The following is a 56,615-nucleotide window of genomic DNA, read 5'->3' as shown; positions in this document are numbered from 1 at the left end:
GGCGGTCTATGCGACGCAGAAGTACGTCGACTGGATGCGCGCCTACGCGCCGCCGGAAGCTCAGGGCATGACCTTCTCCGAGTCCGGCCCGGTGCCGGCCCAGGGCAGCATTGCCCAGCAGATCTTCTGGTACACCGCGTTTACCGCCGACATGACCAAACCGGGGCTGCCGGTGGTGAATGCCGACGGCACGCCGAAATGGCGGATGGCGCCTTCGCCGAAGGGGCCGTATTGGGAGGAGGGGATGAAGCTGGGGTATCAGGACACCGGCTCGTGGACCTTCCTCAAGTCGACCCCGGAGAAACAGAAGCTGGCGGCGTGGCTGTATGCGCAGTTCGTCACGTCGAAGACGGTGTCGTTGAAGAAGACCATCGTCGGGCTGACGCCGATTCGCGAGTCGGATATCAATTCGCAGGCCATGACCGACCTGGCGCCGAAGCTGGGTGGGCTGGTGGAGTTTTATCGCAGCCCGGCGCGGGTGCAGTGGACGCCGACCGGCACCAACGTACCGGACTATCCGCGGTTGGCGCAGTTGTGGTGGACCCACATTGCCGAGGCCGCAAGTGGCGAGAAAACCCCGCAGCAGGCGCTGGATGGCCTGGCCAAGGACCAGGACGCGATCATGGCACGGCTGGAGCGCTCCAAGGCGCAGGCGACCTGTGCGCCGAAACTTAATCCGGAGCGTGATGCGCAGTACTGGTTCGACCAGCCGGGCGCGCCGAAGCCGAAACTGGCTAACGAGAAGCCGCAGGGCGAGACGGTGAGTTATGCCGAGCTGCTGAAATCGTGGGAGGCGGCGCGCAAGTAAACACCCGTGTGGGAGCCGGCCTTGCCGGCAATGCAGGCTCCCACAGGGGGGGGCACTGCTGATGACATTCAGTGGAGACATTTCCCACCAGCCAGGCATAAAAAAACGGCACCTTCACAGGTGCCGTTTTTCATCTCGCCCGCACCTTTTACTTGTGCAGCTCTTGCGCCGCATACAGGGTGTTTTCCAGCAGGCAGGCGCGGGTCATCGGGCCGACGCCGCCTGGCACTGGAGTGATCCAGCCGGCGCGTGGCAGGGCCGTCTCGTAGACCACGTCGCCAACCAGCTTGCCGTCGTCCTGGCGGTTGATGCCGACGTCGATGACGATGGCGCCTTCCTTGATCCACTCACCCTTGACCAGGCCCGGCTTGCCAGCAGCAACCACCACCAGGTCGGCGCGACCGACGTGGCCGGCCAGGTCCTTGGTGAAACGGTGGGTCACGGTCACGGTGCAGCCGGCCAGCAGCAGCTCCATGGCCATTGGCCGACCGACGATGTTCGATGCGCCGACCACGACCGCGTTCATCCCGTAGAGGTCCTGACCGGTGCTGTGCAGCAGGGTCATGATGCCTTTTGGCGTGCAGGGACGCAGCAGCGGGATACGCTGGGCCAGGCGGCCGACGTTGTATGGGTGGAAGCCGTCGACGTCCTTGTCCGGGCGAATCCGCTCGAGCAGCAGCGAGGCGTCCAGGTGGGCTGGCAGCGGGAGCTGCAGAAGGATGCCATCAATGCTCGCGTCATCATTGAGGCGATCGATCAGATCGGTCAGTGCCTGCTGCGAGGTTTCGCTCGGCAGGTCGAATGCCTCGGAAATGAAGCCGACCTCTTCGCAGTCCTTGCGCTTGTGCGAAACATAGACTTGAGAGGCAGGATCGGTGCCCACCAGGATCACAGCCAGGCCAGGAGTGCGCAGACCTTGCTGGCGGCGCTCTTCTACTTGCTGGCGGATCTGCTGGCGCAGGTTGGCGGCGATCGCCTTGCCGTCGATAAGTTGTGCAGTCATTACGCGTGATTAACCATCGAGAAGGGACATAAAGAAGCGCGCATTCTCGCACGACCTGAGGCGAGGGCAAAGGCGGGTGGTCGGGCAAATTCTCTAACCCCTTCAATAATTTAAATATTTTTCAGAAAAATGTTGACGATGCCCAGGCTCGGCTATAACATTCGCCGCACTTGTCGGGCAGTGCCTGGCACGGGTTGGCAAGGTCGGGCAGAATAAGCGGTTTTTTCGGCTTCCTCCGTTCGACTGAAAGCTTAAGCGCCCGTAGCTCAGCTGGATAGAGCATCCGCCTTCTAAGCGGATGGTCGCAGGTTCGAGTCCTGCCGGGTGCGCCATTAGGCAGCTTGGGCAAGCAAGTAGGTTGTACCGCACTATGGTGGGCGTAGCTCAGTTGGTAGAGCGCCGGATTGTGATTCCGGTTGTCGTGGGTTCGATTCCCATCGTCCACCCCATATTCTTCAGAGGCGCCTTGATTGCTTAATCTGGCGCCTTTGTTTTAAGTGCTTTATGCGGACGTGGTGAAATTGGTAGACACACTGGATTTAGGTTCCAGCGGCGCAAGCTGTAAGAGTTCGAGTCTCTTCGTCCGCACCATGCATTTTGTCAGTGGGTTGTAAGCGCAGTAACGCAGTACCGCATTATGGTGGGCGTAGCTCAGTTGGTAGAGCGCCGGATTGTGATTCCGGTTGTCGTGGGTTCGATTCCCATCGTCCACCCCATATTTTCGAAGGCGCCATGATTGTGTAATCTGGCGCCTTTGTTTTAAGCGTTTCCTGCGGACGTGGTGAAATTGGTAGACACACTGGATTTAGGTTCCAGCGGCGCAAGCTGTAAGAGTTCGAGTCTCTTCGTCCGCACCATCTCTGCTTTCATTGCGCTTCGCTGAAGCGCTGAAAGCCTCGACAAAAGCCGCCTTGTGCGGCTTTTTTCGTTTCTGTGCCGGCTACAGCGGAAAGATCCATGGCACCATGATCACGCTGACAATCATCACCAGCAGCGTGAACGGCACGCCGACCTTCACGAAATCGCCAAAACGATACTGTCCGGGCCCGAGTACCAGGGTGTTGACCGGTGAAGACACTGGCGTCATGAACGCGGCCGAGGCGGCCAGCGCCACGATCATGGCGAACGGGTAAGGCGAGGCGCCCAGTTGCTGGGCCGTGGTAATGGCTACCGGCGCCATCAAGACCGCCGTGGCCGTGTTGGAGACGAACAGCCCGATCACCGCGGTGATGGCAAACAGGCTGGCCAGAATCACGTAGGGCCCGGCATCGCCGAGTACCTGCACCAGGCCGTGCACCGCCAGGCCGATGCCCCCCGTTTTCTGCAAGGCGAGGGCGAACGGCAGCATGCCAACGATCAGGATCAGGCTTTGCCAGTGGATCGCCTTGTAGGCGCTGTCCATGTCGATGCAGCGGCCAGCGCCCATCAGCAGGCAGCCGATCAGCGCCGCGATCACGTTGGGCACGATGCCGCTGATCATCAGGCCGACCATTACCGCCAGGCTGATCAGGGCATAGGGCGCTTGATTCAGTGCCGGGGCGACGTTATCGACTTCGGCCGGTAGGCTGAGCACGAGGAAGTCTCGCGGTTGTGTCTGGAGCTGGCGAATGGCCTTCCAGGTGCCGATCACCAGCAAGGTGTCGCCCATTTTCAGCTTTTCTTCCACCAGTTGTTCGTCGATGGCCGTCTGGTCGCGGCGCAAACCCAGTACATTCAGTCCCCAGCGGCTGCGGAAGGTCAGTTCGAGGAGGCTCTTGCCGATCAGTTGCGATCCCGGCGGCAGGGAGATCTCGGCCATGCCGACTTCCCGCGACTGGTCGATGAAGTACTGCGCTTTGAAGTGCAGGGGTTCCAGGTGCATGGTCTGGCACAGGCTGCGCAGGTTGTCCTTGGCGGCGAACAGGTCGAGCAGCAGTACGTCGCCTTCGTGAATGGTGGTGCTGGCGTCCGGGCTGAGTACCCGGGTGCTGAACTTGTGCTGGCGCTCGATGCCGACCACGTTGGCGCCGTGCAGCGTGCGCAGCTTGAGTTCGCTGAGGCTGTGGTTGATCAGTGGCGACCCTCGGCGAACCCGCAGGCGTCGCTCGCGACCGGCCAGTTTGTAGTCGCGGATCAGGTCGAGCAAGGTGCGTCGGGTTTCCGTGCTGCCATCCTTGCGCACCTCGACGCTGAGCCAACTGCGGGTGGCGAGCATGTAAAGGACGCCGAGTGCCAGGATCACCAGGCCGAAGGGGGTAAAGCTGAAGAAGCTGAAGCCGGCGTCGCCATGCCGAACCAGCTCGCTGTGCACCACTACGTTGGGCGGCGTCGCCACCAGGCTGAGCATGCCGCTGATCAGGCCGGCGAAGCTCAGCGGCATCATCAGTCGGCTGGGTGAAACCTTCATGCGCGCGGCAATGCTCAGCACCACTGGGATAAAGATGGCGACCACCCCGGTGGAGCTCATCACCGAGCCGAGCCCGGCCACCGAGACCATCAGCAGCACCAGCAGGCGCGCTTCGCTATTGCCGGCGCGGGTCGACATCCATTCGCCGATCCGGTAGGCGATGCCGGTGCGTACCAGCCCGTCGCCGATCACGAACAGGGTGGCAATCAGCACCACGTTGGGGTCGCTGAAGCCGGCCAGGGCCTCCTGCACCGTGAGAATGCCGGACAAGGGCAGGGCGATGATGACCAATAGGGCGACCACGTCCATGCGCGGGCGGTTGACCACAAACAGGGTGACGGCGGTAAAAAGCAGGGCCAAAACCCAGAGCAACTCGTGGTTCATACGCAACTTCCATCAGATGAGGCGTTGAGTCTGTCAGAAAATTTCCTGTTTTATATTGATCGGCGTGCAGTGCTGCTCGTCTGCGGGGGGTGACAAGTGCTTAAAAGCTGATAAATTTCAGGCGGTTGATAGGGCGCAGAGCGCCAGTAGGTAGAAATTCATGATTGCTAAAGAATCCCGTCAGGCCGTCGCGCTGGAGCGTTTTGCCCAGGCTCATCCGCAAATGCTCGAAGAGATTGCCGGCCTGGACGCGCGTGAACAGGCGCAGCAGATCCAGTGGGCGTTCGAGGATGCTGCGCAGGAGCAGGGGCTGCAGCCCTGGGAGCTGACGCTGCAACTGATCGCCGAATCGCCGCAGGAGCTGCATGTGTTGCGCCTGGAGGTTCACCGCGAGGTGGCCGAAACGCTGGGCCTGAGCTGGCAGGAATACTGCGAGTTCAACGAAATCGACGAGTCTGCGCCGTAAGGCGCGAACGGTAGTGGAGTGTTGCTGTTGGCAGCCTGCTCGGGAAGTTGCCGCGTCCGTTGGTCAGGCCTGCAACGCCTTGAATTATGCGTGCTGCAGCCCTATTGAGCGGTTGTCCGGCAATTGTTCGAAATTCTAATGTGCCGGTGGCCTTTTCCTGTGAATTGAACGGGGTGACTTCTGGTGTTTGAGCCACTAGAATGCTTGCCCTTGATTCTGGAGTCGGGTATCGCCGGCTAACGTCTGTGCAACGAGGAATATCCATGCAAGTTTCTGTTGAAAATACTTCCGCTCTCGAGCGCCGCATGACCATCGCCGTTCCGGCTGAGCGCGTCGAGACCGAAGTCAACAAGCGTCTGCAGCAGACTGCCCGTCGCGCCAAGGTTCCAGGCTTCCGTCCTGGCAAAGTGCCGATGAGCGTGATCCGTCAGCGTTACGAAGACGCTGCCCGCCAGGAAGCCTTCGGTGACCTGGTTCAGGCTTCCTTCTATGAAGCTGTGGTTGAGCAGAAGCTGAACCCGGCTGGCGCGCCATCGGTCGAGCCTAAGTCGTTCGAAAAAGGTGGTGCTCTGGAGTTCGTCGCCACCTTCGAAGTGTTCCCTGAGTTCACCGTTGCCGGTTTCGAGTCGATCAACGTTGAGCGCCTGAGCGCCGACGTCGCTGATGCCGACCTGGACAACATGCTGGAAGTGCTGCGCAAGCAGAACGTTCGTTTCGAAGCCACTGACCGTGCCGCCCAGAACGAAGACCAGCTGAACATCGATTTCGTTGGCAAGATCGATGGCGAAGCATTCGCTGGCGGTTCCGCCCAGGGTACTCAGCTGGTACTGGGTTCCGGCCGCATGATCCCTGGCTTCGAAGAAGGCCTGGTGGGCGCCAAGGCTGGCGAAGAGCGCGTGCTGAACCTGTCCTTCCCTGAGGACTATCAGAACCTGGACCTGGCGGGTAAAACTGCTGAGTTCACCGTCAAGGTCAACAGCGTTTCCGAGCCTAAGCTGCCTGAGCTGAACGAAGCCTTCTTCGGCCAGTTCGGTATCAAGGAAGCGACCCTGGAAGGTTTCCGCACCGAAGTTCGCAAGAACATGGAGCGTGAACTGCGCCAGGCGATCAAAACCAAGGTGAAGAACCAGGTAATGGACGGCCTGCTGGCTGCCAACCCGATCGAAGTGCCGAAAGCCCTGCTGGAAAACGAAGTGAACCGCCTGCGCGTTCAAGCCGTTCAGCAGTTCGGTGGCAACATCAAGCCTGAGCAACTGCCGGCCGAGCTGTTCGAAGAGCAAGCCAAGCGCCGTGTTGTGCTGGGTCTGATCGTCGCTGAAGTGGTCAAGGCCAACGAGCTGAAGCCAGACGAAGCCCGCGTTCGCGAAATGATCCAGGAAATGGCCTCGGCTTACCAAGAGCCTGAGCAAGTCGTTGCCTGGTACTACAAGAACGACCAGCAACTGAACGAAGTGCGTTCGGTTGTGCTGGAAGAACAAGTTGTGGATACTGTTCTGCAGAAAGCGACTGTGACCGACAAATCGGTCTCGTACGAAGAAGCTGTCAAGCCAGTTCAGGCACCTGCCGCTGACTGATTTCCTTCTCTCGTAGGAAAACACCACAAGCCAGCCTTCGAGCTGGCTTGTGCGTATTCAAGACTATGACTATTTGGGAGCGAGTGCAGGACATGTCCCGCAATTCTTATTATCAGCAGAGCTCTGACATCCAAGCCGCTGGCGGCCTGGTCCCGATGGTTATCGAGCAATCTGCTCGTGGCGAACGCGCCTACGACATCTACTCGCGCCTGCTTAAGGAGCGTGTGATCTTCCTGATTGGCCCGGTAGAGGATTACATGGCCAACCTGGTAGCAGCGCAATTGCTGTTCCTTGAAGCGGAAAACCCGGACAAGGACATCCATCTCTACATCAACTCCCCAGGTGGCTCGGTCACTGCCGGTATGTCGATCTACGACACCATGCAGTTCATCAAGCCGGACGTGTCCACCATCTGCATCGGCCAGGCCTGCAGCATGGGCGCGTTCCTGCTCGCCGCTGGTGCGAAGGGCAAGCGTCACTGCCTTCCGAACTCGCGGGTGATGATTCACCAGCCGCTGGGCGGCTTCCAGGGGCAGGCCTCGGACATCGAGATCCATGCCAAGGAAATCCTGGATATCCGTTCGCGTCTGAACAAGCTGCTGGCCTACCACACCGGCAAGGATCTGGAGACCATCGAGCATGACACCAACCGCGACAACTTCATGAGCGCCCAGCGCGCGGCCGAGTACGGCCTGATCGACTCGGTTTACGACAAGCGTCAGATGACTGCTTGAGTGACGCAAAAGCAGAGGGCGGGGCGTTCCCGCCACCTGCGGACTTGAAAAAGCCCGCATTTGCCTTCATCTTGTGTTGCAAGCCTACCGGATTGGATCGATCGAATGACTGACACCCGTAACGGCGAGGACAACGGCAAATTGCTCTATTGCTCCTTCTGCGGCAAAAGCCAGCATGAAGTGCGCAAGTTGATTGCCGGCCCCTCGGTCTTTATCTGCGACGAGTGCGTCGACCTGTGCAATGACATCATCCGTGAGGAGGTGCAGGAAGCCCAGGCCGAAAGCAGCGCGCATAAATTGCCTTCGCCGAAAGAAATCAGCGCCATCCTGGACCAGTACGTCATTGGTCAGGAGCGTGCGAAAAAGGTCCTGGCCGTAGCGGTGTACAACCACTACAAGCGCCTGAACCAACGCGACAAGAAAAACGACGACGTCGAACTCGGCAAGAGTAATATCCTGCTGATCGGTCCGACGGGCTCGGGTAAAACCCTGCTTGCCGAAACCCTGGCGCGTCTGCTGAATGTACCGTTCACCATCGCCGATGCCACCACGCTGACCGAAGCAGGCTACGTCGGTGAAGACGTTGAGAACATCATTCAGAAACTGCTGCAAAAGTGCGACTACGACGTGGAAAAGGCCCAGATGGGCATTGTCTACATCGATGAAATCGACAAGATCTCGCGTAAGTCGGACAACCCGTCGATCACTCGCGATGTGTCCGGTGAAGGCGTACAGCAGGCACTGCTCAAGCTGATCGAAGGCACGGTTGCCTCGGTTCCGCCGCAAGGTGGCCGCAAGCATCCGCAGCAGGAGTTCCTGCAGGTCGATACGCGCAATATCCTGTTTATCTGCGGTGGTGCGTTCTCTGGCCTGGAAAAGGTCATTCAGAACCGTTCTACCCGCGGCGGCATCGGCTTCAGCGCCGAAGTTCGCAGCAAGCAGGAAGGCAAGAAGGTTGGCGAATCGCTGCGTGAAGTCGAACCGGACGATCTGGTCAAGTTCGGCCTGATCCCGGAATTCGTTGGTCGTCTGCCGGTTCTGGCTACCCTCGACGAGCTGGACGAAGCTGCTTTGATGCAGATTCTGACCGAGCCGAAGAACGCCTTGACCAAGCAGTACGGCAAGCTGTTCGAAATGGAAGGCGTGGACCTAGAGTTCCGCACCGACGCGCTGAAATCCGTGGCCCGCAAGGCCCTGGAGCGCAAAACCGGTGCGCGTGGCCTGCGTTCGATCCTCGAAGGCATCCTGCTCGACACCATGTACGAGATTCCTTCGCAGAAGGATGTCAGCAAGGTGGTAATCGACGAGAGCGTCATCGAAGGCACGTCGCAGCCGCTGTTGATTTACGAAAACAGCGAGCCACAAGCCAAGGCTGCACCTGACGCCTGAGTCGGGATGACGGTAAAAACGCAAGGGGCCTACGGGCCCCTTTGCTTTTCCTGTCGTAGCGCTTGTTTTTTTATGGGGCTGCCCCCACATTAACTCCACGCTCAAATTTCCATCGGTTTACGGCCATAAGGCCGCTGTAGAGGCGAAATCATGAAGACAACCCTCGACTTGCCTCTTTTGCCATTGCGCGACGTCGTCGTTTACCCGCACATGGTTATCCCGCTGTTCGTGGGACGTGAGAAGTCTATCGAAGCCCTTGAGGCCGCGATGACCGGCGAGAAGCAGATCCTCCTGCTGGCTCAAAAGAATCCCGCCGATGATGATCCAGGTGAAGATGCCCTGTATCGCGTAGGCACCATCGCTACCGTACTGCAACTGCTCAAGCTGCCCGATGGCACCGTCAAGGTGCTGGTCGAGGGTGAGCAGCGTGGTTCGGTCGAGCGCTTTGTCGAAGTTGACGGGCACATTCGTGCCGATGTCGTGCTGATCGAAGAAGCCGATACCGCTGACCGCGAATCCGAAGTGTTCGTGCGCAGCCTGCTGTCCCAATTCGAGCAATATGTGCAGCTGGGCAAAAAAGTCCCGGCTGAAGTCCTGTCGTCGCTGAACAGCATCGATGAGCCGGGCCGCCTGGTCGACACCATGGCTGCACACATGGCGCTGAAGATCGAACAGAAGCAGGAAATCCTCGAAATCCTCGACCTCAGTGCCCGTGTCGAACACGTGCTGGCGCTGCTGGATGCCGAAATCGACCTGTTGCAGGTCGAGAAGCGTATTCGTGGTCGGGTCAAGAAGCAGATGGAGCGCAGTCAGCGCGAGTACTACCTGAATGAGCAGATGAAGGCTATTCAGAAAGAGCTCGGCGACAGCGACGAAGGCCATAACGAAGTCGAAGAGCTGAAAAAGCGCCTCGATGCTGCCGGCCTGCCGAAAGACGCCTTCGCCAAGGCTACCGCCGAGCTGAACAAGCTCAAGCAGATGTCGCCGATGTCGGCCGAAGCCACCGTAGTGCGCTCCTACCTGGACTGGTTGGTTCAGGTGCCGTGGAAGGCGCAGAGCAAGGTGCGTCTGGACCTGGCCAAGGCCGAGGAAATCCTCGACGCCGATCATTACGGCCTGGAAGAGGTCAAGGAGCGCATCCTTGAGTACCTCGCCGTACAAAAGCGTGTGAAGAAAATTCGTGGCCCGGTACTCTGCCTGGTCGGTCCGCCTGGCGTGGGTAAAACCTCGCTGGCCGAGTCGATTGCCAGCGCCACCAACCGCAAGTTCGTGCGTATGGCCCTGGGTGGCGTGCGTGATGAAGCCGAGATTCGCGGTCACCGGCGTACCTATATCGGTTCTATGCCTGGTCGTCTGATTCAGAAAATGACCAAGGTGGGTGTACGCAACCCACTGTTCCTGCTCGATGAAATCGACAAGATGGGCAGCGACATGCGTGGCGACCCGGCATCGGCATTGCTGGAAGTGCTCGATCCCGAGCAGAACCACAACTTCAACGATCACTACCTGGAGGTCGATTACGACCTGTCGGACGTGATGTTCCTTTGCACCTCCAACTCGATGAATATCCCGCCAGCCCTGCTGGACCGGATGGAAGTGATCCGCCTGCCGGGTTACACCGAGGACGAGAAGATCAACATTGCGGTCAAGTACCTCTCGCCCAAGCAGATCAAGGCCAATGGCCTGAAGAAAGGCGAGCTGGAAATCGACACCTCGGCGATCCGCGACATCATCCGTTACTACACCCGCGAAGCCGGTGTGCGTAGCCTTGAGCGGCAAATTGCCAAGGTCTGCCGCAAGGTGGTCAAGGAGCATGCCGGGCTTAAGCAGCAGGCGCCGGTGAAGGTTGGCGGCGAACAGCTCGAACACTTCCTGGGCGTGCGTAAATTCCGCTACGGCCTGGCCGAGCAGCAAGACCAGATCGGTCAGGTCACCGGCCTGGCGTGGACCCAGGTGGGTGGCGAGCTGCTGACCATCGAAGCGGCAGTGATCCCTGGCAAAGGCCAGTTGATCAAGACCGGCTCGCTGGGCGATGTGATGGTCGAGTCGATCACTGCCGCGCAGACCGTAGTGCGTAGCCGTGCCCGCAGCCTCGGGATTCCGCTCGACTTCCACGAGAAGCGCGACACACACATCCACATGCCGGAAGGGGCGACGCCGAAGGATGGCCCAAGTGCCGGTATCGGCATGTGCACGGCGTTGGTTTCGGCGTTGACCCAGATCCCGGTGCGTGCCGATGTGGCGATGACCGGTGAGATTACCCTGCGTGGTCAGGTGCTGGCGATTGGCGGTTTGAAAGAGAAACTGCTGGCAGCACACCGTGGTGGGATCAAGACTGTGATCATTCCAGAAGAGAATGTGCGGGATCTGAAAGAAATTCCGGACAATATTAAGCAGGATCTGCAGATTAAACCTGTTAAATGGATTGACGAAGTCCTCCAAATTGCGCTGCAATACGCCCCGGAGCCCTTGCCAGATGTGGCTCCGGAGATTGTCGCCAAGGATGAAAAGCGCGACGGTGATTCCAAGGAAAGAATCAGCACGCATTAGTACGCATTTGGCTGGGGGGCTTCCTTGACAGTATTTTCAGGCCCTTGTTATAAAGCGGCATTAAGTGTCAATAGGCCACCCAGCGCCAGCTTCGCTTTTATTACATACTTAGAAACAAACTCAATAGAGATATAAGGGGACTTAGAGTGAACAAGTCGGAACTGATTGACGCTATCGCCGCTTCTGCTGATATCCCGAAAGCTGTTGCCGGCCGCGCGCTGGATGCAGTCATCGAATCCGTCACTGGCGCCCTGAAGGCCGGTGACTCCGTGGTACTGGTTGGCTTCGGCACTTTCTCCGTTACCGATCGTCCAGCTCGCACCGGCCGCAACCCGCAAACCGGCAAGACCCTGGAAATCCCTGCTGCCAAGAAGCCAGGCTTCAAGGCTGGCAAGGCACTGAAAGAAGCCGTCAACTAAGTCGTCTCTTTCGGGCTTCGGCCTTACGAGCCAGGTTTACCGGCTCGACAGCGTAGTGCAGGGGCTTCGCAAACGATGCCGTCTGCCACGCACGTTACGAGAAGGCGCATCCTCGGATGCGCCTTTCTTCTATCAGGACTCTACCCACGCTCCGCGGTTGTTGCATTTGTGCAGCCGTTTCTGGGGGAAGCATGCTTCAAAATATCCGGGACAATTCACAAGGTTGGATTGCCAAGACCATCATCGGTGTCATCGTCGCGCTGATGGCGCTGACAGGCTTCGACGCTATCTTTCAGGCTACTACCCATCGCCAGGATGCCGCCAAGGTCAATGGCGACACCATCAGCCAGAACGAGCTGAGCCAGGCAGTCGACATGCAACGTCGGCAGCTGATGCAGCAACTGGGCAAGGATTTCGACCCTGCGCTGCTTGACGAAAAAATGCTGCGCGAAGCCGCACTCAAGGGGCTGATCGACCGCAAACTGCTGTTGCAGGGTGCGCAAGATGCCAAGTTCTCCTTCTCCGAAGCGGCCCTCGACCAGGTGATCCTGCAGACGCCTGAATTCCAGGTAGACGGCAAGTTCAGCCCTGAGCGCTTCGACCAGGTGATCCGTCAGTTGGGTTACGGTCGTCTGCAGTTCCGTGACATGCTCGCCGAGGAAATGCTCATCGGCCAACTGCGTGCGGGCCTGGCCGGCAGTGGTTTTGTTACCGACTCGCAGGTTGAGGCCTTCGCCCGCCTGGAGAAGCAGACCCGCGATTTTGCCTCGCTGACCTTCAAGGCCGATCCGGCCGCGGTCAAGGTCACCGACGAAGAGGTCAAGGCGCATTACGACGCGCACGCCAAGGAATTCATGAGCCCGGATCAGGTGGTCATCGACTACCTCGAGCTGAAGAAGTCGGCGTTCTTCGATCAGGTCAAGGTCAGCGACGAGGAGCTGCAGGCCCTGTACCAGAAAGAAATCGCCAACCTGGCCGAGCAGCGTCATGCAGCGCACATCCTCATCGAGGTCAACGACAAGCAGGACGACGCGCAGGCCAAGGCCCGCATCGACGAGATCCAGCAGCGTCTGGCCAAGGGTGAAGACTTCGCCGCACTGGCCAAGGCGTTCTCCCAGGACCCAGGTTCGGCCAACAACGGCGGTGACCTCGGCTTTGCCGGACAGGGCGTCTACGATCCGACCTTCGAAGAGGCGCTGTACGCGCTGAACAAGGGCCAGGTTTCCGCGCCGGTACGTACCGACTACGGCTATCACCTGATCAAGTTGCTGGACGTGCAGGCGCCTGAAGTGCCGAGCTTCGCCAGCCTGAAAGACAAGCTGACCCGTGAGTTGAAAACCCAGCAGGTCGAGCAGCGTTTCGTCGAAGCGACCAAGCAACTGGAAGATTCCTCATTCGAAGCGTCCGACCTGGCCCAGCCGGCCCAGGAACTGGGTCTGAAGGTGCACACCTCTGAACCGTTCGGTCGTGAAGGTGGCGACGGTGTAGCGGCCAACCGTGCCGTGGTGCAGGCCGCCTTCAGCACCGAAGTGCTGGAAGAGGGCTCCAACAGCACCGCGATCGAGCTGGATCCGGAAACTGTCGTGGTCATCCGCGCCAAGGAGCACCGCAAGCCGGAGCAACTGGGTCTGGACGTGGTCGCCGACAGCATCCGTAAGCACCTGGCCAAGGAACAAGCCACGGCGACGGCTAAAGCCAAGGGCGAAGCGCTGATTGCCGGCCTGCGCGATGGCAAGATTGCCCTGGCGGCAAGCCAGGAAGGTCAGAGCTGGCATGTCCAGGAAGCGGTCACCCGCAATCAGGAAGGTATCGATCCGGCGGCCCTGCAGGCGTTGTTCCGCATGAGTAAGCCTGAGGCCAAGGACAAGCCGACCTACGGCAGTGTGACCCTGGCCGACGGTAGCGTTGTTGTTCTGCGCCTGAACGGCGTCAACGAAGGCGCTGCGGCCAGCGACGAAGAGAAGGCGGCCTACCGTCGCTTCCTCGCTTCGCGTGCTGGCCAGCAGGACTTCGCGGCGTACCGCAAGCAGTTGGAAGCGAAGGCGGATATCACTCGTTACTGAGGGGTGTCGCTTTGAACAGAAAAGGCCGCTGATGCGGCCTTTTTTGTTTGTTCTGTGCGAGCCTGCTGGGTCCTGCAGGCAAAGAAAAAGGCCGCATCAGCGGCCTTTTTCCCATCACCGGACCACTTACTCGGTCAGGTCGCCCATGGCGGTAGTGTTGAAGCCACCGTCCACGTACATGATTTCACCGCTCACGCCCGAGGCCAGGTCGGAGCAGAGGAAGGCGCCAGCGTTGCCGACTTCGTCGATGGTGACGTTGCGACGCAGCGGGGTTTGCGCTTCGTTGGCGTCGAGCATCTTGCGGAAGTTCTTGATGCCGGAAGCTGCCAGGGTGCGGATCGGGCCAGCGGAAACAGCGTTCACGCGGGTGCCTTCAGGGCCCAGGCTGCGAGCCAGGTAGCGTACGCCGGCTTCCAGGCTGGCCTTGGCCATGCCCATCACGTTGTAGTTCGGCATGGTGCGCTCGGCACCCAGGTACGACAGGGTCAGCAGGCTGCCATTGCGGCCTTTCATCATGCCGCGACCGGCCTTGGCCAGGGCCACGAAGCTGTAGGCGCTGATGTCGTGGGCGATCTTGAAACCTTCACGGGTGGTAGCGTCGGTGAAGTCACCGTCCAGTTGGTCACCCGGGGCGAAGCCTACAGAGTGCACGATGCAATCCAGGCCGTCCCACTTCTTGCTCAGTTCTTCGAAGACCTTGGCGATTTCTTCGTCGCTGGCGACGTCACAAGGGAAGCACAGCTCAGGGCTGGAGCCCCAGCCAGCGGCGAAGTCTTCGACGCGGCCCTTGAGCTTTTCGTTCTGGTAGGTGAAGGCAAGTTCTGCACCCTCGCGATGCATGGCGGCAGCGATACCGGATGCGATGGACAGTTTGCTTGCGACACCGACGATCAGTACGCGCTTACCGGCGAGAAAACCCATGTGTTGTTCCTCTTCAGGTTAATCGACAGCTGTGGGGGCCAAAAATGCGGCTTCCAGCAGCTGCTGTGTATAGGGATGTTGCGGGGCGGTGAAAATACCCGCCGCCGGACCTTGTTCAACCACCTGGCCATGCTTGACCACCATCAGTTGGTGGCTTAGCGCCTTGACCACCGCCAGATCGTGGCTGATGAACAAGTAAGTCAGGTTGTACTTGGTCTGCAGCGTACGCAGCAGTTCCACCACCTGGCGCTGAACGGTCCGGTCGAGCGCCGAAGTGGGCTCGTCCAGCAGTATCAGCGCCGGTTTCAATACCAGTGCCCGGGCAATGGCGATACGTTGTCGCTGGCCTCCGGAGAACTCATGAGGGTAGCGGTGCCGGGTCTGCGGATCCAGTCCTACTTCCTTGAGTGCCTCCATGATCGCCTGTTCCTGCTCCGCCTCCGTGCCAATCCGATGAATGCGCAACCCTTCGCCGACGATGTCGCTCACGCACATGCGCGGGCTCAGGCTGCCAAACGGGTCCTGAAACACCACCTGCATCTGCCGTCGCAGCGGGCGAACCTGCTGCTGCGATAGCGACTCCAGCGGCTTGCCCTGGAAACGAATCGCACCCTGGCTGCCAATCAGCCGCAGAATCGCCAGGCCCAGGGTGGACTTGCCGGAACCACTTTCGCCGACGATGCCCAGGGTCTGGCCCTGGGGCAGGCTGAAGTTGATGCCGTCCACAGCCTTGACGTGATCGACCGTACGCCGCAGCAGGCCTTTCTTGATCGGGAACCAGACGCGCAGGTCCTCGACTTCAAGCAGCGGCGGCCCCACCGGGTTATGGGCGGGCTTGCCGCTGGGTTCGGCGCCGAGCAGCATTTGCGTATACGGATGCTGTGGAGCGCGGAACAATTCCTCGCACGACGCCTGTTCGACGATGCAACCGCGCTGCATGACACATACACGGTGGGCAATTCTTTTCACCAGGTTCAAATCGTGACTGATCAGTAGCAACGCCATGCCCAGGCGGGCCTGTAATTGCTTGAGCAATTCGAGGATTTTCAGCTGTACGGTCACGTCCAGCGCGGTGGTCGGCTCGTCGGCAATCAACAGCTCGGGCTCGTTGGCCAGGGCCATGGCGATCATTACCCGCTGCCGCTGGCCGCCGGACAGCTCGTGGGGCAGGGCCTTGAGGCGTTTGACCGGGTCAGGGATGCCGACCAGTTCCAGCAGCTCCAGGGTGCGTGCGGTGGCCGCCTTGCCGCGCAGGCCCTTGTGCAGCATGAGGATCTCGTTGATCTGCTTTTCGATGCTGTGCAGCGGGTTTAGCGAGGTCATCGGCTCCTGGAAGATCATCGCGATGCGGTTGCCACGAATGTGGCGCATCTGTTTCTCGTCCAGGTTCAGCAGGTCCTTGCCGTCGTAGCGGATGCTCCCCGACGGGTGCCGGGCCAGCGGATAGGGCAGCAGGCGCAGGATCGAGTGGGCGGTCACCGACTTGCCGGAACCGCTCTCGCCAACCAGGGCCAGGGTTTCGCCACGGCGGATGTCGAAACTGATGCCTTCGACCACCCGCTGTTGTTGATCGCCGGTGACGAATTCGACGGACAGGTCGCGTACTTCGATCAAGGTGTCCTGACTCATGTTATTTCCTCGGGTCGAAGGCATCGCGGGCGGACTCGCCGATGAACACCAGCAGGCTCAGCATCACCGCCAGTACGGCGAAGGCGCTGATGCCCAGCCAGGGCGCCTGCAGGTTGGACTTGCCCTGGGCCACCAGTTCGCCCAGCGACGGCGCGCCGGGCGGCAGGCCAAAGCCGAGGAAGTCCAGCGCGGTCAGGGTGCCGATGGCGCCGGTGAGAATGAACGGCATGAAGGTCATGGTCGAGACCATGGCGTTGGGCAGGATGTGACGGAACATGATCGCGCCGTTCTGCATGCCCAACGCGCGCGCGGCACGCACGTATTCGAGGTTGCGCCCACGAAGGAACTCGGCGCGCACCACGTCGACCAGGCTCATCCAGGAGAACAGCAGCATGATCCCCAGCAGCCACCAGAAGTTCGGCTGGACGAAGCTGGCAAGGATAATCAGCAGGTAGAGTACCGGCAGCCCCGACCAGATCTCCAGGAAGCGTTGGCCGAGCAGGTCGACCCAGCCGCCATAGAAGCCCTGCAGAGCGCCGGCGACCACGCCGATGATCGAGCTGAGGATGGTCAGGGTGAGGGCGAACAGGACTGACACGCGGAAGCCGTAGATCACCCGTGCGAGCACGTCGCGGCCCTGGTCGTCGGTGCCCAGCCAGTTTTGTGCCGAGGGTGGCGCGGGTGCCGGCACCTTCAGGTCGTAGTTGATGCTCTGGTAACTGAACGGGATCGGTGCCCAGAGTACCCAGCCATCCTTCTGCGCCAGCAGTTCGCGGATATATGGGCTCTTGTAGTTGGCTTCCAGCGGGAACTCGCCACCGAACGTGGTCTCCGGGTAGCGCTTGAGTACCGGGAAGTACCATTCGCCGTCGTAGCGCACGGCCAGCGGCTTGTCGTTGGCGATCAGCTCGGCACCCAGGCTCAGGCCGAACAGGATCAGGAACAGCCACAGCGACCACCAGCCGCGGCGGTTGGCCTTGAAGCGTTCGAAACGGCGTCGATTGAGCGGAGAGAGGGCCATGTCATTGCTCCCGGCTTTCGAAGTCGATCCGTGGATCGACCAGGGTGTAGGTCAGGTCGCCGATCAGCTTCACCACCAGCCCGAGCAGGGTAAAGATGAACAGGGTGCCGAAGACCACCGGGTAGTCGCGGTTGATCGCGGCTTCGAAGCTCATCAGGCCGAGGCCGTCGAGCGAGAAAATCACCTCCACCAGCAGCGAGCCGGTGAAGAAGATGCCGATGAACGCCGACGGGAAACCGGCGATCACCAGGAGCATGGCGTTGCGGAACACATGGCCGTAGAGCACGCGATTGCGGCTCAGGCCCTTGGCCTTGGCGGTGATCACGTACTGTTTGTTGATCTCGTCGAGGAAGCTGTTCTTGGTCAGCAGGGTCATGGTCGCGAAGTTGCCGATGACCAGTGCCGTGACCGGCAGTGCCAGGTGCCAGAAGTAATCGAGGATCTTGCCGGCGGTGCTCAGCTCGTCGAAGTTGTTCGAGGTCAGGCCACGCAGTGGGAACCAGTCGAGGTAGCTGCCGCCGGCGAACACCACGATCAGCAGGATGGCGAACAGGAACGCCGGAATCGCATAGCCAACGATGATCGCCGAGCTGGTCCAGACGTCGAAAGGGCTGCCGTGGCGGGTGGCCTTGGCGATCCCCAGCGGGATCGATACCAGGTACATGATCAGCGTGCTCCACAAGCCCAGGGAGATCGATACCGGCATCTTCTCGATGATCAGGTCGATGACCTTGGCGTCGCGGAAGAAGCTGTCGCCGAAGTCGAGGCTGGCGTAGTTCTTGATCATGATCCACAAGCGTTCCGGCGCCGACTTGTCGAAGCCGTACATCTGCTCGATTTCCTTGATCAGGGCCGGGTCCAGGCCTTGTGCACCACGGTAGTTGGAGCCGGCCACCGAGACCTCGGCGCCGCCGCCGGCGATGCGGCTGGTGGCGCCGTCGAAGCCTTCGAGCTTGGCGATCATCTGTTCTACCGGGCCACCGGGGGCGGCCTGGATGATCACGAAGTTGATGATCAGGATGCCGAACAGGGTCGGGATAATCAGCAGCAGGCGCCGCAGGATATAAGCCAGCATGCTACTGCCCCTCGCCCGGTGCGGCGGCGTCGCTCGGCGCTAGCGGGGTTGCCGGGGTCACGTCGGGCTTGATCCACCAGGTGTTGATGCCGATGTCGTATTTGGGCGGCGTCTGCGGGTGACCGATGTGGTTCCAGTAGCCGACGCGCCAGGTCTTGATGTGCCAGTTCGGCACCACGTAGTAACCCCACAGCAGCACGCGGTCGAGTGCGCGGGTGTGGTCGATCAGGCTCTGGCGCGAGTCGGCGTTGATCAGGCCCTCGACCAGGCTGTCGACCGCCGGATCCTTGAGCCCCATGAAGTTGCGGCTGCCGGGATTGTCGGCGCTGCTCGACTGCCAGAACTCGCGCTGCTCGTTGCCCGGCGAATTGGATTGCGGGAAGCCGCCGACCACCATGTCGAAGTCGCGCGAGCGCAGGCGATTGATGTATTCGGCGACGTCGACCCGGCGGATGTTCAGGGTGATGCCGAGGTCGGCGAGGTTGCGCTTGTAGGGCAGCAGGACGCGCTCGAACTCGGTCTGTGCCAGCAGGAACTCGATGGTCAGCGGTTTGCCCTGGGCATCTACCATCTTGTCGTCCTTGATGCTGTAACCGGCTTCCTGCAACAGCTTGTAGGCCTGACGCTGCTGCTCGCGGAGCATCCCGCTGCCGTCGGTGACCGGGTTGCTGAAGACGCTGCTAAAGACCTGCTCGGGAATCTTGCCGCGCAGCGGTTCGAGGATCTTCAGCTCATTGGCGCTGGGCAGGCCCTTGGCCGCCATGTCGGAGTTTTCGAAGTAGCTGCCGGTGCGCAAATAGGCCCCGTTGAACAGCTGCTTGTTGGTCCATTCGAAGTCCAGCAGCAGGCTCAGCGCCTGACGCACGCGCACATCCTGGAACACTGGGCGGCGCAGGTTGAAGACGAAGCCTTGCATGCCGGTAGGGGTGCCGTTGCGAATCTCCTCGCGGATCAGGCGGCCCTCGCGTACTGCCGGGGTGTTATAGGCCGTCGCCCAGTTCTTCGCGCTGGTTTCGAGCCAGTAGTCGAACTGCCCGGCCTTGAATGCCTCGAGGGCGACGGTGTTGTCGCGGTAGTAGTCGACGGTCATCACGTCGAAATTGTAGAAACCGCGGTTGATCGGCAGGTCCTTGCCCCAGTACTGCTTGTCGCGCTCCAGGCGGATCGAGCGCCCCGGCTTGACCTCGGTAACCTTGTACGGGCCGCTGCCGAGCGGGATTTCCAGATTGCCGCGGGTGAAGTCGCGGCCTTCCCACCAGTGCTTGGGCAGCACTGGTAACTGGCCGAGGATCAGCGGCAGCTCGCGATTGTTGTTGTGCTTGAACTTGAACAGCACGCGCAGCGGGTCTTCGGCGACCGCTTCGGCAACGTCGGCATAATAGCCGCGGTAGAGTGGGGCGCCACTTTTGATCAGGGTATTGAAGGTGAACACCACGTCGTCGGCGCGAACCGGATGGCCATCCTGGAAGCGTGCCTCGGGACGCAGGTAGAAGCGTACCCAGCTGTTGTCCGGTGCCTTTTCGATCTGCTTGGCAATCAGGCCGTATTCGGTGAATGGCTCATCCAGGCTGGCCCGGGCCAGGGTGTCGTAGATCAGCTCGATGTTGTCGGCCGGCACGCCCTTGCTGATAAACGGGTTGAGGCTGTCGAAACCGCCGAAGCCGTTCTGGCGGAAGGTCCCGCCTTTGGGCGCATCGGGGTTCACGTACTCGAAATGCTTGAAGTTGGCCGGGTATTTCGGTGCTTCGTTGTACAGCGTCACAGCGTGTTCCGGCGCGGCCAGGGCCGGCAGGCTCAGACTCGCCAGCAACAGGCCGCCAGCGATCAGGCGCAAGCGAGGCAATGGCATCATTGGGCGTTCTCCGAAGGCTTGAGCCACCAGCTATTGAGCCCCAGCGTATAGGGCGGCGTGGTGACGAAGGCCAACCGCTTGCGGTAGGCCAGGCGGTGATAGTCGAGATACCAGTTGGGAATCATGTAGTGCTGCCATAGCAGGACGCGGTCCAGGGCGCGGGCCGCCGCCACCTGGTCGTCGCGGCTCTGCGCGCCGAGCAGGGCTTCGAGCAGGTGGTCGACCACCGGGCTCCTGACCCCAGCGTAGTTCTTGCTGCCCTTGGTTGTGGCCTGGCTCGAATGGAAATACAGCCATTGCTCAAGACCCGGGCTGAGCGTCTGGTTGAGGGTCATCAGGATCATGTCGAAGTCGAACTGATCGAGCCGTTGTTTGTACTGGGCGCGGTCCACAGTGCGCAAGCGCGCATCGATGCCGATGCTGGCCAGATTTTCGACGTAAGGTTGCAGGATGCGCTCCAGGTTCGGATTGACCAGCAGCAGTTCGATCTTCAGTGGCTGTCCGGTGCTGTTCTGCAGGCGTTGCCCAGAGAGCTTCCAGCCGGCCTGGGAGAGCAGTTCCAGGGCGCGCCGCAGGTTGTCCCGGCCGATGCCGCGACCATCGGTGTGGCTCACGCTGTAGGGCTGGCTGAACAGGTTGGCCGGCAGTTGCTCGCGGTAGGGCGCCAGCAACAGCCATTCCTTGCCCAGCGGCACCCCGCTGGCGGCGAACTCGCTGTTCGGATAGTAGCTGGTGGCGCGCTGGTAGGCGCCGCTGAACAGCGCACGGTTGGTCCATTCGAAGTCCAGCATCAGCCCCAGCGCCTGGCGCACCCGCACATCGGCGAAGGCGGCGCGGCGGCTGTTCATGAACAGGCCCTGGGTCTGGGTCGGAATCTTGTGCGGGATCTGCGCCTTGATCACCTCGCCACGGCGCACGGCCGGGAAGGTGTAGCCGTTGGCCCAGTTCTTCGCCTGGTGCTCGATATAGATGTCGAACTCGCCGGCCTTGAACGCCTCGAAGGCGACATCGGCGTCGCGGTAGAACTCGTACTCGACACGGTCGATGTTGTACTTGCCGGCGTTTACCGGCAGGTCCTTGCCCCACCAGTCCTTGACCCGTTCGAACACCAGGCGGCGGCCCGGCTGAACCTGGGCGATGCGGTACGGTCCGCTGCCCAGCGGCGGCTCGAAGGTGGTGGCCTGGAAGTCGCGGTTTCTCCAGTAGTGCGCCGGCAGTACCGGCATCTCGCCCAGGCGCAGGATCAGCAGCGGGTTGCCGGCACGCTTGAACACGAAGCGGATACGTTTGGCATTGAGGATGTCGACCCGTTTCACTTCCTGCAGGTTGGTGCGGTAGATCGGGTGACCTTCCTTGAGCAGCGTGCGATAGGAAAACGCCACATCGGCGGCGGTGATCGGTCGGCCATCATGGAAGCGTGCTTCCGGGCGCAGGTTGAACACCACCCAGCTGCGGTCTTCGCTGTATTCCACCGAGCGAGCTATCAGTCCGTAGCTGGAGGTGGGCTCATCGCCCGAGGGGTCGTACTGGCCGGTGCCGACCATCAGGGTTTCGTTCAGCTCGTTCACGCCGTATTGCAGGAAATTCGGCGTGGTCACCGGGCTGGTGCCCTTGAACGTGTAGGGGTTGAGCGTATCGAAGGTGCCGAATGCCATGGCGCGCAAGGTGCCACCTTTCGGTGCTTGCGGGTTGACCCAATCGAAGTGGGTGAATTTGGCTGGATACTTGAGCGTGCCGAACTGGGCGTAACCGTGACTTTCGCTGATTGTTGCGCCCGCGGGAAAGCTCAAGGCCAGGCTGAATGACAGCAACAGGAGGGGACGTATCAAGTCGGCAATCCGATCCAGGCTTGGGCTTTGTGGCGGCTACAGTAACAGCTTGTATCGGCAGGAAAAAGGGCCGTCTTGACCGGTTCGCGGCGCCGGCACGCATGCCGGCGCGGCGAATTTAGTGCGGCAGGTAGACGGTCAGCGTCTGCCCGGGCTTCAGCGCCTGGCCACTGCGTGGATTCCAGCGCTTGAGGTGCTGCATTTCAACGTTGAAACGCTTGGCTACCAGGTACAGCGAGTCGCCTTTCTTGACCTTGTACTGGGTGGACTTCTGCTTGTTGCTGGCGACGGCCGAGGCTGCCGGCTTTGCGCTTTGCATGACCAGGGTCTGGCCGACCTTGAGACCGTGCCCGGACAGCTTGTTCCAGCGCTTCAGGTCACTAACGCTGACCTTGTTGGCCTTGGCAATGCTGCCGAGGTTGTCGCCACGCTTGACCCGGTAGCGGCTGTTGCGCACGGCGTCTGGGCTGGCCTCGGCCAGGGCCGCTTCGAACACGGCCTTTTTCGGCTGCAGGCTGAGCAGCTCTTCCGGCTTCATGTTCGACAGGCTGGCGGACAGCAACTGCGCCTTGGCCGTCGGCACCAGCAGTTGCTGCGGGCCGTCGACGGTCATGCGCTTCTTGAACGCCGGGTTGAGCTGGAACAGTTCGTCTTCGTCGATTTCGGCCAGTGCGGCGACGCGCGACAGATCGAGGCGGTCCTTGATCTCGACCACTTCGAAGTACGGTTCGTTGGCGATCGGGTTGAGGTTCACGCCGTAGGCCTGCGGGGTCAACACCACCTGCGACAGGGCCAGCAGCTTGGGCACGTAGTCGCGGGTTTCCTGTGGCAGCGGCAGGTTCCAGTAGTCGGTTGGCAGGCCGAGGCGCTCGTTGCGCTCGATGGCCCGGCTGACCGTGCCTTCGCCGGCGTTGTAAGCAGCCAGGGCCAGCAACCAGTCGCCGTTGAACATGTCGTGCAGGCGGGTCAGGTAGTCCAGCGCAGCGTTGGTCGACGCGGTGATATCGCGACGGCCATCGTAGAAGCGGGTTTGCCGCAGGTTGAAGTAGCGCCCGGTGGATGGGATGAACTGCCACAGGCCCACCGCATGGGCCCGTGAGTAGGCCATCGGGTTGTAGGCACTCTCGATGGCTGGCAACAGTGCCAGTTCCAGCGGCATGTCGCGTTCTTCAAGGCGCTCGACGATGTAGTGGATGTACAGGCTGCCGCGATCGCCGGCGCCTTCGAGGAACGAAGGGTTGCTGGCGAACCACAGGCGTTGCTGTTCGATGCGCGGGTTGACCGCGATGCCATCCTGCAACTGGAAGCCCTGGCGCATGCGCTCCCAGACATCCTGAGGTGCCTGTTCTTCTGCCGGTGCTGCCTTGACGAAGACTGGCTTGTGCTTGATCCGCGCCTGGCTGTTGTGCGCGCGAACGCTCTCGGATTCGTCGATCTGACGGGTGCTCTGGCAGCCCACCAAGGTGGCTGCCAGGGCCAGCGCGGTGGCTTGGGCCAGACGCGTCAGGGCGACGGAATTGAAGGTTCTGCGGCTAGGAGACGACATTGGCTAGGACAAAGTTCCGGGCAAAAATGTCGGGCGATTCTAGAAAGTGGCCCCCCCTTGGTCAACCTTTCAGAACTTTGCGTACCTAGCCGAGGCTGTTTAGAACGTATCTTTCCAAGCGCGTAGCCCTGCAAAAACAGCACTTTGAGTAGGGTTTAGGTGGCCGGTCCGTTCGTCTGCTTTTTCTTTAACGGATGTTTCGCCGGTGCGCAGGAAGGGGTTGGTGAGCTTCTCCAGCGCCAGGTTGGAAGGCAACGTGATGCGATCCTGCGCGCGCAATTGGGTAACTTCGTCGAAGCGCTGGGCAATGTGCGGGTTGTGCGGTTCCACTGCGCGGGCAAAACGTAGGTTGCTCAGGGTGTATTCGTGGGTGCAGTACACCAGCGTCGCCGCCGGCAGCGCGGCCAGACGCTCCAGCGAATGGTGCATCTGCTCCGGGGTGCCTTCGAACAAACGGCCGCAACCGGCGGCGAACAGCGTGTCGCCGCAGAACAGCAGCGGGGTAGGCTGCTCGCCGCAGTAATAGGCGATATGCCCCAGGGTGTGACCGGGTACCGCCAGCACCTGGAAGGTCAGGCCCAGCAGCTCGACCTGGGCGCCGTCGTCCAGGGCCAGGTCACGGGCAGGGATGCGCTCGTTGGCCGGACCGCAGATGCGCGCGCCGGTTTTAGCCTTGAGCTGCTCGACACCGCCGACGTGGTCGTGGTGATGGTGGGTCACCAGGATGTCGCTCAAGTGCCAGCCCGGATGACGTTCGAGCCAGGCCAGCACCGGTGCCGCATCGCCCGGATCGACCACCGCACAGCGCTGGTTGTCGGTGTCTTGCAACAACCAGATGTAATTGTCGGTGAAAGCGGGCAGGGCATCGATCTGTATCATGGTGCGATTCGCCAAATGGTGGACATGGGTGCATCTTAGTAGCTATGCGGTTCGTCGAGAACCTTCACGGGAGACTGCAATGACCGATCAAGCCTTCGCCCAGGCCGATCCGCAGTGGCTTGAACTGATCAGCCAGGCGCGCGACTGGTTCGCCGGCCCGCTGGGCCAGTTGCTGCTCGAAGAGGAGCAGCGCTTGCTGGAAGAAGAACTGGGGCGCTACTTCGGTGGTTACCTGGTGCATTACGGGCCTTGCGCCGAGGCGCCGCCCACCGCGCCGCAGGTCCAGCGCAACGTGCGCCTGGGGGCGCCGCTGCCGGGAGTGGAGATCGTCTGCGAAGAGCAGGCCTGGCCGTTGAGCGAACACGCCGCCGACGTCGTGGTGCTGCAGCATGGCCTGGACTTCAGCCTGTCGCCGCATGGCCTGCTGCGCGAGGCGGCCAGCAGCGTGCGCCCCGGTGGGCACCTGCTGATCGTCGGCATTAACCCGTGGAGCAGCTGGGGCCTGCGCCGGCTGTTTACCCGCAGCGGCCTGCGCAAGGCACGCTGCATCTCGCCATCGCGGGTTGGTGACTGGCTCAACCTGCTCGGCTTCGCGCTGGAGAAACGCCGCTTCGGGTGCTATCGTCCGCCGCTTGCCTCGCCCGCCTGGCAGTCTCGCCTGGCCGGCTGGGAGCGGTTCGCCGGGCGCTGGCAAGGTGCCGGTGGCGGTGTCTACCTGCTGGTGGCACGCAAGATGGTGGTTGGCCTGCGGCCGTTGCGCCTGGCGCGCCGCGAACCGATGGGCAAGCTGCTGCCGCTGCCGATGGCCAAGGTCAACCGGCGCGCGCCGCATCCCGAAGGCAGACCCTTTACTGAAGAATAAGGCTGTACATGAGCGATAGCGTCGAGCTTTACACCGATGGCGCCTGCAAGGGCAACCCCGGCCTGGGCGGCTGGGGCGCCTTGCTGGTTTGCAAGGGCGTGGAAAAGGAACTGTGGGGCGGCGAGCGCGATACCACCAACAATCGCATGGAGCTGATGGCCGCGATCAAGGGCCTGGAAGCGCTCAAGCGCGAGTGCGAAGTGCTGCTGGTCACCGACTCGCAGTATGTAATGAAGGGCATCACCGAGTGGATGACCAACTGGAAGAAGCGCGGCTGGAAAACCGCCGCCAAGGAGCCGGTAAAGAATGCCGACCTGTGGCAGCAACTCGACGAGCAGGTCAACCGCCACAAGGTCACCTGGAAGTGGGTGCGCGGGCACATTGGCCATGCCGGTAACGAGCGTGCCGACCAGTTGGCCAATCGTGGCGTCGACGACCTGCGCAAGCAGCGCTGAGGTGCATGCGCTGAATCCCCCTATCCCGAGCCGGTTGAGGTAAAATTCTCCGCTTTCAATGTTCAAGCTGTACGCGGCAGGAGATCACCGGCGTGGAGATGCAAAACAACCGAACGGTGGTGCTGGATACCGAAACCACCGGTATGCCGGTCACCGACGGCCACCGGATTGTCGAGATCGGCTGTGTCGAGCTGATGGGCCGACGCTTCACCGGGCGTAACTTTCACGTTTACCTGCAACCGGATCGCGAGAGTGACGAGGGCGCCATCGGCGTTCACGGTATCACCAACGAATTTCTGGTCGACAAGCCACGCTTCGCCGAAGTCGCCGATGAGTTCTTCGAGTTCATCCAGGGCGCGCGGCTGATCATCCACAACGCGGCGTTCGACGTTGGCTTCATCAACAACGAATTCGCCTTGCTCGGCCAACATGAGCGGGCCGACATTTCGCAGCATTGCGAGATTCTCGATACCCTGCTGATGGCTCGTGAGCGTCACCCGGGTCAGCGCAACAGCCTGGATGCCTTGTGCAAGCGTTACGGTGTCGACAACTCCGGCCGCGAACTGCACGGCGCCTTGCTCGACTCCGAGTTGCTGGCCGACGTCTTCCTGAGCATGACCGGTGGCCAGACCAGCCTGTCGCTGGCCGGCAATGGCGAAGGCGAAGGGGATGGCAAGCGTCATCAGGGCAGCGAAATTCGCCGTCTGCCAGCGTCGCGCCAGCCTGGCCGGATCATTCTGGCCGATGCGCTGGAGCTTGAAGCGCATGTCGCGCGGCTGGAGGCAGTGGCCAAGTCTGCCGGTGGCCCGGCACTCTGGCAGCAGTTGAACGACGCTGGCTGAGGCAATTCACCCGGCGTGGTGACAGCAACCTTCTACCCTGAACACAAAGGCCCCAGAGTCTGCCGTTCGGAAGGTGCTGTCACTTATGTACAAGGACCTCAAGTTCCCCATTCTCATCGTTCACCGCGACATCAAAGTCGATAGCGTAGCGGGCGACCGCGTGCGCGGTATTGCCCAGGAGCTCGCCCAGGACGGTTTCAGCCTGTTATCGGCGGTGGATTATGCCGAGGGCCGACTGGTCGCTGCCACCCACCATGGCCTGGCGTGCATGCTGATTGCTGCCGAGGGCGCCGGCGAAAATACCCACCTGTTGCAGAACATGGTCGAGCTGATCCGTCTGGCACGGTTGCGCGCCCCGCACTTGCCGATCTTTGCCCTGGGCGAACAGGTCACCCTGGAAAACGCTCCGGCCGAGGCGATGAGCGAGCTGAACCAGTTGCGCGGCATCCTTTATCTGTTCGAAGACACCGTGCCGTTCCTGGCCCGGCAGGTGGCGCGCGCTGCGCACGGCTACCTCGATGGTCTATTGCCGCCCTTTTTCCGCGCCTTGGTCCAGCACACGGCGCAGTCCAACTATTCCTGGCATACGCCGGGGCATGGCGGCGGGGTGGCCTATCACAAGAGTCCGGTAGGCCAGGCGTTTCATCAGTTCTTTGGCGAGAACACCTTGCGTTCCGATCTCTCGGTCTCGGTTCCTGAGCTGGGCTCATTGCTCGACCACACCGGCCCGCTGGCGGCAGCCGAAGCGCGCGCGGCGAAGAACTTTGGTGCCGACCACACCTTCTTCGTGATCAACGGCACCTCCACCGCGAACAAGATCGTCTGGCATTCGATGGTGGGTCGTGACGACCTGGTGCTGGTGGATCGCAACTGCCACAAGTCGGTGTTGCACGCGATCATCATGACCGGGGCGATTCCGCTGTACCTGTGCCCCGAGCGCAATGAACTGGGGATCATCGGGCCGATTCCGCTGAGCGAGTTCAGCCGCGAGTCGATCCAGGCCAAGCTGGCGGCGAATCCGCTGGCCAGGGGGCGGCCGCCGAAAGTAAAGCTGGCGGTGGTCACCAACTCCACCTATGACGGCTTGTGCTACAACGCCGAGCTGATCAAACAGATGCTGGGCAACAGCGTGGAGGTGCTGCACTTCGACGAGGCCTGGTATGCCTATGCGGCGTTTCATGAGTTCTTTGCCGGGCGTTACGCCATGGGTACTTCACGCAGCGCCGACAGCCCGCTGGTGTTCAGCACGCACTCCACGCACAAGTTGCTGGCGGCATTCAGTCAGGCGTCGATGATCCATGTGCAGGATGGCGGCGCGCGGCAGTTGGATCGCGACCGTTTCAACGAAGCGTTCATGATGCACATCTCGACGTCGCCGCAGTACAGCATCCTCGCTTCGCTGGACGTGTCCTCGGCGATGATGGAAGGTCCGGCCGGGCGCTCGCTGATGCAGGAGATGTTCGACGAGGCGCTGAGTTTCCGCCGGGCGCTGGCCAACCTGCGCGAGCACATCGCCCCGCACGACTGGTGGTTCAGCATCTGGCAGCCGCCGCAGGTGGAGGGCGTGCAGCGCACGGCGACCGAAGACTGGTTACTGCAGCCTTCGGCGCAATGGCATGGCTTTGGTGAGTTGGCCGAGGACTACGTAGTGCTCGACCCGATCAAGGTGACCCTGGTGATGCCGGGGCTTGCGGCAGGTGGCAGCCTTGGTGAAACGGGAATTCCGGCGGCGGTGGTGAGCCGGTTTCTCTGGGAGCGCGGCCTGGTGGTGGAGAAGACCGGGCTGTATTCGTTCCTGGTGCTGTTCTCCATGGGTATCACCAAGGGCAAGTGGAGCACGTTGTTGACCGAGTTACTGGAGTTCAAGCGCAACTACGACGCCAACACTGCTCTGGTGCAGAGCCTGCCGTGTGTGGCGCAGGTTGATCCGGTGCGCTATCAGGGCCTCGGGTTGCGGGATTTGTGCGACCAACTGCACGGCTGCTACCGCAGCAATGCCACAGCCAAGCAGCTCAAATGTTTGTATGCGTGCTTGCCGGAGGTGGTGATGAAGCCCGGCGATGCGTATGACAAGCTGGTGCGCGGCGAGGTCGAGGCGGTGCCGATCGAGCAGTTGCTGGGGCGGGTCGCGGCGGTGATGCTGGTGCCGTATCCGCCAGGCATTCCACTGATCATGCCGGGGGAGCGCTTTACCGAGGCGACCCGCGCGATCATCGACTACCTGGCGTTTGCCCGGGCCTTCGACACTGGCTTTGCGGGGTTCGTGGCCGATGTGCATGGGCTGCAGCAGGAGGGCGGGGTATACACCGTGGATTGTGTCATCGAATAGGGCTTTATGTGTGAGCCGGCGGCCACCGGGAAATGGGCACCTCTGCGTAATTCGTTACATCTTGTTTGAATGTCGCTCACGTCCCCAGATGCTAGAATCCGCCGCTTGAAATCAGGAGATAGGCGCGTGCGCAAAATTGCGGTAGTGATGGCAGTGCTGGCCCTGGCAGGCTGCGAAAACGAAGTCGAGCAAGTCCACAAACAGGTTGCCGAGCACCTGCAGAACCCTAAAACCGCCAAGTTCGCCAACGTGCGGATCAGCGAGCAGGGCACCATCTGCGGCCAGTTCCGTGGCAAAGACGCCAGCGGTGCCTTCGAGTCCTACCGCAGCTACGTGGCGATCAAAAAAGACGCCACCTACGAGATCATCATCGACCAGAGTCCTGCCGAGCTCATGCGTATCCGCGAAATCTGCGGGGGGGCCGAGTTGCAGCGGCGTGCCGATGCCCTTGCCGAGCAGCCGGCGGCGCAAGGCTGGGACGTGGAAATCATCCAGGGCGCGAACATGGGCGCCGTCAGCGACACTACCGCACGCCTGATCGAGAAACAGATTCCCTCCAGCGTGATCAAGCGCGACGGCAAGCCGGTGGTGCTGCTGGGGCCGTTCCCGGACAAAGCCGCCGCCGACGCGCAGAAGGCCGATGTGATGGCGCGCCTGGGCATCGACTCGGTGGTGATCCAGCACGACGCCGTCCGCTAGCCAGGGCCTGCGCCGCTGCCCGGGCAGGGCAGCGCAGGCGCAGCTATGCTCTAGGTGTTGGCGCTTCAGCAACGCCACGAGCATGGCGCGTCTGCGACGACGCGAGCGTTGAGAGGAGGTTGCCTATGTCCACGCTGGAGCGCGCCATTGCGGTGGCCACCAAGGCCCACGAAGGACAGCAGGACAAGGGCGGCAGCGCCTATATTCTGCATCCTCTGCGGGTGATGATGCGGGTCTGCACGCCTGAACAACGGATTGTCGCGGTGTTGCATGACGTACTGGAAGACTCCACTACCAGCCTCGCGGACCTGGCCCGCGCCGGCTTCAACCTGAAGATTCTCGCGGCAGTACAGGCCTTGAGTCGGCGTGGCGACGAGAGCTACGAGGCGTTCGTGTTTCGTCTGGGCAGCGACCCGCTGGCGCGGGTGGTGAAGCTGGCGGACCTGGCGGACAACAGCGACCTCTCGCGAATCCCGCTGCCAGGCCCGGAAGACCTGGCCCGTTTGCAGCGCTATCAGCAGGCCAGCGCCTATTTGCAGACGCTGACCTGAGCGTTAGCCGCAAGCGTTGAGATTGACCGGGCCTACGAACTCGTTGCCGTGGCCCATGACGCACGCTACCCGCTGGTTACGCTGGCGTTCCCAGGCTTGCGGCGGATAGGTCTTGTTCCACGCTTCGTACAACTGGCGGTCCTGCTTGGACAGTTTGAGGTTGTACTGCTTGCTCATATAGAAATAGGTGCGCGCGATCATCCCGCGGATCGACGGGCGCGGCATCACCTTCTTCGCCTTGAAGTCGACCTGGGTCAGGCACGAACCATACTGGCCATGCTGTTCTGGCAACCAGCCGAAGCTGAAGTTGCTACGGTCGCCATTCACCTCGCCGATGCTTGGCACCAGGTTATGCAGGTCGGCCTCGGCACGCTGGTAGACCTTGTCGTTGCGCGAGCAGTTCTTGCGTCCACCGTCTTGCCAGCACTGACGCTGATGACCGATCTGCCAGGCCGGGACGATGTGCTCCCACTCGATGCGCGAGGCGCGGTTGAGGTTCTTGCGCGGCTTGTAGCCGCAGGCGGCCAGGTCGACGCGGTTGCCGTTGTACTTGCAGCCGCAGTAGAACTCGGTGGACTGCGGTGCATACAGGCCCCAGGCAACTTTCTTGGCTTCGCTGAAGGTCCGCGGGGCATCGGCCAGGGCGTTGAAGCTGAACCCGAACATCAGGCAGGTGACTGCCACTACAGAAACTCTCATCCGCTTCAGTCTTCCTTCGGCACAACCCAGAAAATCTGCACGCCGCCGTCATCGCGGTAGGCGAGGGTAACGTTGTCGTTTTCGGCGATTTCTTCGAGTAGGGTTTCCCAGTCGGCGGGCGACTCGTGTTCCAGGCGGAAAATCAGCGCTGCGCGGGACTTTTGCGCAGTAGGCGAGTTGATGATTTTCTGGATACGGATGCCCAACTGCTCATAGCTGCTGACAGGGCTCGATGCTGCGGAGGCGTTGGCCATGGATGAGTTCCTTATTTAGCTGTATGTGCGTACAGTATTTTACTGTAGGCATTTTCGCAACAGCTCGTCGGTTAAAGAACGCATGTGACCGCGCAACGTGGTGTTTGCTGCACCGCTCTGAAAATAAATTACTTTTGATTTCAATGGGCTAGGTCACCCTCGAACGAGGGTGACCGGTGTGCGCAGGGGCTTAGTATTCCCAGAAGATCCGCTGCAACTCCTTGCTGTCCTGGGTCTTGGTCAGGGCGACCATGGCCAGAATCCGGGCTTTTTGCGGGTTCAGGTCGTGGGCAACTACCCAGTCGTTCTTGTCGTCAGGCTGTTCGGCGTTGCGCAGAACGAAACCGCCAGCGTTGACGTGAGACGAGCGAATGATCTGCACGCCGTTCTTGCGCAACTCTTGCAGTGCCGGCACTACCCGCGACGACACCGAACCATTGCCGGTACCGGCGTGGATGATCGCCTTGGCACCGGCCTGGCCGAGTGCCTTGTAGGCGGTGTCGCTGACGTTGCCGTAGCCGTAGGCGATGTCCACCGCCGGCAGGCTGCTGATGGTCTTGATGTCGAACTCGGAATTGCTGGTGTGGCGCTTGGCTGGCAGGCGGAACCAGTAGGATTTGCCCTCGACCACCATGCCCATCGGGCCCCAGGCGCTCTTGAACGCTTCGGTCTTGATGTTCACGGTTTTGCTGACGTCGCGTCCGGACTGGATCTCGTCGTTCATGGTGACCAGCACGCCCTTGCCGCGCGATTGCTTGTCGCTGGCCACGGCCACGGCGTTGTACAGGTTGAGCATGCCGTCGGCAGACATGGCGGTGCCCGGACGCATCGAGCCCACCACGACGATCGGCTTATCGGTCTTCTCGACCAGGTTGAGGAAGTAGGCGGTTTCTTCCAGGGTGTCGGTGCCATGGGTAATCACGATGCCGTCGACGTCCTTGCTGTCGGCCAGTTCCGCGACGCGCTTGCCCAGTTGCAGCAGGTTGTCGTTGGTGATGCTTTCCGAGGCGATCTGCATCACTTGTTCGCCGCGCACGTTGGCCAGGTTGGCCAGTTCCGGTACGCCGGCAATCAGCTTGTCGACGCCGAGCTTGGCGGCCTGGTAGGTAGCGCTGTTGGCGGCGCTGGCACCAGCGCCGGCAATGGTGCCGCCGGTGGCAAGGATGACCACGTTGGCCAGTTTCTGTTGATTCTCGACGTCCTTGGCATTGACGCCGGCGGGCAGCAGCATGAACAGGGCGAGGGCGCCCGGTACGAAGGAGTGAAGCGCAGCTTTCATCGTTATTTTTCCCTGTGAGTGAACTCGCTGTGTTGCACAGGGCAGGCAGCAGAAAACGTACCAGCTCACTGAGTGGTTTGATAGGTTGGGTAACCTACTGATTTATCTATAATTATCAGGCATTTCCTACGCAAGCTTGCGATTGTTCCGGTTCGGCATTCCGAATAATTGTGCGAAGTCTGTTCGGTTTTCCGATGGTTTTGCGGATAATTCCCGGCAACACCCTGGCGAAGGAGCGCGGCGGGCCGATTTGACAAACCCCGGTGGCGTTCGCATAGTGATCAAACGCAAACGTTTGCGACCCGACAAAAATCATAAGATCCGGAGTAGACCCATGACGTTGCCCTTTGCTGGACGCGTGCTGGCTGTTGCCATGCTCGCTTCGCTGTCTACCGCGCTGCCGTTCAACCTCGCCCATGCCGACGACGCCAAGCCGAAAGTGGCGCTGGTGATGAAGTCGCTGGCCAACGAATTTTTCCTGAAGATGGAAGACGGCGCCAAGGCTTACCAGAGCGCCAACCCGGACACGTTCGAGCTGGTCTCCAACGGCATCAAGGATGAGTCCGACACCAGCAGCCAGATCCGCATCGTCGAGCAGATGATCGTCTCGCGGGTCAACGCGCTGGTGATCGCCCCGGCCGACTCCAAGGCTCTGGTGCCGGTGATCAAGAAGGCCGTCGATGCCGGCATCACCGTAATCAACATCGACAACCGCCTCGATCCTGCTGTGCTCAAGAGCAAAAACCTCAGTGTGCCCTTCGTTGGCCCCGACAACCGCAAGGGCGCGCGTCTGGTCGGCGACTACCTGGCGGGCAAGCTGAAGGCGGGCGATCAGGTTGGCATCATCGAAGGCGTGCCAACCACGACCAATGCCCAGCAGCGCACCCTCGGCTTCAAGGATGCGATGGAAGCGGCGCAGATGAAGATCGTCTCGGTGCAATCGGGCAACTGGGAAATCGACAAAGGCAACGCTGTCGCCGCAGCCATGCTCAACGAATACCCGGACCTCAAGGCCCTGCTCGCCGGCAACGACAGCATGGCCCTCGGCGCGGTGTCGGCGGTACGTGCCGCCGGCAAGGCTGGCCAGGTCCAGGTGGTCGGCTACGACAACATCAAGGCCATCGCGCCGATGCTCAAGGACGGCCGCGTACTCGCCAGCGCCGAACAGTTCGCCGATAAGCAGGCGGTGTACGGCATCGACGCCGCGCTGAAGGTGCTCAAGGGCGAAGCCTCCGGCGCCGATGCCGACAACGTCATCCAGACCCCGGTCGAACTGGTCACTAAACCGTAGTCAGCTGTCGGTCGCCTGCCGGTTGCGGCAGGCGCCAGGAGAACGAGTTATGTCAGCCACTGCGGACGTGGTGCTGTCGGTCAGCGGGATTGGCAAGACCTATACACAGCCGGTGCTCGGCGACATCGACCTGAGCCTGTTGCGTGGCCAGGTGCTGGCCCTGACCGGCGAGAACGGTGCGGGTAAAAGCACCTTGTCGAAAATCATCGGTGGCCTGGAGTTGCCGAGCACTGGCCAGATGCACTTCAAGGGCGCCGCCTACCAGCCCGGCAGCCGCAGCGGCGCCGAACGCCTGGGCGTACGCATGGTGATGCAGGAACTGAACCTGCTGCCGACCCTGACCGTGGCCGAGAACCTGTTCCTCGACAACCTGCCCAGCCGTGCCGGCTGGATCAGCCGTAAGCGCCTGCGTCAGCTGGCCCAGGCAGCGATGGCGCAGGTCGGCCTGGAAGCGATCGACCCCGACACGCCAGTGGGCGAACTGGGCATCGGTCACCAACAGATGGTCGAGATCGCCCGTAACCTGATCGGCGATTGCCATGTGCTGATCCTTGACGAACCGACCGCGATGCTCAGCGCACGCGAAGTCGAATTGCTGTTTACCCAGATCGAACGCCTGCGGCAGCGCGGTGTGGCCATCATTTACATCTCCCACCGCCTGGAAGAGCTCAAGCGCATTGCCCAGCGTATCGCCGTGCTGCGCGATGGCAAGCTGGTCTGCGTCGAACCGATGAGCCGCTACAGCAGCGAACAGCTGGTGAACCTGATGGTCGGCCGCGAACTGGGCGAGCACATCGACCTGGGCCGCCGTGAGATCGGTGCGCCGATCCTGCGGGTTAATGGCCTGAGCCGCGCCGACAAGGTGCGCGATGTGTCGTTCGAAGTGCGTAGCGGCGAGATCTTCGGCATTTCCGGGCTGATCGGCGCCGGGCGCACCGAGCTGCTGCGCTTGATCTACGGCGCCGATGTGGCCGACAGCGGCAGCCTGGAACTGGGTTCGCCACTGCGCCAGGTCTGCGTCGACTCACCCGTGGCAGCGGTACGCAACGGCATCGCCCTGATCACCGAAGACCGCAAGGGCGAAGGCCTGCTGCTGTCGCAGTCGATCAGCGCCAACCTCGCCCTGGGCAACATGCCAGCGATCACCCGCGCCGGGGTGCTCGATGCCGGCGCTGAGCGAGCGCTGGCCCAGCGCCAGATCGCGGCCATGCGCATTCGCAGCTCCGGCCCCGAGCAACTGGTTGGCGAGCTGTCCGGTGGCAACCAGCAGAAGGTGGTGATCGGCCGCTGGCTGGAGCGTGACTGTCAGGTGCTGTTGTTCGACGAGCCGACCCGTGGCATCGACGTCGGCGCCAAGTTCGATATCTACGGCCTGCTGGCCGAGCTGGCGCGCCAGGGCAGGGCGCTGGTGGTGGTGTCCAGCGACCTGCGCGAACTGATGTTGATCTGCGACCGTATCGGCGTGCTGTCGGCCGGGTGCCTGATCGACACCTTCGAGCGCGAACACTGGACCCAGGACCAACTATTGGCCGCCGCATTTGCCGGCTACCAGAAACGTGATGCGTTGCTGCATGAAGCAGCACCCAGGAACCCTGTATGAAAACGCCTGAACTGGACACGCCGGTAATCACCGGCAAACGTGGCGGCAACTACCTTGGCCTGGGTACCTACCTGGGCCTGGCCGGTGCACTGCTGGCGATGGTGGTGCTGTTCTCGCTGCTGAGCGAGCATTTCCTCTCGTACGCGACCTTCAGCACCCTGGCCAACCAGATTCCCGACCTGATGGTGCTGGCGGTCGGCATGACCTTAGTGCTGATCATCGGCGGTATCGACCTGTCGGTTGGCTCGGTGTTGGCGCTGGCCGCGGCGGCGGTCAGCGTAGCGATGCTCGGCTGGGGTTGGAGCGTGCTGCCGGCGGCCTTGCTCGGCATGGGCTGTGCGGCGCTGGCCGGAACCATCACTGGCTCGATCACCGTGGCCTGGCGCATCCCGTCGTTCATCGTTTCGCTCGGCGTACTGGAAATGGCCCGTGGCGTGGCCTACCAGATGACCGACTCGCGCACCGCCTACATCGGCGATGCCTTCGCCTGGCTGTCCAACCCGCTGGCGTTCGGCGTGGCGCCAGCGTTCATCATCGCCTTGCTGGTGATCATCGTTGCCCAACTGGTGCTGACCCGCACTGTGTTCGGTCGCTACCTGATTGGCATCGGCACTAACGAAGAAGCCGTGCGCCTGGCCGGTATCGACCCGCGTCCGTACAAGATCCTGGTGTTCTCGCTGATGGGCCTGCTCGCCGGGCTGGCGGCGCTGTTCCAGATTTCCCGGCTGGAGGCCGCCGACCCGAACGCCGGCTCCGGCCTTGAGTTGCAGGTGATCGCTGCCGTGGTGATCGGTGGCACCAGCCTGATGGGCGGGCGCGGCTCGGTGATCAGCACCTTCTTCGGCGTCCTGATCATTTCCGTGCTGGCGGCAGGGTTGGCGCAGATCGGCGCGTCCGAGCCGACCAAACGCATTATCACCGGGGCGGTCATCGTGATCGCCGTGGTTCTTGACACTTATCGGAGCCGGCGTGGCCGTCGGCGGAACTGAACAATGGCAACCATCAAAGATGTAGCGGCGCTGGCGGGGATTTCCTATACCACGGTGTCGCATGTGCTGAACAAGACCCGCCCGGTCAGCGAACCGGTGCGGCTGAAAGTCGAAGCGGCAATCGCCGAGCTGGACTACGTGCCCAGCGCGGTAGCGCGTTCGCTCAAGGCACGCAGCACTGCGACCATCGGCCTGCTGGTACCGAACAGCGTCAACCCGTATTTCGCCGAGCTGGCGCGGGGCATCGAGGACAGCTGCGAGCGTAACGGCTACTGCGTGATCCTGTGCAACTCCGACGACAATCCGAAAAAGCAGCGCAGCTACCTGCGGGTGCTGCTGGAGAAACGCATCGACGGCCTGATCGTCGCCTCGGTCGGCGAAGACGGCGACCTGGCCGAGAGCCTGGCCATGGTACGTACGCCGATGGTCATCGTCGACCGTGCGCTGCCCGGCGTGGAGGCGGACCTGGTGTGTATCGACCACGAGCAGGGCGCCTATCTTGCGACCCGGCACTTGCTGGAGTTGGGGCACCGCGACATTGCCTGCATCAACGGCCCGGCCACCACTTGCGTGGCAAAGATGCGCCTGGCCGGTTTTCAGCGGGCGCTGAGCGAAGCTGGGGTAAGCCTGCCCGAGGGGCGTGTGGTCGACAGCGATTTCACCAGCCTGGGCGGTTATGGCGCGGCGGCGCAGTTGCTCGGCGATAACCGGCCGACGGCAATTTTCGCTGCCAACGACATGATCGGCATCGGCGTGCTGCGTGCCGCCGCCGAGCGTAATATCTGCGTGCCGGGCGAGCTGTCGGTGATCGGCTTCGACGATATCCAGATGAGCCAGTACGTGTACCCGGCGCTGACCACGGTCGGCCAGTCGATCCGCGAGCTGGGCGAGCGCGCCGCCGAACTGCTGCTGCGGCGTATTACCGAGCCGGTACGCAGTGGCACTGAGCAGCGCATCGTCGCGCCGAGCATTGTGTTGCGCGAGTCGACCGGGCCGCGCCCGGAGTTCTTCAATGATTACCGCTGAGACGGGGCAAGCATGCACGCGAACGTAGTGGTGGTGGGCAGTCTCAACATGGACCTGGTGACCCGCGCGCAGCGCCTGCCGCAGGCCGGCGAGACCCTGGCCGGCGAGTCGTTCTTCACCGTGCCGGGCGGCAAGGGCGCCAATCAGGCGGTGGCGGCGGCGCGGCTTGGCGCGCAGGTGGCAATGATTGGTTGTGTCGGCGCCGACGCCTATGGCCAGCAGTTGCGCCAGGCGTTGCTCGACGAAGGCATCGATTGCCAGGCGGTGGACAGTGCCTCTGGGGTTTCCAGCGGCGTGGCGCTGATTGTGGTCGACGCCAGCAGTCAGAACGCCATCGTCATCGTTGCCGGTGGTAACGGCCAGCTGACGCCTGCTTCGGTGCAACGTTTCGATGCCTTGCTGCAGCAGGCACAGGTGATCGTCTGCCAGTTGGAAGTGCCGACCGATACCGTCGCCTACACCCTGGCGCGCGGGCGTGCGCTGGGCAAAACCGTGATCCTCAACCCGGCACCCGCTACCGGGCCGCTGCCGGCCGAGTGGTATGCCGCCATCGACTACCTGATTCCCAATGAAAGCGAAGCGGCGGCCTTGACCGGCCTGCCGGTCAACGACCTGCAAACCGCCAAGGTGGCCGCCACCCGTTTGCTCGGGCTGGGCGTCGGCAAGGTGATTGTCACCCTCGGCGCGCAGGGTGCAGTGTTTGCCGCTGGCAAGGGTTTCGAGCATTTCCCGGCACCCGTGGTGCAGCCACTGGACACCACGGCAGCCGGCGACACCTTTGTCGGCGGCTTTGCTGCGGCGCTGGCTCGGGGCGAAGACCTGCGCGCGGCGATTGCCTTCGGTCAGCGCGCGGCGGCGATTTCGGTGACCCGTGAGGGCGCGCAGCCATCGATTCCGTATTTGCATGAAGTGCAGGCTGTGGTGACCCGATGAAGAAGACTCCGCTGCTCAATATCGCCCTGTCGCGGCTGATTGCCTCGCTCGGGCACGGCGACATCCTGCTGATCGGCGACGCCGGCTTGCCGGTGCCCAGTGGCGTCGAGCTGATCGATCTGGCGCTGACCCAGGGCGTCCCAGACTTTGCCTGCACCTTGCGCACGGTACTGGCCGAGATGCAGGTGGAGAGCCATGTGCTGGCCGAAGAAACCCTGCGGCATGCACCCGGCGGGCTGCCGCTGATCCAGCAACTGCACGCCAGTGGCGAGCTGGGCACGCGCAAGCTGATGAGCCATGAAGAATTCAAGCAGCTCAGCCGCTGGGCCAAAGCCATCGTCCGCACTGGCGAGTGCCAGCCTTACAGTAACATTGCCCTGGTTGCCGGGGTCACCTTCTAGCCAAGCTTCCTACCTGCACATGGAGTGCCCAATGTCTGTTCTTGCCGGAAAAGCCAAACGTTTGCTGCGAGGTGTACTGCTGATGTCTGCTCTGACTGCCGCCATGGCCCAGGCCGCCCCCCGTGAGCTGATCATTGACACGGACCCGGGTGCCGACGATGTCGTCGCGTTGTTGTTCGCCCTGGCCTCGCCGGAGGAACTGAAGATTCGCGCGATCACCACGGTGGCCGGCAACGTGCGCCTCGACAAGACCTCGCGCAACGCCCGTCTGGCGCGCGAGTGGGCCGGCCGCGAAGACGTGCCGGTGTATGCCGGTGCACCGAAGCCGCTGCTGCGTATGCCGATCTATGCGGCGAACATTCATGGCGAGGAGGGCTTGCCGGGCATCAAGGTGCACGAACCGAAGCAGGGCCTGGCCCAGGGCAACGCCGTGCAATACCTGATCGACACGCTGAGCAAGGCCGAACCGCACAGCATCACCCTGGCCATGCTCGGCCCGCAGACCAACTTGGCGCTGGCGCTGATCCAGGCCCCGGAGATCGTCAACGGCATCAAGGAAGTGGTGGTGATGGGCGGCGCGCACTTTAACGGCGGGAACATCACCCCGGTGGCCGAGTTCAACCTGTTCGCCGATCCGCAGGCCGCTGAGGTGGTACTCAACAGCGGGGTGAAACTCACCTACCTGCCGCTGGACGTCACCCACAAGGTGCTCACCAGCGAGGCGCGGCTCCGGCAGATTGCCGCGTTGAACAACCAGGCCAGCAGGCTGGTGGTGGATATTCTCAATGCCTACGTCCAGGCCGACATGAAGCACTACGGCTTGCCCGGCGGCCCCGTGCATGATGCCAGTGTGATTGCCTACCTGCTCAAGCCGCAGTTGTTCAGTGGCCGCGCGGTGTACATGGCGGTCGACAGCCGCGAAGGGCCGACCTTCGGTCAGACCATTACCGACTGGTACGGTACGCTGGAGAAGCCGGCGAATGTCACCTGGATCGAAAACGGCGATGCACAGGGCTTCTTCGACTTGCTCAGCAGCCGCCTGGCGCGCTTGAAGTAAGCCATTCAGGCTGGTGTCGAGTGCTCCTTGTAGCGCTCGAACACCTGCTCGACGAAGTTGCGCGCGGCGTCACTGCCGAGGTCCTTGACCAGTAGGTCGACGGCGATAAGGATCAGCTCTTCCGGGGTGCCGGGGCTGTAGGCGCTCTGGCCTTCGGGCCATTTCACCTTGATGTCGGCTTCGATGTGGTGGGTTGTCATGACGGTCTCGAGTCGTTTTCGCGGCAACTGCCAACTGCAAGTTAATCATGTCGGTAGAGCTTGGGCACTGCTACTTAGGCATAAGCGCAGGGGCGTGGCAAACTAACGGTGTTTTCCACCGCCAGGGCCGCGACGTGCGCATCGATCTGAACAACCCCGAACACTTTACCGTGGAACATGTGCGCCAGTTGCTGGCCAGCGCCGACGGCCGCGTGCACAACCAGTTGCGGGTCAATCGGGCCGGCGAGGCGTGGTTGTCGCAGGTGGTCGGTGGGCGCGACATCGATGGCTTGTTGTTTCGTCTGGAAACCTGGGCCGCCGGTTCCGGTTGCGTCGGCGAAGCGGCCGCCGCCGATGAGCGGTGGGTGCTGCAGGTGTTTAATGTGCTGAAAAACAATTGGCCGAAACCGAGCAGCGATTACATCGACCTCTACTAGCGACAGGGATAAACACCCTGTGAAGCCTGGCCTCTGGGGGCGCCGGCCTTGCCGACGATGAGGGTGGTAATGATCCGCTGCTGACAACGCCAGCGCCCAGGCAAACCCATATACAAGTAAATATCAGTGCTGCTATATCGTTAAAGTTAAACGATAAGGGGCCGATCTTGCATTCATGTAGGAAAGTTCCTAAAGAAAGCAAGGATGGTGCATGCGGCGTTGGGTTGTTTCTGTTTTGAGTTTATCCGTCGCCGTTGTTCAGGCTGCCGAGCCGGCTGCGCCGGGTCAGGAGGTGCTGCGTCAGCAACAGCAGCAACAGCACGACCTGCAGCAACTGCAACTGGAGCAGCGGCGCCGCCAGCTTGAGCGTGGTGCCTTCGGCGCGGCGCCGGCCACCCCGGCGATCCCCGCCAATGTCGCCGCCGACGAGCACTGCTGGCCGCTCAGCGGTACCCGTATCGGCGGTGTCAGCCTGATCGGCCGCGCCAAGCTCGACGAACGCATCACGCCGCTGCTGGCGCCCTGCATGGGCGTCGGCCAGATCAATCACCTGCTGGCGAGCATCACCGCGCTCTACGTCGAGGCCGGCTACGTCGCCAGCCGGCCGTACCTGAGCCGCGCGCCGGCAGCGGGGCAGTCGCTGGATATCCTGGTCGACGAAGGCTACCTCGAAGCCATCGAACTGGCCGACCAGAGCTTGCCACTGTCGCTGGCCGGAGCCTTCCCCGGCATGCTCGGCAAGCCGCTCAACCTGCGTGACCTGGAGCAGGGCCTGGACCAGTTGAACCGCCTGCGCTCGGTCGATTTGGGTGCCGACATCGCCCCCGGCAGTCAGCCCGGCGCCTCGCGGATCATCCTCCGCGCGCGCAGCGCCGGGCAGTCGCGCTGGGCGTTGGGCCTGGGCCTGGACAACCTCGGCAGCGCCGCCACCGGGCGCGACCGCGACACCCTCACGCTGAGCCTCGACAGCCCGCTGGAGCTCAATGACCTGCTGAGCGTGAGTGCCAGCGACACGCTCAACCAGAGTGGGCGCTTCAGCCGTAACGCCAGCCTCTATTACGCCATCCCTTACGGTTACTGGACCTACAGCCTGTTCGCCAGCCATGCCGAATACCGTGCGCCGTTCAAACTCAGCAGCGTCACCCTGCAGAGCACCGGCATCACCGATCAGCTCAGCGTGCGCGCCGACCGCGTGCTGTGGCGCGACCAGCGCCATCAGCTCAGTGCCAACCTGCAACTGGCGCACAAGGCAGTGCAAAGCGAACTGGGCGGCGCGCAGCTGGCGATTCAGAGCCCGACCCTGACCGTCGCCGAAGCCGGGCTGAGCCTGTTCTGGCTCGACCGCGCGGTGTGGAGCGCCGACCTCAACTATGCCCAGGGCCTGCGTTGGTTTGGCGCTGACGACGATGCGCAGCGGGTGGTCAGCAACCTGCCGAAAGCGCAGTTCCATAAATACCGCGCCAGCCTCAACCAATGGCGCAACGGCCAACTGGGCGACCAGGCCTGGCAATGGCAGAGCCAGCTCAACCTGCAATACAGCGCCGACCCGCTGCCCGCGATCGAGCAACTGCTCGGCACCGACGATTCCGCCGTGCGCGGCTATCGCCTCAACAGTGCTTCCGGTGCCAGTGGCGCCGTCTGGCGCAACACCTTGCGCCTGCCCGTGCGCAGCGACGTGCCCGTGCAGATCACTCCGCGCCTGGGCCTCGACCATGGCTGGGTCAAGGCCGACCACGGGGTGCCGGGCCAGCGCCTGAGCGCTGCCAGCGTCGGCCTGAACCTGAGTTGGAAGGCCGTGCACGTGGACCTCGATTACCAACGCAGCCTGCATACCCCGGAACACTTTGCCCGGGAGCCGGAAGTCTGGTTGCTGCGGCTGGGGGTGCAGCTATGAAACAGCCAATAAAAACGTCCGGCTTGACCGGCGCATCGCGTGATTGCCGTAGCCAACATGGAGCGTTTCTTATGCCAATGAACAGCCGTTTCACGTTCAACCTGTGCCCAAGTGGCAAGCTGCGCTGGGCGATTGCCAGCCTGTTGCTGGCCGCGCACCTGCCCAATGCCCTGGCTGGCGGCGTAGTGGTCGCGCCCGGCCCCGGCGGTACCGCGCAACTGCAAACCCAGGGCGGGGTGCCGATTGTCAATATCGTCGCGCCGAATGGCGCTGGCCTGTCGCATAACCAGTTCCTCGACTACAACGTCGACCGTCAGGGCCTGGTGCTCAACAACGCCTTGCAGGCCGGCCAGTCGCAACTGGCCGGGCAGTTGGCGGCCAACCCGCAGTTCCAGGGGCAGGCAGCCAGCGTGATTCTCAACGAAGTGGTCAGTCGTAACGCCTCGGCCATCAATGGTGCCCAGGAGGTCTTCGGGCGCGCCGCCGACTATGTGCTGGCCAACCCCAACGGTATTTCAGTGAACGGCGGCAGCTTCATCAATACGCCGAACGCCAGCCTGGTAGTCGGTCGCCCGGAGCTGAACGACGGTAAGTTGCAAGCCCTGAGCAGCCGGGAGGCGAGCGGTACGTTGCAGGTTCAGGCAGGCGGCCTGCGCAATGGCGAAGGTTCCGTCAACCTGATCGCGCCGCGCATCGATGCCCAGGGCGGCCTTGTCGCGCGCGATCAGTTGAACATCACGGCGGGCCGCAATCAGGTGAACTCCGCCAGCGGCCAGGTCACTGCGGTGGACCCGGCCAGTCACAGCAATGAGCAGCGGATCGACGCCAGCCTGTTCGGCGCGATGCAGGCCGGGCGCATCAACATCGTCAGTACGGCCGAGGGCGCGGGGGTAAGGGTTGGCGCCGGGCCGATTGCCGGGCACGACGGCGTGCGGATCGACTCGGCTGGCGACCTGAGCGTCAGCGCCCAGGCCACCCCGAACAGTCTCGACCTGAGCCGGGCCGGCATTCGCAGCAGCCAGGGCGATGTCAGCCTGCGCAGTGGCCGGGACCTGAACCTGGCCGCTACCGACGTCGCCGCCCGCGACGTGCGCCTGGAAGCCAAGCGCAACCTGACCCTGGGCAGCGTGGAAAGCCGCAAGCTGCAGGAGCAGCGCGACAGCTGGTACAACAGCACCATCGGCATCACCTGGGAAACCTACGAACGGACCCGCAGCGACAGCCAGACCCGCCAGCACGGCACCCAAGTGCTCGCCAGCCGCGATGCGCAGCTAACGTCTGGCAATCACAGCGAGCTGCGCGCGGCCAAGCTGGATGCCGGCAACACGCTGAGCGTGCACAGCGGCGGCGATCTGCGCCTGACCGCAGCCAGCGAGGTTGAAGTACACAGCGACCAAGGCAAGCATCGCAAGCATTTATGGAATGCCGACTGGGACAATCGCAGCGAGGAGCAGCGCAGTGTCAATACGCAGCTCAAGGGCCGCGACATCGACCTGCGCAGCGCCGCTTCGCTGCACAGCGAAGGCGCGCAGTTGACCAGCGACAACGACATCCAGGTGGCGAGCAAGCAGTTGGAGATCACCCGTGCGGTCAACACCCGCAACAGCAGCAACCACGCCAGCGACAGCACGTTCTTCGGCGTCGTCAAGCACGAATCCCGGCAGCGCGCCAAGGACAGCAGCACGGTGCGCAGCGAGCTGAGCTCGGACAGCAAGCTCACCCTGAAAAGCGCTGGAGACTTTACCGTAACTGGCGCCACGCTCAACGCCGGTGGTGCCCTGGTCATCGATGCGGGCGGCGAGGTGAACGTCTCGGCGGCGCAGGATCAGCGCGAGCGCAGCAGCTCCAGCGCCAACCGTGGCTTCGAGCTTTACGCCAAGGAAAACGCCGTCGGCGCCGGTCAGTACCGCGCTGGCCTGAATTATCGGAATCAGCAGAAGCACGAAACCGAGACTACGGTCAGCCAGCAAGGCGCGAGCCTGAGCGGGGCCAGTGTGCAGGTGCGTGCTGCCGGCGACCTGACCCTGAAGGGCGCGCAGGTCGAATCCAGCGCAGGCGACACCCGCCTCAGCGGCAAGAACCTGGCCCTGCTGGCCGAGCACGACAGTCATAGCAACAGCGTGGAGCAGTCCCATACGGGCGCTGGCCTGTACCTGGCCGGTGGGCTGGACCGGGCGGGCGCGGGCATCGACTTCGCTCATGGCAGTTCGCAGGATGCCAACAGCAAGACCACGGCGATCACCACTGGCGTTACCAGCAGCGGCAACCTGAACATCAAGGCTGGTGCGCTCAGCAGCGAGGGGGCTCAGGTTCGGGCCGGTAACGCCCTGGCGCTGAATGCGGAAACGCTCGACAACCACGCGGCAAGCAATACCACGAGCACCAACCACCGCGAGAGCAACTGGTCGGCCGACCTCGGCGTCAATGCCGAGTACAAGGACATTGCCCGGCCAGTGGTGGCTGCCGTCAAGGAGGTGCTGGATGGCAAGGTGCCAAACAAGGATGCGCTGGGCAACCTCGGTCAGCCTAACCTCGGCGTCGACCTGGCGGTGGGGCATGCCAGCGCTGGCCATGATGAGCAGGGCAGCAATGCGCTGGTCAGTCAGTTCCAGGGCGGCACTGTCGAGGTCGAGGTTGGTGGCACCTTGCGCGACCAGGGTACCCAGTACAACGCCAATGCTGGCAAGGTAACTATCAGCGCCGGGCAGTTGCAGGCCGATGCCGCTAGCAACCGCAGCAGTCGCAGCGAACAGGCGGTGGATGCCAAGGTTGATGTGCGGGTTTACACCAAGACCGGTGAAGACCTCAACGTAGCCGGCAGTGGCGCCGGCGGCAGCAGTTACTCCAGCAAGGACAGCAGTACGGCGGTGGTCGGTGGATATGCCGGCAGCCAGGGGGTGAAGGTCGAGGTGCGCGGCGCTGCGCGCTTCGAAGGTAGCCGTTTCGATGGCGGCCAGGGCGGGGTGGTGGTCGAGACCGGCGGCGAGCTGGTCCTGAATCAGGCCGATGATCGCCAGCACAGCGACAGCGCAAGCCTGCGTGGCAGTGCCTCGCTGAGCGTCGGCACTTTGCCGGGAGTTAACGGCAGCAATGTCGATGTGGGCGCCGGGTTGCAGCTGGACCACGCCAGCAAGCAGGTTGCCGATCGCCAGGCGCGGGTCGCCGAGGTGCTTGCCGCTGGCCCTGTGCAACTGAGCAGTGCTGGGGCGCAGGTGCAGCAGGGCAGCAAGGTCGGCAGTGCCAGTGCTGTCGAATTGCGGGCAGGTGGCGCGCTCGATTTGCAGGCGGCCACGAGCAGCCACAGTGCCAACGGCGGCAACCTCGGTGGTGGGTTGAACGTGGGGGGTAGCAAGGTCAGCGGTGAGACGAGCCTCGACAAGAGCGGCAAGCTGTCAGGCAACTTCAGCGTGGGGCGGATCAGCGAAGACACGCAAACGCTGTCGGCTGGCCAGCTCGACAGCCAGGGGCGGGTGGCCCTGGGCGGTGAGTCGGTGCACTTGCAGGGTGCTCAGGTGGCAGCGGTCGGCGTGAGTGTCGATGCCGGCAAGGGCGGTATCCGGCAGACGTCTGCGCAGTCCAGTGAGCAGCGCGGCAACTGGAGCGTCGGCCTGAACGCGGGTGGCAACCTGAGCAGCACTGCGCCGACTTCGGCCGAGAAGAGGCCTGGCAGCGATTATGCTTTCAATGCCGGCGCAACGGTTGGCGTGGATTATCTGCAGGGTACTCGCCAGCAGCACAGCGAGGTCAAGGCCGGGCAGGTGCAAGTGAACAACGCCGGTGAGCTGCTGGTGGAGCGACGCAAGGATGCGCAGGATCAGTTCAAGCTCGATGTGGACCTGGGTCTGACCGGCAAGCGCCTCGCGCCTGACGAGAAGCGCCCGGTGGCGGGCACTGACTACACGCCAACATTGACCGCCCAAGCGGAGTACGCGCACGCCGAGCACGTGCAGGCGGGGGCCGGCCTCAATGGCGCGGGCGCCACCGAGGCGACCAGCCTGGACTATGGCGTAAAGGCCGGGCTGCAGCTGCCGCACAAGGCCGACGACAAGGCGCCACAGGTGTCGTTGGAGGACGGTCAGCTGAAGGTTGGGCCGGTCACCCTCAGCGCTCATTTCGACAGCAAGAAAGGCTGAAGCGGGCCTGAGGTTGTCAGGGGCGAACGCGCTCGCCCCTACATCCGGTGACAATTGCGGGGGTTTTTATCGGCCCGGGCCTCGGGCAGACTAGGCCGCTTTTGCAACAAATTGCGTTAGAGGCTGTCGCATGAGGCAGCATTTCAGTATTTGGAGGAGGATTCATGTTCCGCACGCGTGCATCATTGGTGAGCCTGCTGGCTGTCGCTGTTCTGGCCGGTTGCAGCACTGGCGGCAGCCCGTCGAAGGCCCCGGAGGCAGTTGCTGCCAATAACGATGGCCGTTGCGAGGCCAGCGGCGCGGCGTTCGCGGTCGGCAAGCCGGCTTCGGCCGAACTGCTGGAGCAGGCGCGCAAGGCGAGCGGGGCACAGATCGCCCGCATCCTTAAACCGCACGATGTCATGACCCTGGAATACCGCTCCGAGCGGCTGAACCTGAATGCCGATGAGCAGGGCGTGGTTAGCCGGGTCAACTGCGGTTAAAAACAACGCGGGACGAGCCCGCTCCCACAGTGAGTGGTTGTAGTGCTTTTCTGTGGGTGGGGCTCGTCCCGCGAGCTGGCTTGAAAATCAGGCACAAAAAAACCCGTCACTAGGACGGGTTTTTTTATTCGTCAGATCTTACTCTGGACGAACTTGTGCAGCCTGCATGCCCTTCTGGCCTTTCTCGGCAACGAAGGAAACGGTCTGGCCTTCTTTCAGGCTCTTGAAGCCGTCGGACTCGATGGCCTTGAAGTGTACGAACAGGTCGTCGCCGCCACCTTGTGGAGTGATGAAGCCGAAGCCTTTTTCATCGTTGAACCATTTGACGGTGCCGGTTTGGCGATTGGACATGGGTGTATCTCCAGGAAACATGATTTTTTCGGTAGTGCGGTGTCGCCGAGGCCAACAAGGTGCACTCGGACATCATAGTCTAATTCTGCGCCCTGGGTAGGTTTTACCTTGGCTGAATGCTGATCTGGGGCAAATTAGCTGGTTTTTTGTCTATTTTTTCGGCGCACAGGCCGCGGTAACTGCGTCCTGCGCCCGTTTCATCAGCTTGGCATCGACCCCGGTCTTGCTATCCAGTTGCTCGATTTCGGCCGTGCTGAAGTTTTTTTCGATGGCATTTGCACCGCATTTGCAGTGCTGGTCGGCCACCGTGGCGCTTACGCCTTGCTGACTGGCCACTTGGACACATTGATCCATGTACGCACCTTTCTTGCCGGCAGGCCATGGGCCGGCATTGGCCCCCAGCGGCAGCAGCAGGGCAGCGGCGGCCGCCAGGGTCAGAAGAGACTGAAGTCGCATAACCAAACACTCCTTGGGTTGTCGGTTCTCATCAAGCGTAGGACGCTTCAGTAAATCTGAGCGGAAAAAAAACGCAGGAGTTCACGGCTTCGGGCTCATTCATCACTAATTTGCTGCGGCCGTGTGTCTGCGGCACCGTTTGTCCGAATGCTTTGTGCTAGCATGCTGCGCTCTGGGGCACTCGGGCTATTTAACCGCTCGCCCTCATTTATTTATCCAGTCACTCTGGTTCGTTCCCTGGCAGGCCTTTGGGCTTCTGCCACTGTGAGGCAGGCTTTCCGCAAGGAAAGACAGGGGCGAATCGCGTACTGGCTCATCCCAACCCACGTGACCTTTGGTAGGGGTCACCACTAGGAGAGGAGGCGCCATGCCCGTAATTACTCTTCCCGATGGCAGTCAACGCTCGTTCGACAAGGCAGTTTCCGTTGCCGAGGTCGCCGCATCCATTGGTGCCGGCCTGGCCAAGGCCACCGTTGCCGGCAAGGTCAACGGCAAGCTCGTCGACGCCTGCGACCTGATCGAACAGGACGCCAGCCTGCAAATCATCACCCCCAAGGACGAAGAGGGGCTGGAGATCATCCGTCACTCCTGCGCTCACCTGGTCGGTCATGCCGTCAAGCAACTGTACCCAACCGCCAAGATGGTGATCGGGCCGGTCATTGACGAAGGCTTCTATTACGACATCGCCTATGAGCGTCCTTTCACGCCTGAGGACATGGCTGCCATCGAGCAGCGCATGCAGCAGCTGATCGAGACCGAATACGACGTCATCAAGAAGGTCACACCGCGTGCCGAAGTGATCGACGTGTTCAAGGCCCGTGGCGAAGACTACAAGCTGCGCCTGGTCGAAGACATGCCGGATGAACAGGCCATGGGCCTGTACTACCACGAAGAATACGTCGACATGTGCCGCGGCCCGCACGTGCCGAACACCCGTTTCCTCAAGTCGTTCAAGCTGACCAAACTCTCCGGTGCCTACTGGCGCGGCGATGCCAAGAACGAACAGCTGCAGCGCGTGTACGGCACTGCCTGGGCTGACAAGAAGCAGCTGGCGGCCTACATCCAGCGCATCGAAGAAGCGGAAAAACGCGACCACCGCAAGATCGGCAAGCGCCTGGGCCTGTTCCACCTCCAGGAAGAAGCGCCGGGCATGGTCTTCTGGCACCCGAACGGCTGGACCCTGTATCAGGTGCTCGAGCAGTACATGCGCCAGATTCAGCGTGAAAACGGCTACCTCGAGATCAAGACTCCGCAAGTGGTCGACCGTTCTCTGTGGGAAAAATCTGGTCACTGGGCCAACTACGCCGACAACATGTTCACCACCCAGTCGGAAAACCGCGACTACGCCATCAAGCCGATGAACTGCCCATGCCATGTGCAGGTGTTCAACCAGGGCCTGAAGAGCTACCGCGAGCTGCCGCTGCGTCTGGCCGAGTTCGGTGCCTGCCACCGTAACGAACCGTCTGGCGCACTGCATGGCATCATGCGTGTGCGTGGCTTCACCCAGGACGACGCGCACATCTTCTGCACCGAAGAGCAGATGCAGTCCGAGTCGGCCGCGTTCATCAAGCTGACCCAGGCGGTGTACTCCGACTTCGGCTTCAAGGATATCGAGCTGAAGCTCTCGACCCGTCCAGAGAAGCGGGTAGGTTCCGACGAACTGTGGGATCGCGCCGAAGGGGCCCTGGCTGCCGCACTCGACAGCGCTGGTCTGCCGTACGACCTGCAGCCGGGCGAAGGTGCCTTCTATGGGCCGAAGATCGAGTTCTCGCTGAAGGATTGCCTGGGCCGTGTCTGGCAGTGTGGTACCCTGCAGCTCGACTTCAACCTGCCGGTGCGTCTGGGGGCCGAGTACGTTTCCGAAGACAACGGTCGCAAACAGCCGGTCATGCTGCACCGGGCGATTCTCGGTTCGTTCGAGCGTTTCGTCGGAATTCTGATCGAGCACTACGAAGGTGCATTCCCGGCCTGGCTGGCGCCAACCCAGGCGGTGATCATGAATATCACCGACAAACAAGCCGAATTTGCTCAGCAGGTGGAAAAAACTCTGGCCGAAAGCGGTTTCCGTGCCAAGTCCGACTTGAGAAATGAGAAAATTGGCTTTAAGATCCGCGAGCATACCTTGCTCAAGGTTCCTTATCTCCTGGTCATCGGGGATCGGGAAGTCGAAACGCAAACTGTCGCTGTGCGTACCCGTGAAGGTGCAGACCTGGGCTCGATGCCCGTCGCCCAATTCGCGGAGCTGCTCGCGCAAGCGGTTTCCCGGCGTGGTCGCCAAGATTCGGAGTAATTACTATTAAGCGTGATATGAGAAACGATAAACGAGCTGCACCGAAGGCCCCGATCAACGAGAATATCTCGGCACGTGAGGTTCGGTTAATTGGCGCTGACGGCGAGCAGTTGGGCATCGTCTCGATTGAAGAAGCGCTTCGTATCGCTGAAGAAGCGAAACTGGATCTGGTAGAAATTTCTGCTGATGCCGTACCTCCTGTCTGCAAAGTCATGGACTACGGCAAGAGCCTGTTCGAGAAGAAGAAGCAACAGGCCGCAGCCAAGAAAAACCAGAAGATCATCCAGATCAAAGAAATCAAGTTTCGTCCAGGGACGGAGGAAGGGGATTACCAGGTAAAACTACGCAACCTGGTACGTTTCCTTAGTGATGGGGACAAGGCCAAGATCTCTCTGAGATTCCGTGGTCGTGAGATGGCCCACCAGGAGCTGGGTATGGAACTGCTGAAGCGGGTTGAAACTGACCTCGCCGAATACGGTACCGTCGAACAGCATCCGAAGATGGAAGGACGCCAGCTTATGATGGTCATCGCCCCCAAGAAAAAGAAATAACCACCAGGGCACGGCAGGCCTTGCGGTTATGTTTATCCACTCGAATGCGGAGTACCAAACATGCCAAAGATGAAAACCAAAAGCGGTGCAGCGAAGCGTTTCCTGAAAACTGCTTCCGGCTTCAAGCACAAGCACGCTTTCAAGAGCCACATCCTGACCAAAATGTCGACCAAGCGTAAGCGTCAACTTCGTGGTAGCAGCCTGCTGCACCCGTCGGACGTTGCAAAAGTCGAGCGCATGCTGCGCGTACGTTAATTTCGGTCAAAGATAGAGGAAGTTACTCATGGCTCGTGTAAAGCGTGGCGTCATCGCTCGTAAGCGTCACAAGAAAATTCTGAAACTGGCTAAAGGCTACTACGGCGCTCGCTCGCGCGTATTCCGTGTTGCCAAGCAAGCGGTCATCAAGGCAGGCCAATACGCCTACCGCGACCGTCGCCAGAAAAAACGTCAGTTCCGCGCTCTGTGGATCGCTCGTATCAACGCTGGTGCTCGTACCAACGGCCTGTCTTACAGCCGTCTGATTGCTGGCCTGAAAAAAGCGTCGATCGAGATCGACCGTAAGGTTCTGGCTGATCTGGCAGTGAACGAAAAAGCGGCGTTTGCTGCGATTGTCGAGAAAGCTAAAGCCGTTCTGGCTTAAGTACCCACGACAATCATTCGCCGCTGGTAACGGCGGCGAATGTTAAACGTCATCGATAGGGGAAGAGCCTGTAAGCTCTTCCCCTATTTCGTATCTGGAGTCTGTACATGGAAAACCTGGATGCGCTGGTTGCCCAAGCCCTGGAGGCTGTGGAACGCGCTGAAGACATCAACGCCCTGGAACAGATCCGGGTTCAATACCTTGGCAAGAAGGGCGAACTGACTCAGGTGATGAAGACCCTGGGCAACCTGCCAGCCGAGGAGCGGCCGAAAGTCGGCGCGCTGATCAACGACGCCAAAGAGCGCGTCACCGAAGTGCTCAATGCCCGCAAGGCAGCCTTCGAAGAGGCCGAGCTCAGTGCTCGCCTGGCGGCCGAATGCATCGACGTGACCTTGCCGGGCCGTGGCCAGACCTCCGGTGGTTTGCACCCGATCACCCGTACCCTGGAACGCATCGAGCAGTTCTTCACCCATATCGGCTACGGCATTGCCGAAGGTCCAGAGGTTGAAGACGACTACCACAACTTCGAAGCGCTCAACATTCCTGGCCATCACCCGGCCCGGGCCATGCATGACACCTTCTATTTCAATGCGAACATGCTGCTGCGTACCCACACCTCGCCGGTGCAGGTGCGGACCATGGAGTCCTCGCAGCCGCCAATCCGCATCGTCTGCCCGGGCCGCGTCTATCGCTGCGACTCGGATCTGACGCACTCGCCGATGTTCCACCAGGTCGAAGGCCTGCTGGTTGATCGCGACATCAATTTTGCCGACCTCAAAGGCACCATCGAAGAGTTCCTGCGGGTGTTCTTCGAGAAAGAGCTGGCGGTGCGTTTCCGCCCGTCGTTCTTCCCCTTCACCGAGCCTTCGGCTGAAGTCGATATCCAGTGCGTGATGTGCAGTGGCAAAGGCTGCCGGGTCTGCAAGCAGACTGGCTGGCTGGAAGTCATGGGCTGCGGCATGGTGCACCCGAATGTGCTGCGCATGTCCGGTATCGACCCCGAAGAGTTCCAGGGCTTTGCCTTCGGCATGGGCGCCGAGCGCCTGGCCATGCTCCGTTACGGCGTCAACGATTTGCGCCTGTTCTTCGACAACGACTTGCGGTTCCTTGCGCAATTTCGCTAGGTCGCGCACCCGTAACGAATCTTTCAGGAGAGCAGGATGAAATTCAGTGAAAAGTGGCTGCGCGGTTGGGTCAACCCGCAGGTATCCCGTGACGAGCTGGTGGCCCGTCTGTCGATGGCAGGTCTTGAGGTTGACAGCGTAACCCCAGCCGCCGGTCAGTTCAGCGGCATCATCGTTGGCGAGGTGCTGAGCACCGAGCAACACCCGGACGCCGACAAACTGCGCGTTTGCCAGGTAAGCAACGGTAGCGAGACCTTCCAGGTAGTGTGCGGCGCGCCAAATGTGCGCCCTGGCCTGAAGATCCCGTTTGCCATGATCGGTGCCGAACTGCCGGGCGACTTCAAGATCAAGAAGGCCAAGCTGCGTGGTGTTGAGTCCAACGGCATGCTGTGCTCGGCGGCCGAGCTGCAGATCAGCGAAGAAAACGACGGCCTGCTTGAGCTGGCTGCCGATGCACCGGTTGGCGAAGACATCCGTGTGTACCTGGACCTGGACGACGCCAGTATCGAGGTCGACCTGACCCCGAACCGCGGCGACTGCCTGTCCCTGGCCGGCCTGGCCCGTGAAGTGGGTGCCCTGTACGCCGTTCCGGTTACCCGTCCAGTGGTTCCGGCTGTAGCCGCCGCGCACGACGAAGTGCGCCCGGTTGAAGTGCTGGCGCCGGCCGCGTGCCCGCGTTACCTGGGTCGGGTTATCCGCAACGTCGACCTGAGCAAGCCAACCCCGCTGTGGATGGTCGAACGCCTGCGTCGTGCCGACGTGCGCAGCATCGACGCTGCGGTCGACATCACCAACTACGTGATGCTCGAGCTGGGCCAGCCAATGCACGCCTTCGATCTCGCCGAGATCAACGGCGGGATTCGTGTGCGCATGGCAGAAGATGGCGAGAAGCTGGTGCTGTTGGACGGTCAGGAAGTGACCCTGCGCCCGGACACCCTGGTCATCGCCGACCACAGCCGCGCCCTGGCGATTGCCGGCGTGATGGGTGGCGAGCACAGCGGTGTGGCTGCTGGCACTCGTGACATCTTCCTCGAAAGTGCCTTCTTCGAGCCTATTTCGGTGGCTGGCAAGGCCCGTTCCTATGGCCTGCACACCGATGCCTCGCACCGTTACGAGCGTGGTGTCGACTCGCAGCTGGCCCGCGAAGCCATGGAGCGCGCCACTGGCCTGCTGCTGGAAATCGTTGGCGGCGAAGCCGGCCCGATTGTCGAGGCTGTGAGTGAAGCGCACCTGCCGAACGTGGCCCCGGTCACCCTGCGTGCCGAGCGCATTACCCAGATGCTGGGCATGGAAATGGCCAGTGCCGAAGTCGAGCAACTGCTTAACGCCCTGGGCCTGACCACCACTGCTGGTGAAGGCCAATGGCAGGTAGCGGTACCAAGCCACCGCTTCGACATCAGCCTGGAAGTCGACCTGATCGAAGAGCTGGCGCGCCTGTACGGTTACAACCGTTTGCCGGTACGTTACCCGCAAGCACGCCTGGCGCCGCAAGCCAAGGCCGAAGCTCGTGGCGAGCTGCCGGCGCTGCGTCGTCTGCTGGTCGCCCGTGGCTTCCAGGAAGCGATCACCTACAGCTTCATCGAGCCGAAACTGTTCGAGCTGTTCACTCCAGGTGTCGAGCCGCTGCTGCTGGCCAATCCGATCTCCAGCGACATGGCCGCCATGCGTGCCTCGCTGTGGCCGGGCCTGGTCAAGGCGCTGCAGCACAACCTCAACCGTCAGCAGGATCGCGTGCGTCTGTTCGAAAGCGGTCTGCGCTTCGTCGGCCAGTTGGGCGACCTGAAGCAGCAGCCGATGCTGGCCGGTGTGGTGTGCGGTAGCCGTCTGCCGGAAGGTTGGGCCAACGCCCGTGACAGCATCGATTTCTTCGACGTGAAGGCCGATGTAGAAGCAGTGCTGGGCTTCTCCGGTTCGCTGGACGACTTCACCTTCGTTGCCGGCAAGCATCCGGCGCTGCACCCTGGGCAGACTGCACGCATCGAGCGTGATGGTCGCGAAGTCGGCTACATCGGTGCACTGCACCCTGAGCTGGTGAAAACCCTGGGTCTGGACCGTACTGTGTACGTCTTCGAGCTGGTGCTGGGCGATGTGGTGGAAGGGCGCTTGCCGAAATTCCACGAGCTGTCGAAATTCCCGGAAGTGCGTCGTGACCTGGCGTTGATGGCGGGACGTGATGTAGCTTCGAGCTCGCTGCTTGACGTAATCCGTGAAAATGCAGGTGAGTGGCTGACTGACCTCAGGCTGTTTGATGTTTATCAGGGTAAAGGTATTGATCCTGATAGAAAAAGCCTAGCGGTCGGCTTGACCTGGCAGCATCCATCGCGCACTCTTACTGACGAAGAGGTGAGCACTGCAGTGGAAAATATCCTTACCTCGCTCGAACAAAGGTTGAACACCACGTTAAGGAAATAGCGTATGGGTGCTCTGACGAAAGCTGAGATGGCAGAACGGCTGTACGAAGAGCTGGGCCTGAACAAGCGTGAGGCCAAGGAATTGGTCGAGCTGTTTTTCGAGGAGATCAGGCACGCTCTTGAAGACAACGAGCAGGTCAAATTGTCCGGTTTCGGCAATTTCGACCTGCGGGACAAACGTCAGCGTCCGGGTCGCAACCCGAAAACGGGTGAAGAGATCCCGATCACGGCGCGTCGAGTCGTCACCTTTCGTCCAGGGCAGAAGTTGAAGGCCCGAGTTGAGGCTTATGCTGGAACCAAGTCATAACGACGAGCTTCCGCCGATCCCCGGCAAGCGTTACTTCACCATTGGTGAAGTGAGTGAGCTTTGTGCGGTAAAACCGCACGTGCTGCGCTACTGGGAGCAGGAGTTTCCTCAACTCAACCCGGTCAAGCGCCGCGGAAACCGCCGGTATTATCAGCGCCAGGATGTGTTGATGATCCGGCAGATCCGCGCGTTGCTTTACGACCAGGGCTTCACCATCGGCGGTGCGCGTTTGCGCCTGTCGAGTGATGAGGCCAAGGATGACACTACCCAGTACAAGCAACTGATTCGGCAGATGATTGTCGAGTTGGAAGACGTGTTGGTAGTGCTGAAGAAGTAACCCGGCTGAAAGGATTCCCCCCTGAAAATAATCCTTTCAAAATTCAAAAGCTTAGGGTAAATTCTTCAACGTTCTCGGCAACATTGAGAGCTTGCTTCAAGCCCAGTCGGGGCGTAGCGCAGCCCGGTAGCGCACTTGCATGGGGTGCAAGGGGTCGAGTGTTCGAATCACTCCGTCCCGACCATATAATTCAATGACTTAGCCCAATCTTCACAGGTTGGGCTTTTTCATGCGTGGGGACTTTTTCGGGACATCATCCGATTTAACTACCCGGCGATTTCGCCGATGTCGAGGTCAGCTTTGTGAGTTCACGCCGGATTTGGCCCTTTCTCGCGTTTTCTTTGGCACCAAGCCTGTCTTAAATTCCCTTCCTGAGCTGGCCTTTACACGTGCCTGGTAGCCCGCCTGAAGCCCTATTTCCCGGCGGTCATGGCGTTTTTCCTTATCCGCACCGTGACTCTGAGCCCTGGTCGCTCAGTTCCGATTCCCCGCACTTAATCCTGATCAGAAAAACCTGCTCAAAGCCACGCCGGCCGTGCCTTTGAAGACAATCGGAAGCGGCTTTTGACCAGATTTCCGATTGTCAGCTTGGGAATCGGAACTGGCCAGGGGAAAGCGGGGAGGGCGGTCCTTGGTTCGAGTCAGTTGCTGAGGGGGCCCAGCGGAATCTTTAGACCCTTTGATCACAAGGCCCAGAGCTTGTTTGTGATCAACAGAATGGTGCTATCAAGCCCGCCTGAAGGCTCGAAAATCTGATTTTTTGGGCCCAAACCGCAGTGCCAAACTTCCCGCGAATTTCACCAACTTCCCGCCGGTTTGGTGACAATCCATTTTGCACCTACTTGGCACCAAATAGCTTGACCTCCCCGCCCGAAAGCCCCGCCAGACAAGGCTCCAGCCGTCTGAGACAACATATCTTACCGCCGACCGGTTGGTGCCAAATCCGCTGCTAACTCACAAGCTTCTGCCTCGGACCACACCACATCTTCATGTCCCTTCTGGTAGTTTCTGGTCAGCTCAATACCTTCCACTGAGGCTAACTCCCAAGTAGCGTCATCCGTGGATGCGGAGAAATCGTCAGTACCTACTGCGGGCTCGCCACCACAGCTGCATTAACTCAGTGGCGGGCGAGTGCCCGCTACGGGTGAGGGCCAACTCGGCGCAGTGTCCGGGATTTTTCTGTCATTACCAGAGCACCTCGGGGTAT

At 61.6% G+C, this 56,615-nt stretch carries 49 protein-coding genes and 6 tRNA genes (1 of these 55 only partly in view); 39 read left to right on the top strand and 16 right to left on the bottom strand.

All coding sequences use genetic code 11. From position 1 onward, the window contains the following. Positions 1–808, top strand: partial view of an ABC transporter substrate-binding protein gene (locus DCO48_RS01995; protein ID WP_116548945.1) — the end only. 935 nt of this gene lie to the left of the window's left edge; 808 of the gene's 1,743 nt are visible here — the last part of the coding sequence; its start codon lies beyond the left edge, outside the window; it ends in the stop codon at positions 806–808. Positions 809–956: 148 nt separating this feature from the next. Here DCO48_RS01995 and folD read toward each other — a convergent pair whose 3' ends face one another. Continuing rightward, a complete protein-coding gene (folD, locus tag DCO48_RS01990; RefSeq protein WP_116548944.1) occupies positions 957–1,811 on the bottom strand; it encodes a bifunctional methylenetetrahydrofolate dehydrogenase/methenyltetrahydrofolate cyclohydrolase FolD in 855 nt (284 codons plus the stop codon). 255 nt (positions 1,812–2,066) lie between these two features. Here folD and DCO48_RS01985 point away from each other — a divergent pair. The 5 genes from DCO48_RS01985 to DCO48_RS01965 all read left to right on the top strand — a co-directional run bounded on the left by DCO48_RS01985 (position 2,067) and on the right by DCO48_RS01965 (position 2,668). Next, a tRNA-Arg gene (locus DCO48_RS01985) sits at positions 2,067–2,143 on the top strand. Between the two features lie 41 nt (positions 2,144–2,184). Next, positions 2,185–2,260: transfer RNA gene (locus DCO48_RS01980), tRNA-His, on the top strand. A gap of 57 nt (positions 2,261–2,317) precedes the next feature. Beyond that, positions 2,318–2,402 (top strand) — tRNA-Leu (locus tag DCO48_RS01975). A 49-nt stretch (positions 2,403–2,451) separates the two neighbouring features. Next, a tRNA-His gene (locus DCO48_RS01970) sits at positions 2,452–2,527 on the top strand. 56 nt (positions 2,528–2,583) lie between these two features. After that, positions 2,584–2,668 (top strand) — tRNA-Leu (locus DCO48_RS01965). A gap of 83 nt (positions 2,669–2,751) precedes the next feature. Here the strand turns inward: DCO48_RS01965 and DCO48_RS01960 are convergent. Further along, positions 2,752–4,581 carry an SLC13 family permease gene (locus DCO48_RS01960; protein ID WP_116548943.1) on the bottom strand — a complete coding sequence of 610 codons (1,830 nt, stop codon included), beginning with the start codon at positions 4,579–4,581 and terminating at the stop codon, positions 2,752–2,754. 160 nt (positions 4,582–4,741) lie between these two features. Here DCO48_RS01960 and DCO48_RS01955 point away from each other — a divergent pair, with 160 nt between their 5' ends. From DCO48_RS01955 to DCO48_RS01925, 7 genes are all read left to right on the top strand, one after another. After that, positions 4,742–5,047 carry a DUF6388 family protein gene (locus DCO48_RS01955; protein WP_116548942.1) on the top strand — a complete coding sequence of 102 codons (306 nt, stop codon included), beginning with the start codon at positions 4,742–4,744 and terminating at the stop codon, positions 5,045–5,047. A 263-nt stretch (positions 5,048–5,310) separates the two neighbouring features. After that, the gene (tig, locus tag DCO48_RS01950) at positions 5,311–6,621 is read left to right on the top strand and encodes a trigger factor (protein WP_116548941.1); all 1,311 of its coding nucleotides are present in this window, start codon (positions 5,311–5,313) and stop codon (positions 6,619–6,621) included. 92 nt (positions 6,622–6,713) lie between these two features. Continuing rightward, positions 6,714–7,355: an ATP-dependent Clp endopeptidase proteolytic subunit ClpP gene (gene clpP / locus DCO48_RS01945; RefSeq protein WP_116548940.1), complete on the top strand. Its 642-nt coding sequence runs from the start codon at positions 6,714–6,716 to the stop codon at positions 7,353–7,355. A 105-nt stretch (positions 7,356–7,460) separates the two neighbouring features. After that, positions 7,461–8,744: an ATP-dependent Clp protease ATP-binding subunit ClpX gene (gene clpX, locus DCO48_RS01940; RefSeq protein ID WP_116548939.1), complete on the top strand. Its 1,284-nt coding sequence runs from the start codon at positions 7,461–7,463 to the stop codon at positions 8,742–8,744. A 150-nt stretch (positions 8,745–8,894) separates the two neighbouring features. Beyond that, on the top strand, positions 8,895–11,294 hold the full coding sequence (gene lon / locus DCO48_RS01935; RefSeq protein WP_116548938.1) for an endopeptidase La: 2,400 nt from the start codon (positions 8,895–8,897) through the stop codon (positions 11,292–11,294). Between the two features lie 146 nt (positions 11,295–11,440). Next, positions 11,441–11,713, top strand: a complete 273-nt coding sequence (locus DCO48_RS01930; RefSeq protein ID WP_038613039.1) for an HU family DNA-binding protein — start codon at positions 11,441–11,443, stop codon at positions 11,711–11,713. Between the two features lie 191 nt (positions 11,714–11,904). Then, positions 11,905–13,776 (top strand): SurA N-terminal domain-containing protein, encoded by a 1,872-nt coding sequence (locus tag DCO48_RS01925; protein WP_116548937.1) that lies wholly within the window; start codon positions 11,905–11,907, stop codon positions 13,774–13,776. A 126-nt stretch (positions 13,777–13,902) separates the two neighbouring features. Here the strand turns inward: DCO48_RS01925 and fabI are convergent, their stop codons facing one another. The 8 genes from fabI to gloB form a co-directional block, all read right to left on the bottom strand. Continuing rightward, entirely contained in the window at positions 13,903–14,697 is a 795-nt protein-coding gene (gene fabI / locus DCO48_RS01920) for an enoyl-ACP reductase FabI (protein WP_116548936.1), read from the bottom strand. 18 nt (positions 14,698–14,715) lie between these two features. Beyond that, positions 14,716–16,326, bottom strand: coding sequence for an ABC transporter ATP-binding protein (locus tag DCO48_RS01915; RefSeq protein WP_116548935.1), 1,611 nt, complete (start codon positions 16,324–16,326; stop codon positions 14,716–14,718). Between the two features lies 1 nt (position 16,327). Continuing rightward, positions 16,328–17,347: an ABC transporter permease gene (locus tag DCO48_RS01910; protein ID WP_116548934.1), complete on the bottom strand. Its 1,020-nt coding sequence runs from the start codon at positions 17,345–17,347 to the stop codon at positions 16,328–16,330. A gap of 1 nt (position 17,348) precedes the next feature. Continuing rightward, positions 17,349–18,422, bottom strand: a complete 1,074-nt coding sequence (locus DCO48_RS01905; protein ID WP_116548933.1) for a microcin C ABC transporter permease YejB — start codon at positions 18,420–18,422, stop codon at positions 17,349–17,351. 1 nt (position 18,423) lies between these two features. Continuing rightward, on the bottom strand, positions 18,424–20,274 hold the full coding sequence (locus DCO48_RS01900; protein ID WP_116548932.1) for an extracellular solute-binding protein: 1,851 nt from the start codon (positions 20,272–20,274) through the stop codon (positions 18,424–18,426). Then, positions 20,271–22,103, bottom strand: coding sequence for an extracellular solute-binding protein (locus tag DCO48_RS01895; protein ID WP_218276114.1), 1,833 nt, complete (start codon positions 22,101–22,103; stop codon positions 20,271–20,273). The genes DCO48_RS01900 and DCO48_RS01895 overlap by 4 nt, the downstream gene beginning before the upstream one ends. A gap of 118 nt (positions 22,104–22,221) precedes the next feature. Further along, entirely contained in the window at positions 22,222–23,649 is a 1,428-nt protein-coding gene (locus DCO48_RS01890; protein WP_116548931.1) for a LysM peptidoglycan-binding domain-containing protein, read from the bottom strand. A 99-nt stretch (positions 23,650–23,748) separates the two neighbouring features. Further along, on the bottom strand, positions 23,749–24,528 hold the full coding sequence (gene gloB / locus DCO48_RS01885) for a hydroxyacylglutathione hydrolase (RefSeq protein WP_116548930.1): 780 nt from the start codon (positions 24,526–24,528) through the stop codon (positions 23,749–23,751). 79 nt (positions 24,529–24,607) lie between these two features. Here gloB and DCO48_RS01880 point away from each other — a divergent pair, with 79 nt between their 5' ends. The 6 genes from DCO48_RS01880 (at position 24,608) to DCO48_RS01855 (ending at position 30,266) form a co-directional block, all read left to right on the top strand. Beyond that, on the top strand, positions 24,608–25,390 hold the full coding sequence (locus DCO48_RS01880; RefSeq protein WP_116548929.1) for a class I SAM-dependent methyltransferase: 783 nt from the start codon (positions 24,608–24,610) through the stop codon (positions 25,388–25,390). Between the two features lie 8 nt (positions 25,391–25,398). Continuing rightward, complete coding sequence (gene rnhA, locus DCO48_RS01875; RefSeq protein ID WP_116548928.1) at positions 25,399–25,845, top strand: ribonuclease HI; 447 nt, start codon at positions 25,399–25,401, stop codon at positions 25,843–25,845. Positions 25,846–25,943: 98 nt separating this feature from the next. Next, positions 25,944–26,687: a DNA polymerase III subunit epsilon gene (gene dnaQ, locus DCO48_RS01870; RefSeq protein WP_116549014.1), complete on the top strand. Its 744-nt coding sequence runs from the start codon at positions 25,944–25,946 to the stop codon at positions 26,685–26,687. An 85-nt stretch (positions 26,688–26,772) separates the two neighbouring features. Then, positions 26,773–29,016 (top strand): Orn/Lys/Arg decarboxylase N-terminal domain-containing protein, encoded by a 2,244-nt coding sequence (locus DCO48_RS01865; RefSeq protein ID WP_116548927.1) that lies wholly within the window; start codon positions 26,773–26,775, stop codon positions 29,014–29,016. A gap of 126 nt (positions 29,017–29,142) precedes the next feature. After that, positions 29,143–29,715 (top strand): SPOR domain-containing protein, encoded by a 573-nt coding sequence (locus DCO48_RS01860; protein ID WP_116548926.1) that lies wholly within the window; start codon positions 29,143–29,145, stop codon positions 29,713–29,715. 125 nt (positions 29,716–29,840) lie between these two features. Next, positions 29,841–30,266 carry an HD domain-containing protein gene (locus DCO48_RS01855; RefSeq protein ID WP_116548925.1) on the top strand — a complete coding sequence of 142 codons (426 nt, stop codon included), beginning with the start codon at positions 29,841–29,843 and terminating at the stop codon, positions 30,264–30,266. Between the two features lie 3 nt (positions 30,267–30,269). On the opposite strand, the gene DCO48_RS01850 is transcribed toward DCO48_RS01855, so the two are convergent. The 3 genes from DCO48_RS01850 to DCO48_RS01840 all read right to left on the bottom strand — a co-directional run bounded on the left by DCO48_RS01850 (position 30,270) and on the right by DCO48_RS01840 (position 32,498). Beyond that, positions 30,270–30,965 (bottom strand): endonuclease, encoded by a 696-nt coding sequence (locus tag DCO48_RS01850; RefSeq protein ID WP_116548924.1) that lies wholly within the window; start codon positions 30,963–30,965, stop codon positions 30,270–30,272. A gap of 5 nt (positions 30,966–30,970) precedes the next feature. Beyond that, entirely contained in the window at positions 30,971–31,219 is a 249-nt protein-coding gene (locus DCO48_RS01845) for a DUF1654 domain-containing protein (protein ID WP_116548923.1), read from the bottom strand. A 190-nt stretch (positions 31,220–31,409) separates the two neighbouring features. Beyond that, a complete protein-coding gene (locus DCO48_RS01840; protein ID WP_116548922.1) occupies positions 31,410–32,498 on the bottom strand; it encodes an asparaginase in 1,089 nt (362 codons plus the stop codon). A gap of 334 nt (positions 32,499–32,832) precedes the next feature. On the opposite strand from DCO48_RS01840, the gene DCO48_RS01835 reads away from it, so the two are divergent. Genes DCO48_RS01835 through DCO48_RS01805 form a run of 7 tightly spaced genes read left to right on the top strand, consistent with a single transcriptional unit; the run spans position 32,833 to position 39,795 of the window. Beyond that, positions 32,833–33,789 (top strand): sugar ABC transporter substrate-binding protein, encoded by a 957-nt coding sequence (locus DCO48_RS01835; protein WP_116548921.1) that lies wholly within the window; start codon positions 32,833–32,835, stop codon positions 33,787–33,789. A gap of 49 nt (positions 33,790–33,838) precedes the next feature. After that, positions 33,839–35,389 carry a sugar ABC transporter ATP-binding protein gene (locus DCO48_RS01830; protein ID WP_116548920.1) on the top strand — a complete coding sequence of 517 codons (1,551 nt, stop codon included), beginning with the start codon at positions 33,839–33,841 and terminating at the stop codon, positions 35,387–35,389. After that, the gene (locus tag DCO48_RS01825; RefSeq protein WP_116548919.1) at positions 35,386–36,378 is read left to right on the top strand and encodes an ABC transporter permease; all 993 of its coding nucleotides are present in this window, start codon (positions 35,386–35,388) and stop codon (positions 36,376–36,378) included. Before DCO48_RS01830 ends, DCO48_RS01825 begins: the two co-directional genes overlap by 4 nt. 3 nt (positions 36,379–36,381) lie before the next feature. Then, entirely contained in the window at positions 36,382–37,404 is a 1,023-nt protein-coding gene (locus DCO48_RS01820; protein WP_116548918.1) for a LacI family DNA-binding transcriptional regulator, read from the top strand. 12 nt (positions 37,405–37,416) lie between these two features. Next, a complete protein-coding gene (gene rbsK / locus DCO48_RS01815; protein ID WP_116548917.1) occupies positions 37,417–38,337 on the top strand; it encodes a ribokinase in 921 nt (306 codons plus the stop codon). Further along, positions 38,334–38,738 carry a D-ribose pyranase gene (gene rbsD, locus DCO48_RS01810; protein WP_116548916.1) on the top strand — a complete coding sequence of 135 codons (405 nt, stop codon included), beginning with the start codon at positions 38,334–38,336 and terminating at the stop codon, positions 38,736–38,738. The genes rbsK and rbsD overlap by 4 nt, the downstream gene beginning before the upstream one ends. A gap of 31 nt (positions 38,739–38,769) precedes the next feature. Then, entirely contained in the window at positions 38,770–39,795 is a 1,026-nt protein-coding gene (locus tag DCO48_RS01805; protein ID WP_116548915.1) for a nucleoside hydrolase, read from the top strand. A gap of 5 nt (positions 39,796–39,800) precedes the next feature. Here DCO48_RS01805 and DCO48_RS01800 read toward each other — a convergent pair whose 3' ends face one another. Then, positions 39,801–39,995, bottom strand: coding sequence for a hypothetical protein (locus DCO48_RS01800; RefSeq protein ID WP_116548914.1), 195 nt, complete (start codon positions 39,993–39,995; stop codon positions 39,801–39,803). A 134-nt stretch (positions 39,996–40,129) separates the two neighbouring features. On the opposite strand from DCO48_RS01800, the gene DCO48_RS01795 reads away from it, so the two are divergent. The 4 genes from DCO48_RS01795 (at position 40,130) to DCO48_RS01780 (ending at position 46,941) form a co-directional block, all read left to right on the top strand. After that, entirely contained in the window at positions 40,130–40,432 is a 303-nt protein-coding gene (locus DCO48_RS01795; RefSeq protein WP_116548913.1) for a hypothetical protein, read from the top strand. Positions 40,433–40,643: 211 nt separating this feature from the next. Further along, positions 40,644–42,326 (top strand): ShlB/FhaC/HecB family hemolysin secretion/activation protein, encoded by a 1,683-nt coding sequence (locus DCO48_RS01790; RefSeq protein WP_116548912.1) that lies wholly within the window; start codon positions 40,644–40,646, stop codon positions 42,324–42,326. A 71-nt stretch (positions 42,327–42,397) separates the two neighbouring features. Beyond that, positions 42,398–46,459, top strand: a complete 4,062-nt coding sequence (locus DCO48_RS01785) for a hemagglutinin repeat-containing protein (protein ID WP_116548911.1) — start codon at positions 42,398–42,400, stop codon at positions 46,457–46,459. A 164-nt stretch (positions 46,460–46,623) separates the two neighbouring features. Beyond that, positions 46,624–46,941: an I78 family peptidase inhibitor gene (locus tag DCO48_RS01780; protein WP_116548910.1), complete on the top strand. Its 318-nt coding sequence runs from the start codon at positions 46,624–46,626 to the stop codon at positions 46,939–46,941. A 138-nt stretch (positions 46,942–47,079) separates the two neighbouring features. On the opposite strand, the gene DCO48_RS01775 is transcribed toward DCO48_RS01780, so the two are convergent. Both DCO48_RS01775 and DCO48_RS01770 read right to left on the bottom strand, forming a co-directional pair. Then, positions 47,080–47,292 (bottom strand): cold-shock protein, encoded by a 213-nt coding sequence (locus tag DCO48_RS01775; protein ID WP_003179963.1) that lies wholly within the window; start codon positions 47,290–47,292, stop codon positions 47,080–47,082. Between the two features lie 150 nt (positions 47,293–47,442). Beyond that, entirely contained in the window at positions 47,443–47,748 is a 306-nt protein-coding gene (locus tag DCO48_RS01770) for a hypothetical protein (RefSeq protein WP_116548909.1), read from the bottom strand. 367 nt (positions 47,749–48,115) lie between these two features. Here DCO48_RS01770 and thrS point away from each other — a divergent pair, with 367 nt between their 5' ends. From thrS to DCO48_RS01725, 9 genes are all read left to right on the top strand, one after another. Next, positions 48,116–50,038 (top strand): threonine--tRNA ligase, encoded by a 1,923-nt coding sequence (gene thrS / locus DCO48_RS01765; RefSeq protein ID WP_116548908.1) that lies wholly within the window; start codon positions 48,116–48,118, stop codon positions 50,036–50,038. Beyond that, complete coding sequence (gene infC / locus DCO48_RS01760) at positions 50,038–50,589, top strand: translation initiation factor IF-3 (protein WP_177410589.1); 552 nt, start codon at positions 50,038–50,040, stop codon at positions 50,587–50,589. Before thrS ends, infC begins: the two co-directional genes overlap by 1 nt. A gap of 60 nt (positions 50,590–50,649) precedes the next feature. Further along, complete coding sequence (gene rpmI / locus DCO48_RS01755; protein WP_009394045.1) at positions 50,650–50,844, top strand: 50S ribosomal protein L35; 195 nt, start codon at positions 50,650–50,652, stop codon at positions 50,842–50,844. Between the two features lie 28 nt (positions 50,845–50,872). Continuing rightward, complete coding sequence (gene rplT, locus DCO48_RS01750) at positions 50,873–51,229, top strand: 50S ribosomal protein L20 (RefSeq protein ID WP_003250671.1); 357 nt, start codon at positions 50,873–50,875, stop codon at positions 51,227–51,229. A 107-nt stretch (positions 51,230–51,336) separates the two neighbouring features. After that, positions 51,337–52,353, top strand: coding sequence for a phenylalanine--tRNA ligase subunit alpha (gene pheS, locus DCO48_RS01745; RefSeq protein ID WP_116548906.1), 1,017 nt, complete (start codon positions 51,337–51,339; stop codon positions 52,351–52,353). Positions 52,354–52,389: 36 nt separating this feature from the next. Next, on the top strand, positions 52,390–54,765 hold the full coding sequence (pheT, locus tag DCO48_RS01740; protein ID WP_116548905.1) for a phenylalanine--tRNA ligase subunit beta: 2,376 nt from the start codon (positions 52,390–52,392) through the stop codon (positions 54,763–54,765). 3 nt (positions 54,766–54,768) lie between these two features. Then, the gene (gene ihfA / locus DCO48_RS01735) at positions 54,769–55,071 is read left to right on the top strand and encodes an integration host factor subunit alpha (protein WP_002553164.1); all 303 of its coding nucleotides are present in this window, start codon (positions 54,769–54,771) and stop codon (positions 55,069–55,071) included. Further along, positions 55,052–55,408, top strand: coding sequence for a MerR family transcriptional regulator (locus tag DCO48_RS01730; protein WP_009394050.1), 357 nt, complete (start codon positions 55,052–55,054; stop codon positions 55,406–55,408). The genes ihfA and DCO48_RS01730 overlap by 20 nt, the downstream gene beginning before the upstream one ends. 107 nt (positions 55,409–55,515) lie before the next feature. Further along, positions 55,516–55,592: transfer RNA gene (locus DCO48_RS01725), tRNA-Pro, on the top strand. Positions 55,593–56,615: the final 1,023 nt, after the last annotated feature.

Source organism: Pseudomonas sp. SDI (genome assembly GCF_003105155.1).
In the GTDB taxonomy this organism is placed as follows: Bacteria; Pseudomonadota; Gammaproteobacteria; order Pseudomonadales; family Pseudomonadaceae; genus Aquipseudomonas.
Note: the sequence above shows the minus strand (reverse complement) of the source record. Positions and strands in the feature narration are given on the sequence as shown.

What these genes read in the sequence shown, in the direction of transcription:
- folD (WP_116548944.1), bottom strand. Translation starts at nt 1,811, where the DNA reads ATGACTGCACAACTTATCGACGGCAAGGCGATCGCCGCCAACCTGCGC.
- DCO48_RS01960 (WP_116548943.1), bottom strand. Translation starts at nt 4,581, where the DNA reads ATGAACCACGAGTTGCTCTGGGTTTTGGCCCTGCTTTTTACCGCCGTC.
- DCO48_RS01955 (WP_116548942.1), top strand. Translation starts at nt 4,742, where the DNA reads ATGATTGCTAAAGAATCCCGTCAGGCCGTCGCGCTGGAGCGTTTTGCC.
- tig (WP_116548941.1), top strand. Translation starts at nt 5,311, where the DNA reads ATGCAAGTTTCTGTTGAAAATACTTCCGCTCTCGAGCGCCGCATGACC.
- clpP (WP_116548940.1), top strand. Translation starts at nt 6,714, where the DNA reads ATGTCCCGCAATTCTTATTATCAGCAGAGCTCTGACATCCAAGCCGCT.
- clpX (WP_116548939.1), top strand. Translation starts at nt 7,461, where the DNA reads ATGACTGACACCCGTAACGGCGAGGACAACGGCAAATTGCTCTATTGC.
- lon (WP_116548938.1), top strand. Translation starts at nt 8,895, where the DNA reads ATGAAGACAACCCTCGACTTGCCTCTTTTGCCATTGCGCGACGTCGTC.
- DCO48_RS01925 (WP_116548937.1), top strand. Translation starts at nt 11,905, where the DNA reads ATGCTTCAAAATATCCGGGACAATTCACAAGGTTGGATTGCCAAGACC.
- fabI (WP_116548936.1), bottom strand. Translation starts at nt 14,697, where the DNA reads ATGGGTTTTCTCGCCGGTAAGCGCGTACTGATCGTCGGTGTCGCAAGC.
- DCO48_RS01915 (WP_116548935.1), bottom strand. Translation starts at nt 16,326, where the DNA reads ATGAGTCAGGACACCTTGATCGAAGTACGCGACCTGTCCGTCGAATTC.
- DCO48_RS01910 (WP_116548934.1), bottom strand. Translation starts at nt 17,347, where the DNA reads ATGGCCCTCTCTCCGCTCAATCGACGCCGTTTCGAACGCTTCAAGGCC.
- DCO48_RS01905 (WP_116548933.1), bottom strand. Translation starts at nt 18,422, where the DNA reads ATGCTGGCTTATATCCTGCGGCGCCTGCTGCTGATTATCCCGACCCTG.
- DCO48_RS01900 (WP_116548932.1), bottom strand. Translation starts at nt 20,274, where the DNA reads ATGATGCCATTGCCTCGCTTGCGCCTGATCGCTGGCGGCCTGTTGCTG.
- DCO48_RS01890 (WP_116548931.1), bottom strand. Translation starts at nt 23,649, where the DNA reads ATGTCGTCTCCTAGCCGCAGAACCTTCAATTCCGTCGCCCTGACGCGT.
- gloB (WP_116548930.1), bottom strand. Translation starts at nt 24,528, where the DNA reads ATGATACAGATCGATGCCCTGCCCGCTTTCACCGACAATTACATCTGG.
- DCO48_RS01880 (WP_116548929.1), top strand. Translation starts at nt 24,608, where the DNA reads ATGACCGATCAAGCCTTCGCCCAGGCCGATCCGCAGTGGCTTGAACTG.
- rnhA (WP_116548928.1), top strand. Translation starts at nt 25,399, where the DNA reads ATGAGCGATAGCGTCGAGCTTTACACCGATGGCGCCTGCAAGGGCAAC.
- dnaQ (WP_116549014.1), top strand. Translation starts at nt 25,944, where the DNA reads ATGCAAAACAACCGAACGGTGGTGCTGGATACCGAAACCACCGGTATG.
- DCO48_RS01865 (WP_116548927.1), top strand. Translation starts at nt 26,773, where the DNA reads ATGTACAAGGACCTCAAGTTCCCCATTCTCATCGTTCACCGCGACATC.
- DCO48_RS01855 (WP_116548925.1), top strand. Translation starts at nt 29,841, where the DNA reads ATGTCCACGCTGGAGCGCGCCATTGCGGTGGCCACCAAGGCCCACGAA.
- DCO48_RS01850 (WP_116548924.1), bottom strand. Translation starts at nt 30,965, where the DNA reads ATGAGAGTTTCTGTAGTGGCAGTCACCTGCCTGATGTTCGGGTTCAGC.
- DCO48_RS01845 (WP_116548923.1), bottom strand. Translation starts at nt 31,219, where the DNA reads ATGGCCAACGCCTCCGCAGCATCGAGCCCTGTCAGCAGCTATGAGCAG.
- DCO48_RS01840 (WP_116548922.1), bottom strand. Translation starts at nt 32,498, where the DNA reads ATGAAAGCTGCGCTTCACTCCTTCGTACCGGGCGCCCTCGCCCTGTTC.
- DCO48_RS01835 (WP_116548921.1), top strand. Translation starts at nt 32,833, where the DNA reads ATGACGTTGCCCTTTGCTGGACGCGTGCTGGCTGTTGCCATGCTCGCT.
- DCO48_RS01830 (WP_116548920.1), top strand. Translation starts at nt 33,839, where the DNA reads ATGTCAGCCACTGCGGACGTGGTGCTGTCGGTCAGCGGGATTGGCAAG.
- DCO48_RS01825 (WP_116548919.1), top strand. Translation starts at nt 35,386, where the DNA reads ATGAAAACGCCTGAACTGGACACGCCGGTAATCACCGGCAAACGTGGC.
- DCO48_RS01820 (WP_116548918.1), top strand. Translation starts at nt 36,382, where the DNA reads ATGGCAACCATCAAAGATGTAGCGGCGCTGGCGGGGATTTCCTATACC.
- rbsK (WP_116548917.1), top strand. Translation starts at nt 37,417, where the DNA reads ATGCACGCGAACGTAGTGGTGGTGGGCAGTCTCAACATGGACCTGGTG.
- rbsD (WP_116548916.1), top strand. Translation starts at nt 38,334, where the DNA reads ATGAAGAAGACTCCGCTGCTCAATATCGCCCTGTCGCGGCTGATTGCC.
- DCO48_RS01805 (WP_116548915.1), top strand. Translation starts at nt 38,770, where the DNA reads ATGTCTGTTCTTGCCGGAAAAGCCAAACGTTTGCTGCGAGGTGTACTG.
- DCO48_RS01800 (WP_116548914.1), bottom strand. Translation starts at nt 39,995, where the DNA reads ATGACAACCCACCACATCGAAGCCGACATCAAGGTGAAATGGCCCGAA.
- DCO48_RS01790 (WP_116548912.1), top strand. Translation starts at nt 40,644, where the DNA reads ATGCGGCGTTGGGTTGTTTCTGTTTTGAGTTTATCCGTCGCCGTTGTT.
- DCO48_RS01785 (WP_116548911.1), top strand. Translation starts at nt 42,398, where the DNA reads ATGCCAATGAACAGCCGTTTCACGTTCAACCTGTGCCCAAGTGGCAAG.
- DCO48_RS01780 (WP_116548910.1), top strand. Translation starts at nt 46,624, where the DNA reads ATGTTCCGCACGCGTGCATCATTGGTGAGCCTGCTGGCTGTCGCTGTT.
- DCO48_RS01775 (WP_003179963.1), bottom strand. Translation starts at nt 47,292, where the DNA reads ATGTCCAATCGCCAAACCGGCACCGTCAAATGGTTCAACGATGAAAAA.
- DCO48_RS01770 (WP_116548909.1), bottom strand. Translation starts at nt 47,748, where the DNA reads ATGCGACTTCAGTCTCTTCTGACCCTGGCGGCCGCCGCTGCCCTGCTG.
- thrS (WP_116548908.1), top strand. Translation starts at nt 48,116, where the DNA reads ATGCCCGTAATTACTCTTCCCGATGGCAGTCAACGCTCGTTCGACAAG.
- rpmI (WP_009394045.1), top strand. Translation starts at nt 50,650, where the DNA reads ATGCCAAAGATGAAAACCAAAAGCGGTGCAGCGAAGCGTTTCCTGAAA.
- rplT (WP_003250671.1), top strand. Translation starts at nt 50,873, where the DNA reads ATGGCTCGTGTAAAGCGTGGCGTCATCGCTCGTAAGCGTCACAAGAAA.
- pheS (WP_116548906.1), top strand. Translation starts at nt 51,337, where the DNA reads ATGGAAAACCTGGATGCGCTGGTTGCCCAAGCCCTGGAGGCTGTGGAA.
- pheT (WP_116548905.1), top strand. Translation starts at nt 52,390, where the DNA reads ATGAAATTCAGTGAAAAGTGGCTGCGCGGTTGGGTCAACCCGCAGGTA.
- ihfA (WP_002553164.1), top strand. Translation starts at nt 54,769, where the DNA reads ATGGGTGCTCTGACGAAAGCTGAGATGGCAGAACGGCTGTACGAAGAG.
- DCO48_RS01730 (WP_009394050.1), top strand. Translation starts at nt 55,052, where the DNA reads ATGCTGGAACCAAGTCATAACGACGAGCTTCCGCCGATCCCCGGCAAG.